The sequence below is a fragment of the Amycolatopsis sp. NPDC043885 genome, assembly GCF_056435685.1.
In genome coordinates, this window is the sequence record NZ_JBWKEA010000010.1 from 57,672 (window position 1) to 98,369 (window position 40,698).

Annotated in this window: 31 protein-coding genes and 1 pseudogene (1 of these 32 cut by a window edge); 19 read left to right on the forward strand and 13 right to left on the reverse strand. The window is 69.1% G+C overall.

Annotation, left to right across the window (positions count from 1 at the left end):
- The 5 genes from AC069I_RS26520 to AC069I_RS26540 form a co-directional block, all read left to right on the forward strand.
- Window positions 1–662: the 3' portion of a hypothetical protein gene (locus tag AC069I_RS26520; protein ID WP_478224846.1), read on the forward strand. It extends 484 nt beyond the left edge of the window; the window shows 662 of its 1,146 coding nt (coding positions 485–1,146); its start codon lies beyond the left edge, outside the window; it ends in the stop codon at window positions 660–662.
- Window positions 663–676: 14 nt separating this feature from the next.
- Window positions 677–2,137, forward strand: a complete 1,461-nt coding sequence (locus tag AC069I_RS26525; protein WP_478224844.1) for an aldehyde dehydrogenase (NADP(+)) — start codon at window positions 677–679, stop codon at window positions 2,135–2,137.
- A gap of 104 nt (window positions 2,138–2,241) precedes the next feature.
- Window positions 2,242–4,584, forward strand: coding sequence for a polysaccharide lyase 8 family protein (locus AC069I_RS26530; RefSeq protein WP_478266602.1), 2,343 nt, complete (start codon window positions 2,242–2,244; stop codon window positions 4,582–4,584).
- Window positions 4,585–4,805: 221 nt separating this feature from the next.
- Complete coding sequence (locus AC069I_RS26535) at window positions 4,806–5,954, forward strand: epoxide hydrolase family protein (protein ID WP_478266603.1); 1,149 nt, start codon at window positions 4,806–4,808, stop codon at window positions 5,952–5,954.
- A gap of 71 nt (window positions 5,955–6,025) precedes the next feature.
- Window positions 6,026–6,823: an alpha/beta fold hydrolase gene (locus tag AC069I_RS26540; protein WP_478224841.1), complete on the forward strand. Its 798-nt coding sequence runs from the start codon at window positions 6,026–6,028 to the stop codon at window positions 6,821–6,823.
- On the opposite strand, the gene AC069I_RS26545 is transcribed toward AC069I_RS26540, so the two are convergent.
- On the reverse strand, window positions 6,804–7,736 hold the full coding sequence (locus AC069I_RS26545) for a LysR family transcriptional regulator (protein WP_478224840.1): 933 nt from the start codon (window positions 7,734–7,736) through the stop codon (window positions 6,804–6,806). The two genes, AC069I_RS26540 and AC069I_RS26545, sit on opposite strands and share 20 nt — an antisense overlap.
- 224 nt (window positions 7,737–7,960) lie before the next feature.
- On the opposite strand from AC069I_RS26545, the pseudogene AC069I_RS26550 reads away from it, so the two are divergent.
- Window positions 7,961–8,854 (forward strand): annotated as a pseudogene (locus tag AC069I_RS26550) (MFS transporter); the annotation flags it as partial.
- A gap of 20 nt (window positions 8,855–8,874) precedes the next feature.
- Here the strand turns inward: AC069I_RS26550 and AC069I_RS26555 are convergent.
- Window positions 8,875–11,688 carry an AfsR/SARP family transcriptional regulator gene (locus AC069I_RS26555; RefSeq protein WP_478266604.1) on the reverse strand — a complete coding sequence of 938 codons (2,814 nt, stop codon included), beginning with the start codon at window positions 11,686–11,688 and terminating at the stop codon, window positions 8,875–8,877.
- Window positions 11,689–11,810: 122 nt separating this feature from the next.
- Here AC069I_RS26555 and AC069I_RS26560 point away from each other — a divergent pair, with 122 nt between their 5' ends.
- The gene (locus tag AC069I_RS26560; RefSeq protein WP_478224838.1) at window positions 11,811–12,299 is read left to right on the forward strand and encodes a hypothetical protein; all 489 of its coding nucleotides are present in this window, start codon (window positions 11,811–11,813) and stop codon (window positions 12,297–12,299) included.
- Window positions 12,300–12,356: 57 nt separating this feature from the next.
- Here the strand turns inward: AC069I_RS26560 and AC069I_RS26565 are convergent, their stop codons facing one another.
- Complete coding sequence (locus AC069I_RS26565) at window positions 12,357–13,169, reverse strand: SAM-dependent methyltransferase (RefSeq protein WP_478266605.1); 813 nt, start codon at window positions 13,167–13,169, stop codon at window positions 12,357–12,359.
- 172 nt (window positions 13,170–13,341) lie between these two features.
- Here AC069I_RS26565 and AC069I_RS26570 point away from each other — a divergent pair, with 172 nt between their 5' ends.
- The 5 genes from AC069I_RS26570 (at window position 13,342) to AC069I_RS26590 (ending at window position 21,586) form a co-directional block, all read left to right on the forward strand.
- Entirely contained in the window at window positions 13,342–14,685 is a 1,344-nt protein-coding gene (locus AC069I_RS26570) for a cytochrome P450 (protein ID WP_478224836.1), read from the forward strand.
- 76 nt (window positions 14,686–14,761) lie between these two features.
- Complete coding sequence (locus tag AC069I_RS26575) at window positions 14,762–15,811, forward strand: alpha/beta hydrolase (RefSeq protein WP_478224835.1); 1,050 nt, start codon at window positions 14,762–14,764, stop codon at window positions 15,809–15,811.
- 105 nt (window positions 15,812–15,916) lie between these two features.
- A complete protein-coding gene (locus AC069I_RS26580; protein ID WP_478224834.1) occupies window positions 15,917–18,031 on the forward strand; it encodes an EAL domain-containing protein in 2,115 nt (704 codons plus the stop codon).
- A gap of 217 nt (window positions 18,032–18,248) precedes the next feature.
- A complete protein-coding gene (locus AC069I_RS26585) occupies window positions 18,249–19,832 on the forward strand; it encodes a substrate-binding and VWA domain-containing protein (RefSeq protein WP_478266688.1) in 1,584 nt (527 codons plus the stop codon).
- Between the two features lie 8 nt (window positions 19,833–19,840).
- The gene (locus AC069I_RS26590) at window positions 19,841–21,586 is read left to right on the forward strand and encodes a hypothetical protein (RefSeq protein WP_478224832.1); all 1,746 of its coding nucleotides are present in this window, start codon (window positions 19,841–19,843) and stop codon (window positions 21,584–21,586) included.
- On the opposite strand, the gene AC069I_RS26595 is transcribed toward AC069I_RS26590, so the two are convergent.
- On the reverse strand, window positions 21,580–22,347 hold the full coding sequence (locus AC069I_RS26595; RefSeq protein WP_478266606.1) for a class I SAM-dependent methyltransferase: 768 nt from the start codon (window positions 22,345–22,347) through the stop codon (window positions 21,580–21,582). The two genes, AC069I_RS26590 and AC069I_RS26595, sit on opposite strands and share 7 nt — an antisense overlap.
- Window positions 22,348–22,378: 31 nt before the next feature.
- Between AC069I_RS26595 and AC069I_RS26600 the strand changes: the two genes are divergently transcribed.
- Window positions 22,379–26,317, forward strand: a complete 3,939-nt coding sequence (locus tag AC069I_RS26600; RefSeq protein ID WP_478266607.1) for an alpha-(1->3)-arabinofuranosyltransferase — start codon at window positions 22,379–22,381, stop codon at window positions 26,315–26,317.
- On the opposite strand, the gene AC069I_RS26605 is transcribed toward AC069I_RS26600, so the two are convergent.
- Window positions 26,285–27,226 (reverse strand): hypothetical protein, encoded by a 942-nt coding sequence (locus tag AC069I_RS26605; protein ID WP_478266608.1) that lies wholly within the window; start codon window positions 27,224–27,226, stop codon window positions 26,285–26,287. The genes AC069I_RS26600 and AC069I_RS26605 overlap by 33 nt on opposite strands.
- 119 nt (window positions 27,227–27,345) lie before the next feature.
- Window positions 27,346–28,545, reverse strand: coding sequence for a lipopolysaccharide biosynthesis protein (locus tag AC069I_RS26610; RefSeq protein WP_478266609.1), 1,200 nt, complete (start codon window positions 28,543–28,545; stop codon window positions 27,346–27,348).
- A 68-nt stretch (window positions 28,546–28,613) separates the two neighbouring features.
- Between AC069I_RS26610 and AC069I_RS26615 the strand changes: the two genes are divergently transcribed.
- The 3 genes from AC069I_RS26615 to AC069I_RS26625 are packed head-to-tail and all read left to right on the forward strand — an operon-like array spanning window position 28,614 to window position 31,554.
- Window positions 28,614–30,305 (forward strand): MmpA family trehalose lipid delivery protein, encoded by a 1,692-nt coding sequence (locus AC069I_RS26615; protein WP_478266610.1) that lies wholly within the window; start codon window positions 28,614–28,616, stop codon window positions 30,303–30,305.
- A 3-nt stretch (window positions 30,306–30,308) separates the two neighbouring features.
- Window positions 30,309–30,488: a hypothetical protein gene (locus AC069I_RS26620; protein WP_016335312.1), complete on the forward strand. Its 180-nt coding sequence runs from the start codon at window positions 30,309–30,311 to the stop codon at window positions 30,486–30,488.
- 4 nt (window positions 30,489–30,492) lie between these two features.
- The gene (locus AC069I_RS26625) at window positions 30,493–31,554 is read left to right on the forward strand and encodes a hypothetical protein (RefSeq protein ID WP_478235632.1); all 1,062 of its coding nucleotides are present in this window, start codon (window positions 30,493–30,495) and stop codon (window positions 31,552–31,554) included.
- 43 nt (window positions 31,555–31,597) lie between these two features.
- On the opposite strand, the gene AC069I_RS26630 is transcribed toward AC069I_RS26625, so the two are convergent.
- On the reverse strand, window positions 31,598–32,755 hold the full coding sequence (locus AC069I_RS26630; protein WP_478266611.1) for a glycosyltransferase family 4 protein: 1,158 nt from the start codon (window positions 32,753–32,755) through the stop codon (window positions 31,598–31,600).
- Between the two features lie 148 nt (window positions 32,756–32,903).
- Here AC069I_RS26630 and AC069I_RS26635 point away from each other — a divergent pair, with 148 nt between their 5' ends.
- On the forward strand, window positions 32,904–33,602 hold the full coding sequence (locus AC069I_RS26635; RefSeq protein WP_478266612.1) for a class I SAM-dependent methyltransferase: 699 nt from the start codon (window positions 32,904–32,906) through the stop codon (window positions 33,600–33,602).
- Here AC069I_RS26635 and pgfA read toward each other — a convergent pair.
- Window positions 33,596–34,630, reverse strand: coding sequence for a cell envelope lipid trafficking protein PgfA (gene pgfA / locus AC069I_RS26640; RefSeq protein WP_478224823.1), 1,035 nt, complete (start codon window positions 34,628–34,630; stop codon window positions 33,596–33,598). The two genes, AC069I_RS26635 and pgfA, sit on opposite strands and share 7 nt — an antisense overlap.
- Window positions 34,631–34,867: 237 nt before the next feature.
- On the opposite strand from pgfA, the gene AC069I_RS26645 reads away from it, so the two are divergent.
- Window positions 34,868–35,251 (forward strand): hypothetical protein, encoded by a 384-nt coding sequence (locus tag AC069I_RS26645; RefSeq protein WP_478224822.1) that lies wholly within the window; start codon window positions 34,868–34,870, stop codon window positions 35,249–35,251.
- On the opposite strand, the gene AC069I_RS26650 is transcribed toward AC069I_RS26645, so the two are convergent.
- Both AC069I_RS26650 and AC069I_RS26655 read right to left on the reverse strand, forming a co-directional pair.
- On the reverse strand, window positions 35,248–36,420 hold the full coding sequence (locus tag AC069I_RS26650; protein WP_478224821.1) for a PucR family transcriptional regulator: 1,173 nt from the start codon (window positions 36,418–36,420) through the stop codon (window positions 35,248–35,250). The genes AC069I_RS26645 and AC069I_RS26650 overlap by 4 nt on opposite strands.
- 60 nt (window positions 36,421–36,480) lie before the next feature.
- Window positions 36,481–36,930: a MarR family winged helix-turn-helix transcriptional regulator gene (locus AC069I_RS26655; RefSeq protein ID WP_478266613.1), complete on the reverse strand. Its 450-nt coding sequence runs from the start codon at window positions 36,928–36,930 to the stop codon at window positions 36,481–36,483.
- Window positions 36,931–36,956: 26 nt separating this feature from the next.
- On the opposite strand from AC069I_RS26655, the gene AC069I_RS26660 reads away from it, so the two are divergent.
- Complete coding sequence (locus AC069I_RS26660) at window positions 36,957–37,478, forward strand: hypothetical protein (RefSeq protein ID WP_478266614.1); 522 nt, start codon at window positions 36,957–36,959, stop codon at window positions 37,476–37,478.
- Here AC069I_RS26660 and AC069I_RS26665 read toward each other — a convergent pair.
- The 3 genes from AC069I_RS26665 to AC069I_RS26675 all read right to left on the reverse strand — a co-directional run bounded on the left by AC069I_RS26665 (window position 37,468) and on the right by AC069I_RS26675 (window position 39,665).
- Window positions 37,468–38,238 carry a hypothetical protein gene (locus tag AC069I_RS26665; protein ID WP_478224818.1) on the reverse strand — a complete coding sequence of 257 codons (771 nt, stop codon included), beginning with the start codon at window positions 38,236–38,238 and terminating at the stop codon, window positions 37,468–37,470. The genes AC069I_RS26660 and AC069I_RS26665 overlap by 11 nt on opposite strands.
- A 95-nt stretch (window positions 38,239–38,333) precedes the next feature.
- Window positions 38,334–39,023, reverse strand: coding sequence for a sigma-70 family RNA polymerase sigma factor (locus AC069I_RS26670; protein WP_478266615.1), 690 nt, complete (start codon window positions 39,021–39,023; stop codon window positions 38,334–38,336).
- Window positions 39,024–39,167: 144 nt separating this feature from the next.
- On the reverse strand, window positions 39,168–39,665 hold the full coding sequence (locus tag AC069I_RS26675; RefSeq protein ID WP_478224816.1) for a hypothetical protein: 498 nt from the start codon (window positions 39,663–39,665) through the stop codon (window positions 39,168–39,170).
- Window positions 39,666–40,698: the final 1,033 nt, after the last annotated feature.

The following is a 40,698-nucleotide window of genomic DNA, read 5'->3' on the forward strand; positions in this document are numbered from 1 at the left end:
AGGCCTGCGGTCCGCTCGGCGCCGTGCACCAGCACCAGCACGAGAAGACCGACGGCGTCTGGTCGCCCGCGGTGGCCCGGCTGCTCTCGATCTGCTGCTGCGACGCGTGTCTCGACGCATGGGCCGCGGCGGGGCAGGACCCGGCGAAGGCGCTGGGCAAGCTGCGGGCCGAGGTCCGGCGGCTGATCGACAGCGGTGACCTCCGTACGACCGAGGACAAGATCCTGCCCACCCTGCGGCAGGTCCTGCTCGACACACGGCAGCGGGCGACCGACGCCCTCCGGCGCGAGGTGCTCGCGAAGATCCCGTCCGGGCCCCGGATCGTGCTGCACGGCGCGATGGACCCGTGGGTCACCGGCGCGCTGCCGGGGCTGACACCGTCGGCCCCGGACGACGTCGACGCGGTGGTGCTGCAGAACTGGGCACCCGGCAGGCCCAGCGTGGGCGCCGTCGCGGCGGCACGGGCGAAACTGCCGGAGAAGGTCGCCGTCGGCAGCTACATCACCGCGGTGGCGGCGAGCCCGGTACCCGACATCGAGGCCTACACCATCGAACTCGGCAAGGCAGGCGCCACCGAGCTGCACCTGTACCACCTCGGCCTCGCCGGCCCGGGGCGCTGGACGGATCTCATCGCCGCCGTCAGCGCCGCGCAAGAACTCTAGGAGACGCAAGAAAAATGAGCCAGGCAACGGATCCCGCCACGCTCGAACAGATCCTCGCGGCCGCCGCCGATGCGGCAGGCACGGCGGCGGCCGCGACCCCAGCCCAGCGCGCCGGATGGCTCAACGCGGCCGCGGACGCCCTCGACGCCGCCGCCGACGAGCTGATCGCGCTGGCCAACCGGGAGACCCATCTCCCGGCCTCGCCGCGACTGCAGGGCGAGCTGAAGCGCACGACGTTCCAGCTGCGCCTGTTCGGCGAAGTGCTGGCCGACGGCGCGTTCCTCGGCGCCACCGTCGACCACGCGGATGCCGCGTGGCCGATGGGGCCGCGGCCGGACATCCGGCGGCTGCTCACCCCGATCGGACCGGTGCTGGTGTTCGCCGCCAGCAACTTCCCGTTCGCGTTCAGTGTCGCGGGCGGGGACACCGCGTCGGCGCTGGCCGCCGGCTGCCCGGTCGTGCTCAAGGCGCACTCGGGGCACCCGCAGCTGTCCGTCCGCACCGGTGAGGTCCTGCGTGACGCGCTCGTCGGGGCCGGTGCGCCGGAAGGGATCTTCGCGGTCATCCACGGCCAGCAGAACGGCGTCACGGCGCTGAAGGACCCGAGGATCCAGGCGGCGTCGTTCACCGGTTCGGTGCCGGGCGGGCGCGCGCTGTTCGACATCGCGACCTCGCGGCCGTCGCCGATCCCGTTCTACGGTGAACTCGGCAGCGTCAACCCAGTCGTCGTCACGCGGGCCGCGATCGACGCGCGCGGTGAAGCGATCGCCAAGGGCTACGCGGGTTCGTTCACCCTCGGTGCCGGCCAGTTCTGCACCAAGCCGGGGCTGCTGTTCCTGCCCGAGGGGCACGGCCTCGAAGACACGCTGCGCGAGGCCGTCGCGGCGATCCCGGCGCAGCCGATGCTCAACGAGCGTATCGCGGCCGGATTCGCCGACGGGCTGGCGAAGCTGAGCGACGTCGCCGGTGTCGAGGTGCTGTCGGAATCCGTTGGCGCGGAAGGGATCTCGCACGGTGCGACCCTGCTCGCCACCACCGCCAAGGCCTTCCTGGCCGACGCCGACACCGTCCGCGAGGAATGCTTCGGCCCCGCGTCGCTGATCGTCACCTACGCAGATCAGGACGAACTGATCAGCCTGCTCGGCGTGATGGAACCCGGCCTCACCGCGACCATCCAGGGTGAAGAGTCCGATGTGGACTGGATCCGCCCGGTGCTCCCGTCGCTGACCCGGGTCGCCGGTCGTCTGCTGTGGAACGACTGGCCGACCGGGGTCACGGTCACCTGGGCACAGGAACACGGTGGTCCCTACCCGGCGACCACCGCGCCGACCAGCACCTCGGTCGGCACCGCCGCGATCGAGCGGTTCCTGCGACCGATCGCCTGGCAGGGCTTCCCCGACACGCTGCTGCCGGAACCGTTGCAGGAGAACAACCCGTGGGACCTGCCCCGCAGGATCGACGGGAAACGCCAGTAAACCTCGTGAGTGGTAAGGACGGTTAGAACCGTCCTTACCACTCACGAGACCCACCACCCGCCGCCGCCCTTGATCCCGTCTCGACCCCCTTGGGAGGCACCGTCATGTCCGGATTCGGTCACTTCGACAGGAGAACGGCTTTGAGGGGAGGCGCGGCCGCGGCCGCTTCGGTGGCGCTCACGACCGCTCTCGCGAGCCCTTCGTCAGCGCGGCCCGCGGCTCCGGGTTCGGCCCCCATCGTCACCGGCTATCGCGAACTGCAGATCGGGATCAACCGGCCCTCGGCGGAACGCACCGCCGCGCTGGCGAACCTGGACCGGGTCGCGAAGGCCTACCACGACAGCATGACGGTCGGCGGCGGTCCACTGTGGAAAGACCTTCCGCTCGGTCCCGGCAGCGAGTTCACGACGTCGATGTACGCGCGGCTCCGCGCGATCGCGGTCAACTGGGGGACCCCGGGAGGCGTGCTGGCAGGCGATCCCGCCGTGCTCGCCCGGATCAAGGGCGCGCTGGAACTGCTGTACACCAGCGATCAGTACAGCGAGAAGACCGCCGAGATCGGCAACTGGTACACCTACGAGATCGGCATCCCGCTCTACCTGCTGCACATCCTCGCGACGGTCGCCGACGAACTGACCGAGGACGAACTCGCCAAGTACCTGAAGCCGGTGCTGAAGTTCTCCGGCGATCCGAACCGCCGCACCAACAATCCGAGCGTCGTCGAGACCGGCGCCAACCGTGCGGACAAGTCGACGATCTCCATCGTCTCCGGCGCGATGCTCGGCGACGTCGAACGGATCAAGCGGGGCGTCGGCGCGTTCACCGACGTCGAAGGCGGGGGAGCGGCAAGTGTCATCGCCAAACTCCACCGCGCGGCGGGCGACGGTTTCCACACCGACGGCTCGTTCCTGCAGCACGACTCGGTGCCGTATCCCGGGCATTACGGGATCATCCTGCTCACCGCGGTCGCGTCCGCCATCCACGTCACCAAGGGCACGGAGTTCGCACTGCCCGCCGACGTGCGCGAGGCGACGTACGCGCTGGTCTCCGACACGTTCGCGCCATTCGTCTACGCGGGTGCGATGATGGAGTCGGTCCGCGGCCGGTTCCTTTCGAGGCAAGGGGAATCCGCGTACGACATCGGGCACCAGCTCACCGGCGCCGTGGTCCTGCTGGCGCGGTCGGCGAGCGGGAAGCGCAAGGAAGAGCTCGGTGGCCTCGCCGCGAAGTGGATCACCGAAGACACTTTCGCGCCGTACCTTGAAATTCCCGATCCCGAACGGTTCGCGCCGGGGCCGGACCTCGTCGGCATCCCCGGTATCGAGTTCGCGCAGGAGCTGCTGGCGACCGAGATCCGGCCGGCGCGGACGGTCGCGGCGCATCGCGTGTTCGGCCAGCAGGACCGGATGGTGCACATCACCGAAGGCTGGTCGGCCTCGCTCGGCGTCGCCTCGACCCGGATTTCGCGGTACGAGTCGATCAACTCGATGAACCTGCACGGCTGGTACGTCGGTGACGGTTCGCTGTATCTGTTCCTGCCCAAGGCGAAGGGACATTTCACCGACGCCTACTGGCCGACGGTCGACCCGCTGTTGCTCCCGGGCACCACCACCAAGACCGACCCGACCCCGAAACTGGAGTCGGTGCCGCTGACGAGCAAGGATCATTGCGGTGGTGTCCGCTGGGACGCGCGGCACGGCGCGCACGCCCTCGACTTCATCTCCCAAGACGGCACACTGACCGCGAAGAAGTCGTGGTTCTTCACGCCGTCGGGGGTGCTGTGCCTCGGCGCCGGGATCACCGACTCCTCCGGTGAGCGGATCCGCACCACGATCGAGAACCGCAACCTCGGCGAGAACGGCTCCGGTGTCCTGCTGGCCGATGGCCATCTCGTCGACGGCTCGGAGTCCTTGCGGCGCAAGCGATGGCTACATCTGGAGAAGGTCGGCGGCTACGTCCTGCTCGACGACGCCGAGGTCACCGCGCTGCGCGAGGACCGGACGGGGACCTGGCGCGACATCGACAAGGGCGCCAACACCAAGGGCACCACGGTGCCGTACACGCGGCGCTACCAGAAGCTGGTCATCGAACACGGGGCCAAGCCGTCGAACGCGAGCTACGCCTACGCTGTCCTTCCCACCGCGTCGGTGCTGGAGACGATCGCCTCGGCCTGGTCGTGGCGTGTGCGGTCCAACACCGCGACCGTGCAGGCCGTCCGGCTGTGGGACGCGACCCTGCTGGCGAACTTCTTCGCCGCGGGCTCCGTCGACGAGGTGTCGGTGTCCGGTCCGGCGTCGGTGGCGCTCGGCCGGACCCGCGACGGCTGGCGGATGGCCGTTTCGGACCCGACGCAGCGGCAGGACGTCCTGAGCGTGACCGTGCGGCGGAAGACCGTCGAGGTGCCGGTGAAGGACACCTTCGGCGCCACGCAGGTCGTCCGCGTTTAGGGGACTTAATGCGATGCGTCAGGTCGGCACCTGTGGGGATTCCCGGCCGCGGTCAATCTCAGGCTGGTCCGTGAAGGGCCCCTTACCTACCTTCAGGGTAGGTAAGGAGGCCTTCACGGCCGGACGCGCCCGCTCCTGCCTCTGACTCGATCGTGCCGACGATCCCCGGCCGACTGTCATTTAGGTCACGTTCTGACCTGAATGGTCCCTACGGTCATCTCATGACCGACATCGAGCAGTTCCGCATCGACATCCCGCAGTCCGATCTGGACGACCTGACCGACCGGCTGGCCCGCACCCGCTGGCCGTCGGCGCTGCCCGGTGCCGAGTGGAGCAGGGGCGTCCCGGTCGCGTACCTCAAGAACCTCGCCGAATACTGGCGAGACGGCTACGACTGGCGCGCGTACGAGAAGCGGCTCAACGACTTTCCGCAGTACACCACGACCATCGACGGACATCGGATCCACTTCCTGCACGTCCGCTCGCCGGAGCCGGACGCGATCCCGCTGATCATGACGCACAGCTGGCCGAATTCGATCGCCGAGTTCCTGAACGTCCTCGGACCGCTCACCGATCCGCGAGCCCACGGCCTCGACCCGTCGCGCGCCTTCCACGTCGTCGCGCCGTCCCTGCCGGGCTTCGGCTTCTCCCCGTTTCCCGAGCCGGCCGACGAGCGGCCGTGGGACATCGCGCGGGTGGCGCGGACCTGGGCGGAGCTGATGAGCCGTCTCGGCTACGAACGCTATGGCGCGCACGGGAACGACGCCGGAGCGCTGGTGACGCCCTGCCTCGCGGTGCACGTGCCCGAGCATGTCATCGGCTCGCACATCACCTCCGGACTCGGCGTGCCGACCGGCGATCCTGCCGAGTTCGAGGGGCTCACCGAACGGGATCAGGCGGATCTCGCGGGACTGTTGGAGCGCTTCGCGGGCGGCAGCGGATACGCGCCGTACCTGTCGAACCGGCCGCAGACGCTCAGTTTCGGCTTCCTCGATTCGCCGGTCGCGCAGCTGGCGTACCTGGTCGAACGGTTCAAGGAGTTCGACGGCTGGCCCGAAGGCGCGGCGCCCGCCGAGCCGATCGACCGCGACCTGCTGCTCACCAACGCGACGCTGTACTGGCTGACCGGGACTGGCGGCACCTCGCTGTGGCCGTACTACGAGGGAGCGGCCGCGATGCCGATCGACCAGACCGTGGTGCCGACCGGCGTCTCCCACGGCGGACCGTCCGCGCTGCGCACGATCGCCACCCGCAAGAACGACATCGTGCGCTGGGCGGATCACGAGAGCCCGAGCCATATGGTCGCGATGGCCGTCCCGGACGACGTGGTGACCGAACTCCGCGAATTCTTCGGAAACCTCGCGAAGTGATGTCGAGCGGTGGTCGTCGGCTCCGACCCAGGGACGAAGCTAAAGTGCGAGCGACCCCATGGAGGAACCTGATGACCACCTCGTTCGAGACCGTGACCTCGGCTGACGGCACCGCGATCGCCTTCGAGCGCACGGGACAGGGCGCGCCGGTGATCCTGGTCGGCGGCGCGTTCAACGACCGGACGACCGTCGCCGGCCTGGCCGCGACACTGGCCCCGCACTTCACCGTGATCGCCTACGACCGGCGAGGGCGGGGCGACAGCGGCGCGGGCGCGGTCTATTCGGTGGAACGCGAGGTCGAGGACCTTGCCGCGCTGGTCGAGCACGTCGGTGGTTCGGCGGCGGTGTTCGGGCACTCGTCGGGTGCCGTGCTGGGGCTGGAGGCGGCGGCCAGAGGCGTCGCCATGACAAGCCTCGCCGTGTACGAGCCGCCGTATGTCGTCGACGACAGCCGTACGCGGCCCGCGCCCGACCTCTTCGACCGCGTCCGGGCATTGATCGCCGACGGCGACCGCGACGGCGCGGCCGAGCTCTTCCTGGTCGAAGGGACGGCCACCCCGGCCGAGGTCGTGAAAGGGATGCGGGACGACGCGTTCTGGACGTGGTTCACCGGACTCGCCCACACACTGCCCTACGACCTCGCGCTCTGCGGTCCCGGAAACGTGCTGCCCGCGGAAAGGCTGGCGAAGATTTCGGTGCCCACGCTGGTCATCGACGGTGGGGAGAGCGACGCCTGGATGCGGGCGGGCAGCCGCGCGGTCGCCGACACGGTCCCCGGCGCGCGGTACGCCACCGTCGAGGGGCAGGACCACGGCGTCCTCCACCAGCCGGACAGCTTGCGCGATCTGCTCAGCGAGTTTTTCGGCTGACAGGCTCGGCCTGTTCGAGCAGTTCGGCCAGCGCGGTCAGTGGCGGGCTGACGTGGCCGGTCCGCCAGACGAGACCGAGCTGACTGGACGCTTCCAGGCCGCGGACCGGGACGTAGCGCAGATCGGTGCGGGTGTGCTGTTCCGTCAACGGACGGCACACCAGCATCGCGTGCATCCCGGACGCCGCCAGCGCCATTCCCTGCTGGACGGTCGTGATCCCCGCGGTCGAGGGAATCGGCGTTCCCGACGGAGTGGCGGGCGGGGTGCGCGCGGCCTTCCAGTAGCCGGGGCCGTCGCCGGCACGGTGGAGCAGGTCGAGTTTCGCGAGATCTTCCCGATCGATCGACTCGCGCTCCGCGATGGGGTGACCGGTTCCGACCATCACGTACTGGTCTTGCGGCGGGAACCGGAAGCCGACCGTGAGCTCGGGTTCGTGGACCGGGAGTTCGGCGATGACGGCGTCGATCTCGCCGTCGAGCACGGCGGTGAACGGTGAGCCGAGCGGGACGTCGTGGGTGTGCACGGCCACGCCGTGCCGATCGCGCAGCGCGCGGAAGATCGAAGTGACCTCCTCGTAGACCATGCCGGTGAACCCGACCCGCAGTTCTTCGACGGCGCCGCGCATCGCCCGCTCACGCGCGCGCTCGAAGGTGCGGAGCAGCGCGCGGTAGGCGGGCCGGATCTCCCTGACGAACTGCGCGCCGACGCGGGTGAGCCCGACCTTGCGGCTGGTGCGCTCGACCAGTCGCGCGCCGACCCGTGTCTCCAGCGTGGCGATGAGCTGGCTCACTCGCGATTGCGAGTAGCCGAGCCGCTCTGCCGTATGCCCGAAATGCAGTTCCTCCGCCAGTGTGAGCAGGCATTCGATCTGCTGCAGATGCGCTTGGTGCATGGTCGGAAGCGCGTCACCCATACTCGGACGATAACACCGGATCGATGAGCCTGACTCATCGATCGATGAGGAAAGCGTCGTTGTTCCGGGTGCCGCGCGGTGATGGGCTGGACGGCATGAGTTCCTTTGTCTCTCACCCGGATCCGGTCCTTCCGGAGCGGACTTCCCTGCCGCGATGGGCCGCCGTCGGCGTGCTGACGCTGAGCACGTTCCTGGTGGTGACCTCCGAGATGCTGCCGGTCGGGATGCTCACCCCGATGGCGGACGGTCTCGGTGTCTCCGCGGGCGCGACCGGTCTCAGCCTGACCGTCACCGGTCTGGTTTCGGCGGTCACCGCTCCCGTGGTGCCGCGGCTGCTCGGGGATCTCGACCGCCGCCGGGTGCTGGCCGCGGCCGTGGCGGTGCTGGCCGTCGGCAACGGGCTGACCGCGATCGCCGTCGATTTCGGGCTGCTCATGGTCGCGCGGATCGTGCTCGGTGTCGGTATGGGCGCGGTCTGGGGGATGGCTTCTGCCGTGGCCGTCAGGCTGGTCACGGCTCGCGACAGCGCACTGGCGGTTTCGTTCACCGTCGGGGGCGTCGCCGTCGCCTCGGTGCTCGGAGTGCCGTTGGGCACGTTCGTGGGGAACGCTTTCGGCTGGCGCGCGGCCTTCTGGTCGCTCGCGGTGTGCGCGTCGCTGCTCGTTCCCGCCTTGCTGCTGGCCTTGCCCGAGCTACGCCGTCCCGTGGTCGTCGAAGGGACCGGCACCGGACGGCACCGCTCGTTGTTCCGTCCCGCCGTGGTCACCGGCCTCGCCGTGGTGGTGCTGCTGGTGACCGCGCACTTCGCCGCGTACACCTATGTGCGTCCGGTCCTCGAAGAACTGCCCCGGATGCCGGCGGGCGCGATCGCGTCGCTGTTGCTCGTCTACGGTGTGTTCGGGCTGATCGGCAACTTCGTGGCCGGAGCCGCGGCCGGGCGCAGGCCTCGGCCGACCGTGCTGCTACTGGCGTCCGGTATCGCGGTCGCGCTCGGGCTTCTGGCGCTTTTCGGCGCCTCCACGCTCATCGCCTGGGTCGCGATCGCCCTCTGGGGGATGGCCTACGGCGGACTGTCGGTCGGCGCGCAACTGTGGATGACCGCCCTCGCGCCGGATCGCGTCGAGCACGTCACCGGTCTCTACGTCGGCGTGTTCACCGGTTCGATCGCCCTCGGCGCTTTCGTCGGCGGCCTGGTCGTCGAGGGGGCGGGTGTCGTGCCGTTGCTGTGGAGTACGGCGGCGCTCGCCCTGGTCTCCCTGCTGGTGGGTTCGGTGGGCAGGCCCATCGCGGCGTAGTGGTCTCGTGCGGCGCGGGTCTGCCCCAACCCGGCCAGCGCGCGGGCTTCCTGCAGCCGGTAGCCGATCCGCCTCGCCGTTTCCAGCGCGAGCCGGTGCTGCCCGAGGCCCGTCGTCGTCTCGCCGACCGCGAGGCAGGCGGTTCCGAGGCTGTTCGCCGCCATGGCCAGCAACAGCGGATGGTTGAGCCGGGTGAGGATCGCGCACGCGCGTCCGGCCTGCTCACGCGCGTCGCCCGGACGATGGGCGAGCAGCAGGGCGTCGGCGAGGTCGATCCGGCTCCACGCCTCGCCGAACAGGTACCCGAGCTCCCGCGATGAGTCGATCGAACGCTCGATGGTCGCGAAGGCTTCGTCGAAGTGGCCGAGCCGGGCGAGGACGAGGCCGAGCTGGGCCGAACTCAGGATCGTGCCGCGGTCGTCCTCGCGCAGCGCCACCGACCGCCGGGCCGACTCCAGCGCGTCGGCCAAGTCGCCGAGGACCTCCTGCGTGTTGCTGAGGTTGGTCCACAGCGTCGCGGCGGCGTCGGTGTTGCCGTCCGCGACAGCCAGGCCGTCCCGGTAGAACCGGATCGCTTCGGCGTAGTGGCCGAGCATGCTGTGCAGGGCGCCCGCCCGGGACAGCGCGATCGCTTCGGCCGCGCGATCGCCGGATCTCCGGACGACGTCCAGCCGCTCCATGGCGCAGTCCATCCCCTCGGTGAGCCGGCCGTTCTCCCAGAACGCCAGGATGAGGCTCGCCAGGCTCAGCTGGACCGCGTGCGGATCCCCGATCCGGCGGGCGGCGGCGACCCCGGTCCGCGCCACGGCGAGCAGCTCGTCGAGATACCCGCATTCCCGAAGGTTTTCCGTGGTGTCCTCGGCGATCCGCCAGGCGTACTCGTCGAGACCGGTGTCGAGCGCGTGGCGCGTCACCGCGACCAGGTTCGCCCGCTCCTCGCGGTACCAGCCGGGGCCGCCGCCGTCGCGATAGTGATCGAGCAGCCTGGTCATCGCCGGACCCGATTCCTCGTCGCGCGCGACGGTGCGGGCGTGCTCGGCGATCAGGTCGTGGAACGCGTAGCGGCCGAGCGCGGGCTGCCTGAGCAGGTGGGCGTCGAGCAGGTCCTCCAGCAGCCGTTCGGCCTCGTGCTCGCCGGTACCGGCCAGCGCGGCCGCCGCGGGTACCCCGATGTCGGTGCCGGGATTCCGCCCCAGCAAACGGAACATGCGCTGCTGCGCGGTGTCGAGCTCCCGATAGGACAGTGCGAACGCCGCGGCCACGTCGCGTCCGCCGACCTTCAGCTCGGCCAGCCTGTCGTGTTCGGATCCCAGCCGTTCGGCCAGGGTCTCCACGGTCCATCGCGGACGATTCTGCAACCGGGCCGCCGCGATCCGGATCGCCAGCGGCAGGTTCCCGCACAACGCGGCCACGCCCGAGCCGGGTCGTCCGGACGCCGCCGCGAACAGGGCGCCCGCCTGTTCGTCCGGCAGGACTTCGAGACTGATCGACGCGGCACCGTCGACCGCGGCCAGCCGGCGCCTGCTGGTGACCACGAGCGCGACCGTGGCGGAACCCGGCACCAATGGTCTCAGCTGTTCGGCGCTCGCGGCGTTGTCGAGCACCACGAGCAGTGACCGGCCCGCCGTTCGGGTGCGCCAGAGCTCGGCCCGCCGCTCCACGCCGCCGGGGAGCCTGCTCGCCGGGATGTCCAGCTGGCCGAGCAGGGCTTCGAGCGCGGCCTCGGGCGAGAGCGGTTCACGGGCGGGGGAATGCCCGTGCAGATCCACGAACAGCTGCCCGTCGGGGAAATCGGCGGCGAGCCGGTGCGCGACGTGGACGGCGAGCGAGGTCTTGCCGACGCCGGCCATCCCGTCGACGGCCACCGGGCGGCCGAGCCGGATGGTGTCGAGCAGACGGCCGATCTCGGCTTCCCTGCCGGTGAAATCCGGGACGTCGTAAGGGAGGAAGCACCGGGTCTTGCCGTACTCCGGCTCGTCGCGGAGGATCCGCTCGTAGAGTTCGCGCAGCTTCGGCCCGGGTTCGATCCCGAGTTCCTCCACCAGCCGCGTCCGCGCCTGCCGGTAGACGTTCAGCGAGTCGGCCTGCCTGCCCTGCTGGTGCAGCGCGCGCATGAGCAGCCCGGCGAACGGCTCCCGGAGCGGGTGGTCGGCGACCAGCGCCGTCAGTTCGGCGACGGTGTCCTCCCCGGCGGAGATCTCTTCGTCGAGGCAACGCTCCACAACGGACAGACGACGCTCGTCGAGTTCTTCGGCCTCGCCGCGCAGCGCCATACTGTCCACACCGGACAGAGCCGGGCCGTGCCAGCACCCGAGTGCTTCACGGAACTCGCCGCGCGAGACGTGCTCCTCGAACGTGCGCAGATCGAAGGGGCGCGGGCGCAGGACGAAGCCCGGGCCTTCGGCGGTCAGGACGTCGTCGTCGGCGCCCTCGGCGACGAGTGCGCGTTTCAGCGCGGTGGTGAGATTGCGGATCTGCCGGGTGGCCGTGGCGGGCGGATCCTCGTCCCAGACGACGTCCACCAGCCGGGAGACCGAGACGACGCGATCGGCGCCGAGCAGCAGCGCGGCCAGGATCCGCTCCTGCCGTGAGCCCGCCAGCTTCAGCGCCCGCGCGCCGCCGCGGACCTGCACCGGACCCAGTATCCGAAACTCCATCGCACCCCCTTCCGCGAGGTTAACCGGCCGCCCGCCCGCGCCGGTGCGGAAGTGATGCAGCTGTGATGCGCCGTCCGGCGAACCTGCTGAGGACGGAATACGGGACGTGATGAGGAGAACCCATGCGCAAGCGGTATTACGCGGCGTTGGCCGGGCTGGTCGTGGCCGCGGCGGGAATCGGCGTGCCCGCCGCGGCGGTGGCCAGTGACCAACGGGCGGAGACGGAGCGGCAGGTCTGTCAGCGCGCGTTCGACCGCGCGGTCTGGGAGGACATGGACAGCTTCAACAAACGCGACGAGGCCCGCTACCGGGCGATCATCCACCAGAACATGGTCACCATCGGCCGTAAGGGCCAGACGATCATCGGCTACGACGCCAACGTGGACCCGGTGGTCGATGTGCAGTTCAAGCTCCCGTACGAGTGGAGCATGCCGTGGACGGTGACCCACACCGTCGTCGAGGACTGCAAGATGGGCTACGCGATCCTCGACGCCTACTACAAGGCTCCGTCGCAGAACATCGACCGGCACTACACGATCAGCCTGACGCTGGTGCGTGAGCACGGCAAGTGGCTGGTCATCAAGGACACCGTGACCGACGTGCTGCCCTGAGGGAGGTCGTGAGTGGTAAGGACGGTTCTAACCGTCCTTACCACTCACGAGGTGACCCTAGGGTTTCCGGCCCACCCCGGCGTACGGCAACGCGTTGATCTCCGGGTCCTCGGACATGTCGCCGGCTCCCTGGGGGTTCCACATCGCGCAGCCGACGACGCCGGGCTCGACGACGTCGAATCCGTCGAAGAACGAAAGCACCTCGTCGTGGGTCCGGGGGATGGGGTCGTTCTGGGTGCTCTTGTACGCCTCGATGGCCTCGTCGAGGCCGCTCGAGTTCGCGTCGGCGGCGACGTGCGAGATGGCGAGGAAGCTGCCGTGGGCGATTCGCTCCCGATAGCGGGCCAGTATCGCGTGCGGATCCCATGAGTCCGGCACGAAATGCAGCAGCAGCAACATGAACAGGCCGACCGGCTGGTCGAGGTCCAGCAGTTCCTTCGTTTCGGGAGCGTCGAGGATGTCGTTGACGTCGCGGAGGTCGGCCTGGATCGCCGCGCACCGGTCGTTGCCGCGCAGCAGCAGTTTGGCGTGGGCCACGGCGACGGACTCGCGGTCGACGTAGACCACCCGGCAGGACGGGTCGATCCGCTGGACGATCTCGTGGAGGTTGCCGACGGTCGGGATGCCGGAGCCGATGTCGAGGAACTGCCGCACGCCCGCGTCCACCATGTGCAGCGCGGCGCGCCGGAGGAACGCCCGGTTGAGGCGGGCCGCGTCGCGGATCCCTGGCATGATCTTCAGGATCTGCTCGCCGAGAACACGGTCGGCCTGGAAGTTGTGGTCGCCGTTGAGCCAGTAGTCGTAGACTCGGGCGGGATTCGGCACGGTCGTGTCGACCTCGGGGGGTACCCAGCTCAGGTTCGAAGTCACCGTCGTCGCCGCCGTTCGGTTGGGATCCGTTGGGGCACAGGAGTCTAGCGGGCTCACGGGAACTGGCCGCCATCGTCCGATCGTGTGGATGTCCGACGGCGGAGCCGTCTTCGCGGCCTCGTGGCCCTAAAGTGGCTGGGTTCAGCGCCCAGTCACCGGGGAGACGAGCACGATGGCACCACCTCCGGACGTCGCCGTCGCACCAGGCCGGTGGCCGCTGCTGGGACATACCGTGCCGATGCTGCGTGATCCGGTGAAACTGTTGTCCTCACTGCGATCGCACGGCGACGTCGTGCGGCTCGACTTCGGCCCGATGCCGGTCTACCTGGTCACCACGCCGGAACTGGCCTGGCGGTTGCTCGCCGTCGACGCGGCGAAGTTCGACAAAGGCATCGTGTTCGACAAGATGCGGCCGTTGTTCGGCGACGGGCTCGCGACCTCCAACGGAGCCTTCAACCAGCGGCAACGACGGATGATGCTGCCCGCCTTCCAGCGAAGCCGTATCGCGCTCTACGCCGAGACGACGATGACGAAGGTCGCTGTAGACCTTGCGGACGCGTGGAAACCGGGCGAGGTGGTCGAATTCGACCGGCGCATGCAGGATCTCGCGCTGACCGTCTCCGGGCGCACGCTGTTCTCCACCGAACTCGGCGACGACGCGCTCACCGAGATCCAGCGGTCGATCCCGATCATGTTGAAGTACGTCATGGTCAGGGCGTTCTCGCCGAAGTTCGTGGAACGCCTGCCGATCCCGGCCAACCGCGAGTTCGACGCGGCGGCCGCACGCCTGCGGCGGGTCATCGGCGACGCCGTCGTCCGGGCGCGCGAGAAGGGCGGCGATCAGGGCGACCTGCTGTCGATGTTGTTGCTGGCCGAAGACGACGAGACCGGCGAGAAGATGACCGACCGTCAAGTAGAGGACGAGGTCATCACGATCCTCACCACCGGCGCCGAGACGACGGCCGTCGCGCTCGCGTGGTTCTTCCACGAAATCGGGGCGCGGCCGGAGATCGAGCGCCGCTTCCACGCGGAGGTCGACGAGGTGCTGGCAGGCGGGCCCGCGCGGTTCGAACACGTGCCGCGCCTGGTCTACACGCAGCGGATCATCAACGAGGTCGTCCGCCGCACCCCGCCGGTGATCCTGATGCGGCGGGCGCGCGAGGACGTCGAACTCGGCGGCGTGCGCGTCCCCGCCGGTACCGAGGTCGCGGTCAGCCAGCACACGCTGCACCGCGATCCGCGCTGGTTCCCCGATCCCGGCCGCTTCGATCCGGATCGCTGGGAGCCGGAGCGCGCCGCGGAGGTACCGAAGGGCGCGTTCATTCCCTTCGGCGCCGGAGCCCGGCTGTGCCCCGGACATCAGTTCGCACCCACCGAGATCGCGTTGGTGGCGGCGACGATCGGCGCCCGGTGGCGGATGGAACCGGTACCGGGTGTGAAGGTCTTTCCCAAGATCAAAGCGACGATGCAGCCGAACCGGTTGCCGATGATCGCGCGGCCGAGAACCTCGGGCTGACGGTGAGCGTCCGATCACCCCGTGTAGGGTTCATGCTCCTTCCGAGCGTCCCGATTCCGGAGAGGGTTCTGTGAGAATGCCGCTCAAACTGGCCACGGCGGTGGCCGCCTGCTGCGTGCTCCTCGGTGGTTTCCTGGTCGCGGCCCCGGCCGAAGCCGTCGACGTCCGCTGTTCCGATCTGGATCTGCCGGTCACCGGCCCGCTCGGCGAACCCGCCACGGTCCACGGCCGGCTCTGCCTGCCCGGCGGTCCGGCACCCGGCGCGGTGCAGTTGCTGGTGCACGGCGGTACCTACAACAGCGCCTACTGGGACCTGCCCTACGACCCGGATCGCTATTCGTACCAGCGGGACATGGCCAAGCACGGTTACGCGACCTTCGCCGCGGACCAGCTCGGTACGGGCGGGAGCAGCAAACCGCCCAGCCTTCCGCTCCTGCTGCCGGTGCTGGCGCGCTCGATGCACGAGGTGATCGGCCATCTGCGCGCGGGCCGGGTCGGCGGCACGCCGTTCGAGAAGGTCGTGATCGTCGGGCATTCGGTCGGTTCCGGCATCGTCGCGGCCGAGGCTTCGACGTATCAGGACGTGGACGGCGTGATCCTCACCGGAATGACGCATCTGCCATCGGTCCCCGCGCTGACCTTCGGGGTGCTCTTCGGCCTCCAGCCCGCGTTCACCGACGGGAAACTCGGTTCGCTCGGCAGCGATCCGCTGTATTTCACGACGAAACCGGGAGCACGTGCCGGACTGTTCTACGCGACGGAAAATGCCGACCCCCGGGTCATCGAAGCCGACGAGGCGACGAAGGATCAGGTTTCGGTCCCGGGAATGGGAACGGTCGCCGTGTTCGGGATCGTGCTGCCCGCGACGAAAGCGATCCGGGTGCCGGTTCTCCAGGCGGTCGGCTCGAAGGACATCCTGTTCTGCGGCCTTTTCGCGCTTCGGGACTGCTCGAGCGGCGAGACGCTGCGCCCGGCGGAAGCGCCGTTCTACCGGCCTGAGGCACAGCTTTCCACGTATGTTCTGTCCGGTGCCGGACATTCGCTGGCCTTACACCGCAACGCGTCCGAATATCGGGACGCCACCCGCGTTTGGCTGAGGGACAAGGTGGGAGTTGCAGTACCGTAGGGTGACCACCCGATTGGATGATCGGCGAACCGTGAGTACGGTTAGAGAATCGTGGAAGATGGTTCTCCACCACGGAATACGAAAGCGACCCCAGGACCGGCGGACGTGACTGCCCCACTTTCGGACGGCGAAGAGTTCCCCGTATCGCCGGACGCCCCGAAGAGAACTTCATCCTCCGCATCCCCGAAGCGGAAGAACACCGCGCCGACCCGCGCCACGCTGGCCCGCAAGTGGGCTTACCTGGTCACCGGTACGGCGTATCTTCCGTATACCCACGCGCAGATCGAAGAGCATTTCGCCGCTCTGCTGGACGAGGTCTTCGCGGCGGTGCTGAGCGAAGACGCCGAGCCCGCGCAGGCCGCCGAAGCCGGCGCGCGGCTCGTCGCGCTCAGATGCGTCGGCCCGGACAGCCTCCGTCGCACGATGGAGGTGCTCGGCAAGGGGCTCTTGCACGAGCCGGAGTTGCGGAGCGTGAAGTCGCTCCCCGAACGGGTACTGCAGGTGCTCGGCGCGCTCGCGGCCGGTTATGGCGAGGCGTTGCGCGAGAGCATCCAGACACAGCAAGAGGATCTGAGCCGCACCCTGGTCACGCTCGAACGCGAGACCCGGCGCGAACTGGTGCTGACCCAGGCACGTTTCGAACAGCTCTTCACCGGTTCGGCCACCGGCGTGGCCGTCACCAGGGTCGACGGCCGCGTCCAGCGGGTGAACCCCGCGTTCGCCGAAATGCTGAACCGGCCCGTCGCGGACCTGACCGGGCTCAACCTCTACGACCTCGTGCATCCGGACGACGCCGAGGGACTGCGCGAGGGCTACCGGAAGCTGCTCGAAGGCGAGAGCCAGCGGCTCGAGCTGTCGCGAAGACTCGTAGCCGAGGACGAGGAACCGACGTGGGCCGGTTTCTCCGGCGCTGTCATCCGCGACCCGGCTGGCGAGGCCCAGCAGCTGGTCACCCTGGTCGACGGGGACACGGACGTCTCGTTGCTGCAGCGGCAGCTGAGCCGTCAAGCCCTGCACGACCCGCTGACCGGCCTGCCGAACCGGCAGTGCTTCGGAACGCGCCTGGAACGGGCACTGCAGCACGCCGACCCGTCCTTCGGCGTCACCGTCTATCACCTCGACCTGGACGGTTTCTCCCTGATCGCGGGCGGGCTCGGCCAGAAACAGAGCGACGACCTGCTGAAGAACGTCGCCGCGAAGCTGCGGGCCGTCGTCGGCGGCGAGGACGCGCTCGTCGCCAGGATCGGCGGCGACGAATTCGGCATCCTCATCCAGAACACCGCGGCCAGCCCGGACGTCGCCACCGTCATCGGCATGATCAACCAGGAGCTCTCCGAACCGGTCTACCTCGAAAGCGGCAGCGGGGTGGCGGTCTCGGCCTGCGTCGGGGTCGTGCACCGGCCACCGAGAGACATCGCGCCGAACGAGCTGCTGCGCGTCTCCGGAATGACGCTGCGCCGGGCGCAGGCCAACGGCTACCGTCAGTGGGCGCTGTCCGATTCCGTTCTCGACATCAGGGAACGGCACGAGTTCGGCTTGGCCGTTTCCATGGCGGGTGCCTGGGAGACCGGCCAGATCGAGGTCGGCTTCCGGCCGCTGACCTGGCTGGCGGACAGCAGGCCGGCGGGTATCGAGGCGAGGCTCGCGTGGAACCACCCGCGCCACGGCCGGATCGGTCACGACACCTGCGCCCGCTTCGCCGACGAGACCGGTCTCATCACGCCACTGGGCGAATGGCTCATCCGCATCGCCTGCGAGGAGTCGGACGACAGGCTCCCGATGGTCGTGGGACTGACCCCGCACCAGGCCGCCGATCCCGATCTCGTCGGGTCGGTGCGGACCATCCTGACCGCGACCGGAGTCGGGCCGTCACGGTTGCGGCTGGGCTTCCCCGTCGGCGCGGTGCTCGCCGAACTCGGCGAGACGGTCGACAACCTGCATCTCCTCGCCGAGATCGGCGTGGACGCGGAACTGCAGGACTTCGGCGCGGCCGGTGACGTCGTCTGCCTCGTCGACGTACCCGTGCGGACGGTCCGGATCGCGGCCCGGCTGGCGGAGCGGCGGACGGAACCACTGGCGGAACGTTCGCTGCGGAACCTCATCGACACCGCGACCATGGCGGGCGCGACGGTGATCGCGGACGGGATCGACTCGACCGGCGACGCCGGATGGTGGCAGAACGCCGGTGCCCACATCGGAGCCGGAAGGTATTTCGGCTAGGCCGATCTCGTGTGCTCGGAGCCGTAACTCGCGTGCTTGGAGCCGTAACTCGTGAGTTCCGCCTCCAAGCACGTGAGTTCCGGGTTTGAGCACGCGAGTCACGATTTCGGTTAGGCCGTTTGCCGCAGCCGAAGGCGCTAAGTTACCCGAGGGTTGACGTTCGCGGGCGGATTGGGCAACATCCCAGGTCCTCACCCCGCACCTCGGAGGCATGCACATGCAGGTAGGCCCGAGGCGTGGCGGGCGTTTCAACGCGCCCGTCGTCGTCTTGAGCCTGTTGCTGGTGATCGCGCTCGGTGCCTGGTGGGGCGTGGACTATCTGCGGGCCCGGTTGGCGGGCAACGGTTGTGACGCCCTGACGCCGGTCGAGATCACCGCGGCGCCCGACGTGGCACCGGTGCTCACGCGGCTCGCGAAGACCGTGCCGCAGGAAGAATGCTTCAGTGTCAACGTGACCGCGCGCGAGTCGGCCGAAGTCGCCGATCTGCTCGGGACCACCGCTTCCGGCGGGCCCGACGTCTGGGTTCCCGAGTCGAGCACGATGTTGTCGCAGGCCAGGGACGCCGGCGCGTGGAACCTGCCGGAATCCGGTCAGTCGGTGGCGAATTCCCCGGTGGTGCTGGGACTTCCCGACGAAACCGCGCGGCGGTTCGGCTGGCCGGGGAAGGCGCCTTCCTGGCAGGAGATCCTCGACGGCTCCCCGGTCGGGATCCCGGACCCGGCGCGCGATCCGCTCGGCGTCGGCACCCTGCTCGCCCTGCGGAAGGTGACCGAGAAGGAGCCCGATCCGGCCGCGGCCTTCACCGCCGCCATGCGGAAGCTGAACCCCGCGCCGGGCCAGGCCCCGGCGGCTGCCCCGGCGACCGAACAGGCGGTACTCGCACGGAATCTGGTCGCCGCGTACCCCGGTGTCCCGGTGCAGGGGTTCGACTACCCGTATGTCGTGCTGCCCAAGGCATCCGAAGCGTCGCGGACCGCGGCGGAACGTTTTCTGCGGCTGCTGCTCGATCCGCTCGCCGGGAGCATCTTCGCCGACGAAGGATTCCGGGCGCCCAGCGGTCAGTTCGCCGTGCCGCGGGCGCAGGACAGCCGGACCGACCCGGCGCCGCATCCGCCGGGACCGCCGCCGGTGACCGACCTGTACGCCGCGCTGCAGGCCTGGGCCGGGACGAACCTGAGCGCCCGGGTCCAGGTGCTGCTCGACGTCTCCGGTTCGATGGCCGCCTCCGTGCCGGGTACGGGGAAGAGCCGGATGGAGCTCACCCTGCAGGCCGCGACGCAGGGGCTCGGGCTCTTCAAGCCCTCCACGGAGCTGGGGTTGTGGCTGTTCTCGACCAAATTGGACGGTGACAAGGACCATCGGATCCTGTTGCCGATGAAGACGATCGCCGAGCAGAAGTCGTCGGGCGGGGTCGAGCGGCTGCAAGCCGTGCGGCCGAAAGCCGGTGGCGCGACCGGGCTCTACGATTCGATCCTCGCCGCGTACCAGAACGCCAGGCAGAACTGGAAACCCGGCCGGATCAACCTGGTCGTCGTCCTCACCGACGGGCGCAACGAGGACAGCGAGACGATCGGGCTGCCGCGGCTGCTGGAGGAACTGGGCGAACTCCAGGACCCGAGGAAACCGCTGCCCGTCATCGGGATCGGCATCGGGCCGGATATCGACGCGTCCGAACTGCGGCGGGTTTCCACCGCCACCGGCGGGGATTCGTTCACCACCCCCGATCCGAGGAAGATCTCGGACGTCTTCTACCAGGCGTTGAGCAAGATCATGTGCCAGCCGCCGACCTGCAAGAATTGAGGCGACCCGTGGCTCTCCGGGGGAAAAGACCTTCGCCGGTCACCTTGGCCGCGTTCGCCGCCGGTGTGATTCCGTTCGTGCTGCACGCGTGGGCCGCCCTGCACGGCAGCCTCGCACAAGACGATTTCGTCATCACCTACCACGCCGCGAAGTCGGGCCCGTTCGACTTCGGCTACTTCTTCCAGGATTACCACGGCCATCTCGCGCCGGGCGGATTCCTGCTCGCCGACGTGCTGACCGCGTGGGCGCCCCTGAACTTCGCCGCGCTGATGGCGCCGGTCCTGGTGATGCAGGCGGCGTCCTCGGTGCTGTTGTGGGCGATACTCGTGCGCTGCTTCGGGCGCCGGTGGGGGATTCTCGTCCCGTTCACGATGTTCACGACGTCGACCTTGCTGCTCGTCCCGACGTTGTGGTGGGCGTACGCCATCCAGATCGCGCCCGTACTGCTGGCCGCCACCGCCGCCCTCCACGCGCACATGCGGTATCTCGCCGACGGCGGGCGCTGGGCGATCGCCACCATTGCCTGGACCGTGTTCGGGCTGGCCTTCTACGAGAAGGCCGTGTTCATCCCGGTGCTGATCGCCGGGATCACCGTGTTGCTCGGCATTTCCCTGCGCCGTCACCTCGTGCTGATGGGTGTCCTCGCCGCCGTCCTGGCGGGCTACGCCGTCGTTTTCCTGGCCTTGACCACGAGCCAGGTCGGGCAAGGCGGCGGTGCGGTCACCGTCGGCACGGTCGCGGACATGACGGGCCGGATGCTCGGTGACACCCTGATCCCCGGACTCGTGGGCGGGCCTTGGTCGGGCCCGGGGCCCGGGGCGACGTTCGCCGCTTCACCCGTGGCGGTGCGGATTCCACTGCTCCTCCTGGCCGTCGTGGTGCTGGTCGCCGGGATCCGCGTGGGCGGGCTCCGGGCCAAGAAGGCGTGGCTGCTGCTGGGGCTGGTGTTCGTGGCGGACATCGGGCTTTCGGCGGCCACCCGGCTCACCGAGGTCGGCCCGGAACTGGGCAGCGATCCCCGCTACGTCGCCGATCTGGCGCTCGTCGTCGTGCTGTGTCTCGCTTTCGCCTTCCTGGAACCGAGACCGCTCGACCGGCCTTCGGATATCGTGCCGTCCGCGGCGAAACGCCCGATCGCCCTGGCGCTGTGCCTCGCCCTGCTCGCGAGTTCCGCCGTGGGGTTCTCCCGGCTGGCGCCCGGACTGCGGTTCGACCACTCCCGTGAGTTCCTCGCCAACGCGCGGGCCTCGATCGAACGGGACCCCGATCTCGTGCTGTTCGACACGGCTGTGCCGAACGACGTCCTGCACGGCTGGTTCGGCGAAAACGCCCGCACGTCACGGGTGGTGGGGCTGATCCCGGGCTTCCTGTTCGACCAGCCGACGAGCCGGATGTCCCTTTTGGACGATGCGGGCACCGCGCGGACGATCACCGGTGTGGAACCGGTTTCCCGCGGCGTGCCCGGCCCGGTGGCGGGCTGCGGGTACACCGTCGGGGAACACTTGGTCCGCGTTCCGTTGGACACGCCGGTTCTCGGTCGCCACCTGCTGCGGATCGACTATTTCACCTCGGACGGCGGCGAAGGGTTCGTGGACCGCGACGGAATCCGCGTGCCGGTGTGGTTCCAGCCCGGCCTGCACACGATGTATCTGCCGATCGAGGGCCTGTTCGACAAGATCGGCTTTCAGTTGTCCGCCAAGGGTGCTCCCGTCTGTCTCGCGAAGGTCGACGTCGGCAAGCCGCTCACTCAGTAGGGGTCGTACGGGCTGTCGTGGCCGAAGACCCTGGCAACGGGCGCCAGCCGGAGCCGCAGCAGGACCTTGATCCCGACGTTGCGCAGGAACCACGGCATCTGGGCGAGCACGCGCAGCCTGTCCTTGAACGACGGTGGGGAGAGCCGGAACCGGGCCAGCGACGTCGCGCGGTCGAGATAGGTGTAGCGCCGTCCGAAGAGGACTTTCGCGATGGTGCCGAGGGTGACGCCGATCGACGAAAAACAGTCGTGGACCAGGATTTCCCGGCCATCGGCCAGGTTGGCCGACCAGCGCAGGTCGTCGGTGTAGGTCCAGTAGTCGTGTTTGCCGTCGATGTAGAGCAGCTGGATCGGACGGTCCCAGGTCGGGCGGAGTTTCGTGCTGTACTCCGCCACGAGCTCCACGACGTCCTCGACACCCGCCTTTCTCAGGTTCGCCTCGAACCGTTGGCGTGTCGGCGATCCGCCGAACAGGCGGCCGTCGACGAACGGGTCGACGGCGACCACCCGCGCGCCGACCGTGCGGGCGGCACTGGCGAGCACGATCGTCGAACGACCCTGGTGGCTGCCGATTTCGACGATCAGTTCGCCTTCGGACAGGTGGCGGGCCGCGTTCCACAAGGCCAGGCCCTGATCGCGGGTCATCCAGCCTTTGACCGGCTCGGCGAGCGACCACGCTTCTTCGAAACCGTCCGTCAGGGGTCTTTGCTTCTGCGTGATGACGCACCTGCTCAGGTCGCGGGGACGAATGGGTAGGCGCATAGTAGCCACGTTTCCGCCTAGTATCTACCGGATGGTAACCCCCGGGGCGCTCGTGAAACGGCCGAGCACGTGGATCGTGCTGGCGCTGACCGTGCTGTCCTTTGTGCAGCGTCCCGGCAGGACGACCTTCGACACGAAACTCGATCTCGCCGTGGATCCGCTCGCCTTCCTCGGCAGGGCGCTGCACCTGTGGAATCCCCAGGCGACGGCGGGGGAGTTGCAGAACCAGGCATACGGCTACCTGTTCCCGATGGGACCGTTCTTCGCGCTGTGCCAGGCGGTCGGGATCCCGGTGTGGATCGCGCAGCGGTTGTGGTGCGCGATCCTGCTCTCGGTCGCCTTCGGGGGCGCCCTGCTGGTGGCCCGCGCGCTGAAAATAGGGAACGAACGGACTCGGCTGATCGGAGCAGTCGGTTACGCCCTCGCGCCGAGGATGGTCACCGAAATCGGTTCGCTGTCCTCGGAAATGCTGCCGGCCGTCCTGCTGCCGTGGGTGCTGCTGCCGCTGATCCTCGCCGACCGCATCGGCTCGCCGCGCCGTGCCGCCGGGTTGTCCGCGCTCGCCGTGCTGTGCATGGGCGGGATCAACGGCGCGATGGTCGTGATGGCGCTCGTGCTCCCGGGGTTGTGGTTGCTGACCCGGAAATGGCGGAGCACACACGTCGCGCTGGTCATCTGGTGGTTCGTCTTCGTCGTCGGCGTGGTGCTGTGGTGGTTCCTGCCGCTGGTGCTGCTCGGCCAATACAGCCTGCCGTTCCTCGACTACATCGAATCCGCGACCAACACCACGGCGCCGATGTCGTTGTTCGAGGTGCTGCGCGGCACGAACCAGTGGGTCGCCTACGTCGTGCAGGGCACGCCGTGGTGGCCGTCGGGCTGGGCGCTGATCGACAATCCCGTGCTGATGGCGGCCACCGGGCTGGTGGCCGCGGTGGGGCTGCTCGGCCTCGCGCGGCGTGGCCTGCCCGAACGGCGTTTCCTGGTGCTCGGCGTCCTGACCGGGCTGACGCTGCTGACCGTCGGCTATGTCGGGACGCTCGACAGCCCGCTGGCGGAACCGGTGCGGCATCTGCTCGACGGCCCGCTCGCGCCGTTGCGGAACGTGCACAAGTTCGAACCGGTGCTGCGACTGCCGTTGATGCTGGCGTTCGTCCACGGCATCACGAGCGCCGCGCCCGCGCTGCGCCGGAATCTGCGGCCCGCGCTGGGCGCCTTGCTGGTCGTGGCGATGGCCGCACCGGTGTGGTTGCTGACGTTGCGGCCAGGACCGGGCTGGGACGAAGTGCCGGGATATTGGTACGACGCCATGGGCTACGTCGCCAAGACCGACGCGACGGCACGTACCCTGCTGCTGCCCGCGACCGGGTTCGGCGAGTACGACTGGGGCCGCACGGTGGACGAACCTGCGCAGGCCATCGCGGACAGTCCGTGGGCGGTGCGGAATCAGGTCCCGTTGGGCTCGGAAGGCAACACCCGCCTGATGGACTCCATCGACGCGGCGTTGGCCGACGGCAGAGGGGATCCCGGGCTCGCGGCGCTGCTCGCGCGATCGGGCTACCGGTTCCTGGTGCTGCGCGGCGACATCGACCGCGCCAAGGTCGGCGCGCCCGATTTCACGACGTTGCGCGCCGGGCTGGCCGGATCGCCGGGGATCGAGAAGTCTGCCCAATTCGGGCCGCTGGAGATCTTCGAGGTGAAGCGACCGGTGCCGCTCGTCACCGCGACGTCCGCGAAGGACGTCCCGACGGTGAGCGGCGGCCCGGAGAACCTGCTGCCGCTGATGAACTCCGGGCAGCTCGACCCTGGGACACCCACGGTGCTGACCGGGGACGGCGGTTCGCCGACCGGGCCGAGGCTGGTCACCGACGGGCTGCGCCGCGCCGAACGCAACGTCGGCGGCGTGCGGGACAACCTGAGCCAGACCCTGACCGCCGGGGAATCCGCGCGGCAGCAACGAGCCGCCCTGGACGTGCTGCCGTTCCCCGGCGAGCAGCACCAGACCGTGGCCGCGTACCGGGGGATCCGTTCGGTCGACGCGTCGACGGCGGCTTCGTTCGCGGACGCGTTCGGCGGTTCGGACCCGAGCCATCAGCCGTTCGCCGCGCTGGACGGGGATCCACGCACCGCTTGGCATTCGTCGAGTTTCACCGGCCCGATCGGCGAGTGGCTCGAAGTCGAACTCGACACCCCGCGGCTGGTGAACTCGGTCGATCTCGCGATGGTCGACGACATCCGCGTCGGCTGGCCGCCGACCCGGATCCGGATCACCACGGACAACGGTTCCGTCGATCACCAGGTCGTCCGGGGCGCGGGGGCGCATACCTACCCGGCGCCCGCGGGGGTGACGCGCAAGGTGCGGATCACGTTGCTGTCGCTCGTGGTCGGCAGGCAGGACGGCAACGTCGGGATCTCGGAACTGAAGATCCCCGGCGTCGACCCGCAACGCGCGCTCGAAGTCCCCGCCGACCTCGGGCCTGGCCCTGCGCCGGGCTTCGCGTTCACCAGGGGCGCGCAACCGCGTTACGCGTGCGTGCCCGACGGAGGGCATGTCCGCTGCGATGCCAACGCGGGCCGCGACGGTGAAGAACCGGACGGGATCCGGCGGCTGTTCTCGACGACGTCGCCGAGCGCCTACGAGTTCGGCGGCACCGTGCTGCCCGCCGGCGGTGGCCGGTTCCCGGTGACCTTGCCCGGCGTGCAGGTATCGGCGACTTCGCAACTGGGCGGGGATCCCTCGGCGAGCGGATTCGCCGCGGTGGACGGGAATCCCGCGACCACGTGGCTGCCCGACGTCACCGACCTGCGGCCGACGTTGACCCTGGACTGGGCGAAACCCCAGACGATCTCGGGAATCCGCGTCGCCGCCGACACCGGCGCGCCCGCGCGGTTGGAACTGACCACACCGACGTCGAGCCGTTCGGTCGAACTCGACTCCTCCGGTGCCGCGACCTTCGCCCCTTTGGAAACCTCGCAGCTGAAGATCACGTTCGCCGGCCTCGACGACGACCAGCGGACGCGGAACTCGCTGGGTATCGGGAGCCTGTCCCTGACCGGTGTTGAACTTCCCGCCCCGGCAGCGGAATTCACCCTGCCCTGTGGATCGGGGCCGAACTTCCGCCTGGACGGCTTCGACTACGACACGTCCGTACGCGGCACCCTCGCCGACTTCGTCGCGCACCGGCCGCTGACGCTGTCCGCGTGCCCCGATTCGGCGGGCGGCGTCGACCTGGCGGCGGGCGGGCACGAACTGCGGACCGACCGGTCCGAGTCCTTTGTGGTCCAGGACCTGTGGCTCAAACCCGCCGGTCGTGCCGTTTCGCCCGCTACGCATCGTGCAGTCACCGTGGACTCCTGGGACGCGACGTCCCGGTCGGTCACCGTCGCGGGTGGTGACGAGTCCATTTTGGCCGTCCCGGAGAACGCGAACGCGGGCTGGACCGCCTCGCTGAACGGGACTCCGCTGGTGAAGACCCGCGTCGACGGCTGGCAGCAGGCGTGGATCCTGCCCGCCGGCTCCGGTGGCGTGGTGCAGCTGGAGTTCGCCCCGGACTGGAAGTACCGGTCGGGTCTGCTGATCGGCGCGGTCGCGATCCTGCTGGTGCTGATCGGTGCGCTCTGGCCCGCCCGCCGTCGACGTCTTTCGGTGGAGGCGGGCTCCGGGCGGGTGGTCCCGGTGGTCCTCATCGGACTGCTGGCCGTACTGGGCGGGATGCTGCCGATCGTGCTGCTGATCGCCGTCCTGCTCGCCCGCCAGTTCAGCGAACGCGCGCCACGATACCTCGCTGTCGGCGGCATGGTCGTGGGAACGATCGTCGCGGTGGTGGGGCGGCTGCTGGGGCACGGTCAGGAGTGGGCCTACGGTCCGGTGACCCAGGCTTCGCTGCTGCTGGCGGCGGCGGCGATGGTGGCGACTTGTGTGCCTTGGTTCGGTGGACGTTCACCTGAGACGGACGTCGGGCCGAGGTCGTAGGCGGGCACTGTCCAGTGCCGCCCGAAGTTCGGCCGCGACCCTGCCGGGCTCCGAACGCAGCCGTGAGGGCAGCGTCTGGAGTACGACGATCCCGGCCGCGGCATAGCGGGCGTTGCGGGCAAGCGTGTCCCGAAAGCCGGCATCTCCCGCGTGGTACCCGAGGGAATCGATTTCCCAGGCGAAGCCCAATTCGTCGCACCAGCCGTCCGGCTGGGCGATATAGGTGCCGTTCGCGTCGAAGATCTTGACGTTCCAGCGGCATTCGGGAAGGTCCGATCGTTGCCAGAGACGCCAGGCATCGGCTTCCGCGACCGACCGGGCACCGCCCAGGATCGGCGGGAGCATGCTTCTCAACGGCTCTGCGCCTGGCCGCCTGCCTTCGTCGAGTTCGTCCGCGAGCGCCCGCGGAAGGCAAAAGCCGCGCTGGACGGACTCGGCCATCATCGCCGTGACGGTGTCCTGATCCGGTGTCCTCCGCGCCGCGTCGATCACGGCTCGGGGTACTGGAGCTGTCGGGATGCCGGACCGTGGCCTGGGATTCGGGAGACGTCGTGACCGTTCGACGTGGACGAAGCCGCTGTTCGTGACCGAGCGTTCCGCCGGGACGAGAACGTGGACCTCCTCGGTGTCCGGGAGATTGCGCAGGCCATATCGCTCCAGGGCCCGTACACCGGTCAGGATCGAGCCGCTGCCGGAATGCGGCAGGGCGGCGTGGATCTGCTGTTCGTCGGTGGGCTCGCCGTTCTGGAGCAGCACGACGCCGGGCAGCAGCATCCGCCACGTCCCGCCGGGCTCGCAGCGTCGCGAGACCGTCCGGCGCGGCATGCCCACGGCTTCGAGTTCCTTCGCCGTGATCACCCGCGAACCGCTGGTGATCAGTGGGTGGCGAGCCCAGTCTCCCCTTCGCACGGGACCAGCATGGAGTCGATCACCGACATAACCCGGCGCCCGGCTTCGTGACCGGACCTTTGATGCGTGACTGTGTGGATTTTGGGACATCTGACGTCCCAAAATCCACACAGTGCCGGTCAGGCGCGACGCGACCGCAACTCCAGGACGGCACCGGACAGAGCCAGACCACCGGCGCAGCAGGCAGCGACGGTCACCACCTGAACAGCCGACGAGTGCAGCCAAGCGGTCACCAGCACCGTTTCCACCACGACGGTCGTCCACATCAGCACGGTCACCCGCCGGTCACCGGCGGCGAGGCGCGAAAAGAGCAGGATCTGCACCAGTGCGAGCATCGAGCCGGCGAGGGCGAACGGCCAGACCGGCATGGTGCTGGCGGCGTAGCCGGAGCCGCCGATGAAGGAGAGCAAGCGTGGGCCGGCGACCACCGAGACGAGGAGCACGACGGCGTCGAGGGCGGCGCAGACGGCCAGGGCGGCGGGCAGGATGCGGCGGCGGTCGTCGCCGTTCGCGAAGCGGGGGAGTACCAGGACGCCGACGGCTTGGGGGAGCCAGTAGGCGATCTTCGTGACGATCGCGCCGAGTGCGTATTCGCCGGCTTCGGTCGCGGGGAGGGTGTGGCGCGCCAGCACCAGGTCGAGGTTCACCAGCAGGACCAGCGCCAGCATCGCCTGCGCCGCGTGCAGGACTTCGCCCGCGTGCCAGCCCGCCTTCCGCGGTCGCTGCCGTCCACAGAGGACCCAGCCGCAGAAGATCACCAGGTACGAGCCGATCGCGGTACCGGCCAGCGCGCCGGTGGCGTCGCCGCCGATCAGCAGGCCGATCAGCGATCCGCCGACCTTGCCCGCGCCTTCGAGCGCCATGAGTCCGGCCAGGAGGGCGAAGCGGCCGCTGCCCTGCAAAAGGCCGTGGAAGAGGCCGAGCAGCGTCAGCGGGCCGAGTGTGACGGCGAGCAGCAGCGCGGGCACCACGGAATCCAGGTGCAGCACGAAGACCAGTACCGGCGCCAGGAGCAGGCCGATGGTCGTGACGATGGCACTCGTCGTGAGGCCGAGCGCGAGGAGTGTCCCACTGTCCTGCGGTTTGCGGGCGACCCGCAGCGCGACGACGGTTTGCAGACCCATCGCGGGGACGACGCCGATCACCAGCACCGCCAGCAGCGAGCTCAGCTCGCCGAAAGCGCTCGGCGCGAGCAGCCGGGCGGCGATGATGCTCAGCGCGTAGGCGCCGGCGTTGTTGGCCGCCAGCGCGAGCGAAACGAGGATCGCCGCGACACGCTTGTCGGTCCTGGTCTCTTCGACCTCGACGTCTACGCTCAACGGTGCTCCCATTACCGGCGAGTAATCGGGCGACCATAACCGCGATCGAGGCGGAAAGGGAAGAGCAGTTGGACGCACGGCGCGAACGTCTCGTCTTGGCCGCGGTGTCGGCCGGGCTGGCGTCGCTGGTGTTCCTGCCCGTGCTCGGACGCGGCTTCGTGCTGAGTTACGACATGGTGTTCGCCCAGCGTCAGTCGCTGATCCCGGACGCGCTCGGACTCGGTTCCGCCCTGCCGCGATCGGTTCCCGCGGACGCCGTGATCGCGCTCGCGACCGCGGTCGTCCCCGGCGACGTCGTCCAGAAAATCATTCTGCTGCTCTCGCTGTTCCTTGCGGCATACGGCGCAGGGCGGCTGGTCCCGACGGAGCAACTCGGTACGCGGATCGTCGCGGCCACCGGGTACGCGTGGACGGCCTATTTCGCGGAGCGGTTGTTCATCGGGCATTGGCCGCTGCTGCTCACGTACGCCTGTCTCCCGTGGATCGTGCGCGCCGCGCTTTCGCTGCGCCGGAACGAACCGAGGGCGCTCGCGGGACTGGTGCTCGCCTGTGCCCCCGCGGTGCTCACGCCACCCGGCGGCGTGCTGGCCGCGCTCACCGCGATCGCGCTGGCCGGACCGCGAAAACTCGGCCATACCCTCGGTCTCGCCTTCGTGTTCAATCTGCCGTGGCTCGTCCCGACCCTCCTGCACGACGGCGGCACGCTGTCCGATCCCGCGGGGGTGGCCGCCTTCAGCGCCCGCGCGGAAAGCTGGGGCCCGGCGATCCTGAGCGTGCTCGGGCTCGGCGGGATCTGGAACGGTGACGTCGTCCCCGGCAGCCGGGGCGCACCGATGGCCCCGGTGCTGATCCTCGTCACGGTCGCCGTGGCGCTGGCCGGGCTCCGCCCCCTCGAGCGAAAGTGGGGGACACCGCCGGCGAGAGCGTTGCTGCTGCTGGGAGTTCTCGGTGTCGTGCTCGCCGCGCTGGCGACACTGCCGTTCGGCGAGCCCGTGCTCTCCTGGGCGATGGGGCACGTCCCCGGCGCGGGACTGCTGCGGGACGCGCAGAAATGGGTGGCCTGGTGGGCGCTTCCGGTCGCGCTCGGGTTCGCGCTGGCGGTCGAAGCCGCCGCCGCGCGCCTGCGGACCGGGGCGGCGCGTGGGGCGCTCGTCGTGGCCGCCGCGCTCTTTCCCTTGCTCACCATGCCCGATCTCGCCTGGGGCGGCTGGGGAAGGCTCGAAGCGGTGCGCTACCCGGCGGACTGGAGCGAAGTGCACCGGGTGCTGGCGGAAGACGGCCGGCCCGGCGACGTCGTCACGCTGCCGCTGTCCACGTTCCGGAGTTTCGCCTGGAATGACCACCGGACACAGCTGGATCCGGCGCCGCGGGCACTGCCCGAGACCGTGCTCGTCGACGACACGTTGCGCGTCGGCGGCGAGGAGATCTCCGGCGAGGATTCCAGAATGGACCGTGTCCGTGCCGCGCGGTCGGCGGAAGACCTGTCATCGGCGGGAATCGGCTGGATCCTGGTCGAACACGGGACGCCGGGCCGGGTAGACCCGCGGTTGCTGACCGGCGCGGAACCGGTGTGGTCCGGTGACTGGCTCACGCTTTACCGCACTCCCGGTGAGCCCGCCGTGACCGGGACGCGATCGCCGATCCCCGTGGTGCTGGCAAACGGAGTAGCGCTGTTATCGATCGCGGCCGCACTGTTGTGCCTTAAGTTACCGGTGCGTACATTGAGCCGACGCAGGAATTCCCTGTCTCGGAAGGAGTAGGTCTTGGGCACCCTCATCGGCGCGGCAGCCGCCGTCATCATCGGGCTCGCGACGGCCGCGGGCGGGAGTTACGCGCTGACGAACACCGCGGATCCGGACGCCGCACCCCAGGTGCAGGCGAAGATCAAGGAGCAGTTCAACCCGAACTCGAGCCCCGAGCACGTCATTTACGGCAACCGCTGAGCCGGTGTCCGAGCTCGCTTCCGACCACGCCGGCCGGGTCGTCGGGCTCTACGGCGACCCCACCGTTTCCTGGAGCATCCTCCTGGAAGCGAGACTGTCTTCGGTGCTGACGCCGGAAAAGGCGCGGATGCGGCTGGCGGTCGCGGTCGAGGAACGGCCGTGGCTCGGAGCCGCTCCCGAAGTCGTGGCCGTTTCCGGCGAAGAACTTCCGGCGATCCGCGATCGATTCGCCGAGACCTCGTACGAACGCGGTGCGCCCTTGATCCGGGTCGCGGTCGGTGTCGACGAGCCCGTCGTGCTGATCGCCGCGCATCACGGCGCCCTCGACGGTCTCGGCCTGCTCGCCGTTCTCGGGCTGACCCTGGACATCCCGATCTCGTCCGCCGCCAAGGGAATCGGCGCACGCACGGCCGATCGATCCTTTCTCGTTTCCGCCTTCCAGCGCCTCGCGGAAGCACTTTTCGCTCCTCCGGCGAGAATCACCCCGGAACGGGCCGAAAGCCGCCCAGGAGACGTGTTCAGCGCGAGGATTCTCCCTCGCTCGCGGCTCGGGTCTTCGGCCTTCGCGGCGGCCGCCGCCAAGCTGACCGAGACGTGGAACGCCCGCCACGGCGAGGAAGCCATCAGGGTGGTGGCCGCGGTCGGCGCGTCCTGTCGAAGTGGAGCCGCGCCCGAACCCTTGCACGACAGCGCGTTCTTCCGGTTGCGACTCGGCGGGAAACCCACGGTCGCCGAAGTGGGCGCGCTGCTGGCCGCGCAGCCGCCGGAACCCGATTTTCCCGCCCGCAGCAGCAGAATCGCCCGGCTGGGCACCCGGCTGCTGGCGAGCAGGCTCGGTTCGACCTACCTGGTTTCCAATCTCGGCGTCGTTTCGGCGGCGGACGCGGTCACGTCGATCGCGTTCTATCCCGCCGCCAGCGGCCGCTCAGGCGTGGCGTTCGGTGCGGTGACCGTCGGCGAGACGAGTACCGTCACCGTGCGCGCACGCCGCAAGGACTTCGACGACGCCGCCACGGCCGACCTGGCCGACGGGATCGTGGAAGCCTTGCGGCGTCAGTGTCTGTAGGCGAACCCGCCGGTGATTCGACACAGCGGGTTCACGGCTAGGGTCACGTTCCGGACAAAACCTCAGCTCCGCCAACAGGCGTAAGGACCCTGGGATGGGGGATGGCCACCCCGGCCACGTCGCGCACGAGTGATTCGAAACGGTTCACGCTGTGTTCCCAGTCGAACAGGCTCGCCCAGGTGATGCCGGCCTTGCCCATTTCGGTCCGCCGCACCCGGTCGGCGAGCAGACCGTCGACCTGCGCGGTGAAATCGGCGAAGTCGTCGGCCAGCAGCCCGGTCTTGCCCTCCACGATGGATTCGGCCACCCCGCCCGCCGCCCGGTAGGCCACCGAGGGCACGCCGTGCGCGGCGGCCTCCATGATGACGATTCCCCAGCCTTCCTTGACCGACGGGCAGAGGTGCAGCCAGGACCGTTCCAGGATCTCGTGCTTCTCGTCCTCGTCCACCCAGCCGTGCAGCCGCACGCGGTCTTCGACGCCCCGGTCGCGGGCGTGTTTGCGCAAGACCTCTTCCCACGGTCCCTGGCCCACGATCTCCAGCTTCAGCGTCGGCCAGCGCCGGCTCAGTTCCGCGACGACGTCGATCGCGTGCTCGATCCGCTTGTGCGGCACCAGCCTGCTGACCGCGACCAGCGTCGGCTCGGTCTCGCGGACGGCCTTGCCGCGCGGGGGAGTGTCCAACCCGTTGGGTACCACGGTGATCCGCGAGCCTTCGATACCGAGTCCGGTCAGTTCGCCCTTGGTGATCTCGGAAACCGTGACGTAGCGGCAGTGCCGGAACAGCCACGGCGCCAGCCGCGACTCGATCCACCAGCCGATACGGCCCAGCGTCTCGCCGAGCGCGCTGATCCACTGTTCCTTGTGGACGTGGTGCACCAGCACGAGAACCGGGCAGCCGGCGACGAGCCTGGCGAAGAACGGCATCCCGTTCTGGACGTCGACGACGAGGTCGGCGTGCGCTTTACGGATCGCCCGGAGCGCATGGAGATAGACACCGAACTTGTTGCCACGGCGGCGGTAGCGGACACCGTCGCGCCATTCCCCGGCGTTCGCGCCCGGGTACGCGGCGCACTGGATCTCGACCCGGTATCCGGCTTTGGCGAGTCCCTCGGCCATCCGCTCGACGTACCGCTCGGAGCCGCCGCCCTCCGGATGCCCGGTGTCGCGCCAGTTGACGAGCAGCACACGTGGCCTTTCCATCGTGGTTCTCCCAACCTGTTAGCGACAATGCTAGGTTACCGGTGCGTACACGGTAGAGGAATCATTCTCGGAAAGCGATGGTTCGATGGTCGGTAATCGGTCGGTGACCCCAGCAACGATGCCTCATCGCGCCACTTTGCGCAGATCGGTGACGTTGTTCCGGGCCTTTCTCACCGAACAGACGGATCCGGACGGTTTCTACTCGGTGCTCGCCGGCGACTCGGTCCGTCAATTGGCGCGGCACACTCCGTTGAACGGACGGACCATCGTCGACGTCGGTGGCGGGCCCGGCTATTTCTCTGATGCGTTTCGCGCCGCCGGAGCCACGTACCTCGGCATAGATCCCGACGTCGGAGAGCTGACGGCGCGCGGAGAGGCAGGTGAGAACATGGTCCGCGGCAGCGGGACGAAACTGCCGGTGCGCACCGCGTCCGTGGACGTCTGCTATTCGTCGAACGTCCTCGAACACGTTTCCGAACCCGAGGTCATGCTGGCCGAGATGTGCCGGGTGACCAAACCCGGCGGCACGATTTTCGCCTCGTTCACGCCGTGGTATTCGCCGTGGGGCGGTCACGAGACGGCGCCGTGGCATTTCCTCGGCGGCCACTACGCCCGGCGGCGTTATCTCGAAAAGAACGGCAAGGAGCCGAAGAACAAATTCGGGGAGAGCCTTTTCGCCTTTTCCGCCGGCGCGGCCATCCGGTGGGGGAAGGCCGCGCCGCTCGCCGATCTTCAGGAGGTCTACCCGCGCTACCACCCCTCCTGGGCCCAGTGGATCGCGCACGTCCCCGGGATCCGGGAAGTCGCGTCGTGGAATCTGGTGATGGTGCTGCGCAAGCGTCAGTGACGTGAGGGGGCGGGGCGGCGCTTCACCAGCAGGAAGACCCCGAGCGCGAGGAAAGCCGCGCCGCCGATCCCGAGCACGATCGGCCCGGTGCTCCCGATGAAGTCCAGCTTGCCCTTGTTCTCGTCCACCTGCTTGACCATCGCGTCGACCGTCGCGTCGGTGAAGGCCAGCTTGCCGTCGAAGACCACCGTGGGCGTGGGATTCGCGGCCGACCGCAGTTCCTGGTGCGACCGCTGTTCCTGCTTGACCTGGATCCCCGTCACCGGCTCGATCCAGCTCGTGATGGTGCCCTGGTAGAACTGGCCCGCCTCGACGGAGCCGCCGGCGGCGCCGATGAGCGAGCCCGGCACCTTCTTCGTCGAGATCTTCGTGTCGGGGATTTCCTGGACGAACTTGTAGACCTCGACGCCCTTGATGTCCTCGACACCCTTGAACCGGGCCTGGACGGGGCGGCCGGTGTTGTCGTCGTAGACCTGGTAATCCTTCTGTTCGGTGCCGAAGGGGAACTTGAAGTTCAGGCCGGGCTGCGGCTTGTACTCCTGGACCTCCTCGGGCTTCTCGCCCTCTTTTTCGGGCTTCTCCTTGAGTTTGGTGACGAAGCTGCTGTTGGCCGAGCACTTCGCCTCCTGGTCGCCGCCCGGCGGGACGTACCCCTCCGCGGTGCGGCGGTCGAAGCAGACCTGGCGTTTGCTCGCGCTGACCACGGTCTGGTCGCTGGTGTCGACGACCGAGACGGCCATCAGCCACACGGCGACGTCCGTGCCCTCCCGCATCTCCGGCGGCGCGAAGTTCGCCACCACGCGGGCGGTCGCCTTCAGCTTGGCGTCGTCACGGATCTCCGTGACGGTCTTGCCGCCTTCGGTCTTCACCGCGAGCACCTTGGACGCGGTGCCTTCGAGGACCGACGTCGATTCCTGGTTCAGCGGCACCTTGGCGAGCTCGGGCTTCACGTAGGTCGGCAGCAACACCGCGCCGGCGACGGCGAACACCCCTAGTGCCAAGAAGATCAGGCTCAACGCTCGACGCAACGGTCCTCCTGGTGAGACCACGGAAAAATCCACATTACCCATCGGTAATCAGTCGCCAGATACTGGCTCCTGGGCCGGTCAGCGTCAAAGGTGTGACCGGCGGTCATAGGCACCGCGTGCGACCGGAAGGCGGTACGCGCGCCGCCATTCGGCGCAGGTAGCCAAACATGTTTGTTCCCGGGAACAACGTGAGCGGGACCACCATCGGACGACTTCCGGTGCGTGGAAAGGAACTCTGTGCCGCAGGACCTGAACGATCCCCGCGCGCTGGACATCGGCGCCTACTCGGATTCGATCACCGACGTCGAGCTCCGCGACGCGGTCGCCGACGTCGCCGCGCTGCTTTCGTTGCACGGCAACGTGATCCGTGATCTCGACGCCAGGAGATCACGGTGGCGCCCCGGGCGGCGGTCCCCGCATCCCGACATCGTCCTGTCGGCGGCCGGCAGGCGTCCACAGTGGACGAGATCGGCGAACCCCGAGGTGACCCTGCCGGTCGCCACGACCGCGCGCGGCCGGACCCTCGCGGTGCGGCTGACCGCGCGGCCCGGTCTCGGGCACACGCTGCTGGACCTCGCGAGGATCATCGACGCCGACATGGCGCCGGAGAGAAGGAGCTAGGCGTCCGCCAGCCGGACCGCCTCCAGTGCGACGTAGAGCTCACCGACGTCGACCGGGTCGGACAGATCGCGCCGGGTCAGTTCCTGCACCCGGCGCAGCCGGTACCGGACTGTGTTCGGATGGACGATCAGCCGGTCCGCGGCTTCCTTGGCCGAGCCGTGCCCGGCGAACCACGCGACCAGCGTGTCGAGCAGGACCTGCCGTTCCGGCTTGGGCAGCACCAGGAGCCCGGCCAGCACCGAGCGCAGGACGTCCCGCGACATCTCCGGCGCGCTCGCGACCAGCGTGGTGACCGGGGAGTCGCCGAAGACGGCGACGCCGGCGGCACCGGTGGTCAGTGAGCGGCGGGCGATCCGGGCGCGGTGTACCGCGTCCGGTATCTCGAGGAATCCGTTGAACGGCCTGCTCATCCCCACCGCCAGGGGCAGGGTGCCCAGTACGTCGCGCAGCCGCCGGACGTCCTCGACGCGGTCGATCACGACCAGGCCGACCTCGGCGCCGGGCCGCCAGGCCGATTTCCAGCGCCGGGCTCGCAGCAGGGCTTCGACGCCGGGCGGTTCGTCCGGTTCGATGGATTCGGTCACGACGGCGACGAAGGTGCCCGCCGCCGGGAGGTCGAGTTCCTTTGCGGCGTTCTCGAGCTCGGCCTGGGTGGCGAACCGGCCCTGCAGCAGGCCGTCCAGCAGGGCGAGCTTCTCCTGGGAGAGTTCGGCGGCGACCTCGCTGTACGCGGTGGTCAGCGCGTCGGAGTAGAGGTCGATGGTCTTCCACACGTTGGAGTTGATCTCCACCGTGCGGGCGGGGTTGATGAAGCCGGGGCCGGCCAGCTCCAGCAGGCGCTCGTAGACGAAGATCCCGCCGATCCGGAACGCGCGGAGCACGGACGGCAGCGGGATACCCTGCCTGGCCTGGGCCAGCCCGGTCTTGCGGGCCGCGTCGAGCGGGAGTCCCCGCCCCTCGACGAGCGCGGTCAGCGCCCGTTCGAGATTCGCGCGGCAGACCTTGCGCAACTCGTCCGGCGCGGTGCTGTCCACCTGGTGATAGAACTCGTCCTCGTCGCTGAGGAGCTGGGCGAGGCGATCACTGAATTCGGGCAGCCGGGTGAGCATCGCCTGCATGAGCACACGCTGCTCCCGGGGTGCGGGAGTAGCGAGAGCTTCGGTGCCCATCCGTCAACTCTAACCCGATCGAGTGGCCGCTTTTTATCACGATGCGACGAAAGGGTGGTTTCACGAGCTGAGCGCCGTTGACAACCTGCGGAGTGTGTCGCGGGCTTGCCGCAGCTCATCGGGGGTGACACCGCTGTCGTCGAGCACGGCGCGACGCCGGGATTCACTCGCGTCCCACAGGCGCTCCAGCAACCGTGTGCCCGCGGGCGTGATGGCGTACAGGGGCGAGCGGCGATGGGCGGGATTCGGCTCCGCGCGAAGCTGGCCCGCCTCGGTGAGGTCGTCCGCGACGCGTTGCACGGCTTGGCGGACCTGTCCGAGTCGCCGCGCTATGGCGGGGACGGCGAGCGGTTCCTCGGACACCGTACTGAGCACGTGCCAGCGGGCGACCGTGGTGCCCGGTCCGGTGGCCTCCCGCTCGCTGATCCGGCGGCTCAGGCCCGCCACTTCGTAGACGTCGGCGATCAGCAGCCGGTAGTCGCGGACGAGGCCGGTCAGATTTGACAGCATGCTGTCAAATCGTCATCCTGGCCCGTATGGACGTCACGGAACGGATCGCCGCCGTCTTCACCGCCCAGGGACCGCGTCCCGAACTCGCCGGACGGCTGGACGTGTTCGAGCCGCTGATCGGCGGCTGGGATCTCGTGGTGCACGACTACGCCGAGGACGGGAGTGTCCGGACCGTCGACGGTGAATGGCATTTCGGCTGGGCGCTCGACGGCCGTGCGCTGGCCGACGTGTGGATCAGTCCCGCCCGGGCGAGCAGGGGCGATGGGGTGGACGGGGAGTGGGGGATGAGCCTGCGCTTCTACGACGAGAAGATCGGCGCGTTCCGGTCGACCTGGCTCGGCCCCGGCAAGGGCTGGGTGATCCCGTTCCTCGGGAAGCCGACGGAGGACGGCTTCGAGATCGAAGCCGACACCGACGGTGTCCGGCGCCGGTGGATCTTCTCCGAGCTGACCGGCGAGAGTTTCTCCGGGTGGACGGAGGAAACGCTGCCGGACGAGGACCCCTTCGTCCGGCAGCGTTTCGAGGCCACTCGCGCGCTCAGTGGTTGATCTTGAACCACGGCTGCGACCAGCCGAGATAGGTGTAGTTCCACGCGTTCTTGATCTCCGAGATCGTGGTCTCGGTGAAGCTGCCGGGGCCGTGGATGTCGTTCGACAGGAACTTGCCGCCGCCGATGGAGATCATCGTGTGCCCGGTGCCGCCGTTGCTGAAGAACGCGAGCCCGCCCGCGGGGACCTGGGTGTCACCGGGGTGCTTGTACGAACCCGGGATCTGGGTCCAGTGCACGTAGGCGGTTTCCGAACCGCTCGCGGTCCAGCCGTAGGCCCACGCGTTGATCCGGTCGCACCAGCGGTAGTAGTTGGGATCGTTGTTCGTGTGCACGTGCGCCTTCGCCCACGCGACGGCTTCGGCGCAGGTCCGCGGGTTGCCGGTGCCCGCGGTGGAGCAGGAAAGGGTGCTGCCGGCACAGTCCGGGGCGACGCGGCCGTCCGAACCGGTGTAGACGTAGGCGTCGCTGATGTAGCCGCCCTTCGACGGCACGTAGTCCCAGATGTCGGTGGTGCCGTACTTCCCGGTCACGGTCGAGCCGTTCGTCTGGCAGTCGATCGTGACGGCGGTGCCGCTCGCGACGGTGCCGACCGAACTCGCGCTGGTGCTCGGGCTCGACCGCACGGTCACCGCCACCCCGGAGTCGGTGTTCACCGTGCCCGTCGCCGCGAGCGCCTCGCCCGCGCCGCCGAGCATGATCGCCCCGGCCAGGGCGATCGTGCCCACCGCGCCTCTGGCGATCCTCGATCGGATCTTCATCTCTGTCCTCCAGTGGTTTCCCCGAATAGGGGGACAGGATGGCGGATCCCCGTACAAGGCGCGTACAAGAAATCAACTGTCCGAAGTGGACGGTTCTATACCGGGACGAGCTCCGGTTCGGCGGCCTGACCGATGATCGGGACATCATTCGCGCAATGGGCGTTCCGCTCGGTGAGCAGTGTCCGAAGCCGCGCGAGCGCGCGGAACTGGGCCGCGCGGACCGCTCCCGCGCTCGGCAGGCCGAGCCGTTCGGCCGTCTCCTCGGCCGAAAGCCCGAACACGAACCGGAGCGCCAGCACCTGCCGGTGCGGCATCGGCAATCTCGCCAGCAGGACACCGGCCTGCAGCCGGTGTTCCAGGCGTTCGATCTCGTCCGGGTCGCGGCGGGTCCAGAGCGGCAGCCCGTCGCCGATCTCCGGGACGGAGGCGACCGGTTCGCGGGAACGGCGCCGGTGTAGATCGGCCACCTTGTGCCCGGCGATCCCGAGGGCGAACGCGAGGAACCGGTCCGGGCGGTACCGGTAGCGGGGCAAGGCGATCAGGACCGCCTGCAGTACCTCCTGTGCGCAGTCCTGTGCGTCGCAAGCGCCCGTTCCGGCGCTCCCGAGCCTGCTCGCGCAGTAGCGGAACACGTGTGGGCAAAGGAAACGGGTCAACTCCTGGATCGCGTCCGGATCACCGGCCACGGCCGCCCGGACCACTCTGCTGTCCGGGTTGGGCAGTCGTCCCGCCGTGGCGGCGGCACGGGAGTCCGCGGGGACCGTCGATGGCGCTACCTCGTCCAAGTCTGCACTCCTGGTTCAGGGGAACTGCCTGCCAAGGTGCGCCCGTCATCGGGGACTGGGACTTCGTGCGCGATGGTCCAGCTTGCCGCTCCCCGAGAGGGATGTCCACACGACGTGCCGGAAGTCATCCGAACCGCGCAATGTCTACTGTGGACACTGGTCGCGCGCCACCTTGAAGCAGGACAGTACTGGGGGATAGGCGGTGGTATCGGTGCTGAGGAGATCCGACGTCCAGACCAGGCAATGCGCGAGAACCCGGATCCGCTGGGCGAGATCGGCGTTCTCGCAGGCCTCGTCGATCTGGTCGGCGCAGGTGACCCGGTCGTCGCGGACGCTGGCGGCGATGGCGCGGACGATCGCGGCCACGCCGGGATCGAGCCGGTCCGGCCGGACCGCCATACCCGCGTGATCCCGCAGTCGCAGGGTGAACGGTTCACCGATCCGCAGCGACCGGCGGCGATCCTTGGCCGCCAAGGAGAACGTGTCGACCAGTCGTCCGACGACGTCGCCGAACGCCGGTGCGCGCCGGGTGGAGGAAGCGATGGACACCAGCGCGGTGGCGAGCCGGTCGGCTTCACCCGATCTGGTGAGCGAAAGGAGATCGCGGGCGACGATGTGCGCGCGTTTGGCAGTGAGTGTCATGTCGGGCCCCTCGTTCGTCGTGCCGATTCCCGTTACCCCGCGGTGCGAGCGCTAAACCCGAAGGCCCGCCGATTGGCGCTGGTGGGGGTGCGGGTTGCGCCGTTCGGCTCACGTCGCGGGTTCTGTAACGGTGAGAGACCGGGAGACGTCGCCTGGTGCGACCGGTCGTCGGCGGGCGGAGGGTCATGCTGTCGAGTCTTCTTCCCGGGCTGCGGGAGCTCCGGGCACCGCTCGCCGCGGGATACGTCTGACTTCTCGGCCTCTGGCTCGCCCTGCGGCCGGGCCTGCCTCCATCGGCTCAGGCTTCCGGCGACGAGGACTTCCGCGACAAGGTGCTGCCCCACATCCGAGGTCTCCAGGATGTCGCCCGCCGGGTGGGCGGGAACCGCCGGAGATCATCGCCGGTGCACGGACTGGTGAACACCGGCGCCGGGCCATGGACGACTACCTCCACCGGTGGCATCTCCTCGGAACCGTCGTGCGGCTCGACGTCGTGGGCGGCGGCCGAGCAGAATCTCGCGGCCGCGCTCGCCGTGGAACGGGGTCGTGCCCGGCTACTACGCCGGTTACCCGAACGCTCGGGCGCCGATGGAGACGCAAGGACGGATCGCGACCGTCGCGCCGAGCGAGTCCATGCCGAAACCGAAGTTCCAGCGACCGTCCACAAGGGACACCCTCCTTGAATCCGGTGCCCGGTTTGAGGCATTCGCGCGGGTTCGCGAGGGGGTCGTGAGTGCTAAAGGCGGTTATTGAGGGGAAGGGCGAATGTGGCGCGACCGAGCCTCTGCGGTGAAGGACCCCTTCACTGGCTTAAGGCAGAGGCGGCCTTCGTGGCCGTGGTTCTGGACTGGCCGACAGGAGCCGACCGCGCCCCCCTCCGAGTGTTCCACCAAGGACACTTTTCGCTGACTCAATGTCCGAGTGATGCCCAGATGGGCGATGTCACGAGGGGGTCGTGGGGGGGGGTTTTGGGTGGGAAACAAAAAAACACCCCCAAACCCCCCCCGAAACACCCCAACCACCCCCACCCGAG

Bases quoted from the DNA above. Each gene is read 5' to 3' on its own strand.
- AC069I_RS26525 (WP_478224844.1), top strand. From the start codon at position 677: ATGAGCCAGGCAACGGATCCCGCCACGCTCGAACAGATCCTCGCGGCC.
- AC069I_RS26530 (WP_478266602.1), top strand. From the start codon at position 2,242: ATGTCCGGATTCGGTCACTTCGACAGGAGAACGGCTTTGAGGGGAGGC.
- AC069I_RS26535 (WP_478266603.1), top strand. From the start codon at position 4,806: ATGACCGACATCGAGCAGTTCCGCATCGACATCCCGCAGTCCGATCTG.
- AC069I_RS26540 (WP_478224841.1), top strand. From the start codon at position 6,026: ATGACCACCTCGTTCGAGACCGTGACCTCGGCTGACGGCACCGCGATC.
- AC069I_RS26545 (WP_478224840.1), bottom strand. From the start codon at position 7,736: ATGGGTGACGCGCTTCCGACCATGCACCAAGCGCATCTGCAGCAGATC.
- AC069I_RS26555 (WP_478266604.1), bottom strand. From the start codon at position 11,688: ATGGAGTTTCGGATACTGGGTCCGGTGCAGGTCCGCGGCGGCGCGCGG.
- AC069I_RS26560 (WP_478224838.1), top strand. From the start codon at position 11,811: ATGCGCAAGCGGTATTACGCGGCGTTGGCCGGGCTGGTCGTGGCCGCG.
- AC069I_RS26570 (WP_478224836.1), top strand. From the start codon at position 13,342: ATGGCACCACCTCCGGACGTCGCCGTCGCACCAGGCCGGTGGCCGCTG.
- AC069I_RS26575 (WP_478224835.1), top strand. From the start codon at position 14,762: ATGCCGCTCAAACTGGCCACGGCGGTGGCCGCCTGCTGCGTGCTCCTC.
- AC069I_RS26585 (WP_478266688.1), top strand. From the start codon at position 18,249: ATGCAGGTAGGCCCGAGGCGTGGCGGGCGTTTCAACGCGCCCGTCGTC.
- AC069I_RS26595 (WP_478266606.1), bottom strand. From the start codon at position 22,347: ATGCGCCTACCCATTCGTCCCCGCGACCTGAGCAGGTGCGTCATCACG.
- AC069I_RS26600 (WP_478266607.1), top strand. From the start codon at position 22,379: ATGGTAACCCCCGGGGCGCTCGTGAAACGGCCGAGCACGTGGATCGTG.
- AC069I_RS26630 (WP_478266611.1), bottom strand. From the start codon at position 32,755: ATGGAAAGGCCACGTGTGCTGCTCGTCAACTGGCGCGACACCGGGCAT.
- AC069I_RS26650 (WP_478224821.1), bottom strand. From the start codon at position 36,420: ATGGGCACCGAAGCTCTCGCTACTCCCGCACCCCGGGAGCAGCGTGTG.
- AC069I_RS26655 (WP_478266613.1), bottom strand. From the start codon at position 36,930: ATGCTGTCAAATCTGACCGGCCTCGTCCGCGACTACCGGCTGCTGATC.
- AC069I_RS26660 (WP_478266614.1), top strand. From the start codon at position 36,957: ATGGACGTCACGGAACGGATCGCCGCCGTCTTCACCGCCCAGGGACCG.
- AC069I_RS26665 (WP_478224818.1), bottom strand. From the start codon at position 38,238: ATGAAGATCCGATCGAGGATCGCCAGAGGCGCGGTGGGCACGATCGCC.
- AC069I_RS26675 (WP_478224816.1), bottom strand. From the start codon at position 39,665: ATGACACTCACTGCCAAACGCGCGCACATCGTCGCCCGCGATCTCCTT.